This is a genomic window from Luteimonas sp. gir (genome assembly GCF_037198055.1).
Taxonomy (GTDB): domain Bacteria; phylum Pseudomonadota; class Gammaproteobacteria; order Xanthomonadales; family Xanthomonadaceae; genus Luteimonas; species Luteimonas citri_A.
This window is the reverse complement of record NZ_JBBAXQ010000014.1, coordinates 56,458-99,380: the sequence shown is the minus strand read 5'-3', so window position 1 is coordinate 99,380 and position 42,923 is coordinate 56,458. Positions and strand designations below refer to the sequence as shown.

Genomic DNA, 42,923 nt, shown 5'->3' with positions numbered 1-42,923 from the left:
GACCGAACATCCGGTCGTCGCCACGTCGATCACGGTGCGCAAGAGTTCGAACCCGGCCTCGGGCAGCGAGGTGTCGCCCGGCGACACGCTGACCTACACGCTGACCGCGACGGTCGCGAACTCGGCGACGACCGAAGTGCTGACGCTGGCCGACACGCTCGGCGCTGGCCTGACCTTCGGTGCGGTCACTGACGCGGGTGCGTTCGCCTGCACGGGCGCACTGACCTGCACGCTGCCGGCCGGCACCTTGCCGGGCAACTACACGCTGACCTATACGGCCACCGTGGACGCCGCGGCAACGGGGCGCGTTGGCAACGTGGTCGTGGCCAGCACCCCGCCGGGCGGTAATGACCGGGAACCGATCTGCACGACGTGTGAGACCGAGCATCCGATTGTCGCCACGTCGATCACGGTGACGAAGAGCTCGAACCCGGCCTCCGGCAGCGAGGTGTCGCCTGGCGACACGTTGACCTACACGTTGACGGCGACGATCGCCAACTCGGCCACAACCGAAGTCCTGACGCTGAGCGATACGCTCGGCGCGGGCCTGACCTTTGGTGCCGTCACCGACGCGGGTGCGTTCGCCTGCACCGGCGCACTGACCTGCACGCTGCCTGCCGGCACTTTGCCTGGCAGCTACACGCTGACGTACACGGCCACGGTTGATGCTGCGGCAACGGGCAGCGTTGGCAACGTCGTTCTGGCCAGTATGCCTTCGGAGGGCGGTGATCCGGAGCTCGTCTGCACGACGTGCGAGACCGAGCATCCGATCGTTGCGACGGCGATCACGGTGACGAAGAGCTCGAACCCGGCGTCGGGCAGCGAGGTGTCGCCTGGCGACACGCTGACCTACACGCTGACCGCGACTGTTGCGAATTCGGCGACGACCGAAGTGCTGACGCTCTCTGACACGCTGGGCGCAGGCCTGACGTTCGGAACTGTCACCGACGCGGGCGCGTTCGCGTGCACTGGTGCGCTGACCTGCGCACTGCCGGCCGGCACCTTGCCGGGCAGCTACACGCTGACTTACACCGCGACCGTCAATGCGGACGCGACCGGCAGTGTGGGCAATGTCGTGACGGCGAGCACGCCGCCGGGTGGCAATGATCCCGAGCCGGTGTGCACCACCTGCGAAACCGAGCATCCGGTCGTTGCGACCTCGATCACGGTAAGCAAGAGCTCGAACCCGGCCTCGGGTAGCGAAGTGTCGCCTGGCGACACGCTGACCTACACGCTGAACGTGACGGTCGCGAACTCGGCGACGACCGAGATGCTGACGCTCGCCGATACGCTCGGCGCAGGTCTGACCTTTGGTGCAGTGACCGATGCGGGTGCATTTGCCTGCACCGGTGCGCTGACCTGCACGCTGCCGGCGGGCACCTTGCCGGGCAGCTACACGCTGACCTACACCGCGACCGTCAATGCGGATGCGACCGGTAGCGTGGGCAATGTCGTGATTGCGACCAACCCGCCTGGCAGGAACGATCCGCCGCCGGTGTGCACGACCTGCGAGACCGAGCATCCGGTCGTCGCGACGTCGATCACGGTGAGCAAGAGCTCGAACCCGGCCTCGGGCAGCGAGGTGTTGCCTGGCGACACGCTGACCTACACGCTGACGGCGACCATTGCGAACTCGGCCACGACTGAAGTGCTGACGCTCGCCGATACGCTGGGCGCAGGTCTGACCTTTGGTGCAGTGACCGATGCAGGTGCATTTGCCTGCACCGGTGCGCTGAGCTGCACCTTGCCTGCTGGCACCTTGCCGGGCAGCTACACGCTGACCTACACCGCGACCGTCAATGCGGATGCGACGGACAGCGTGGGCAACGTCGTGACCGCGAGCACGCCGCCTGGCGGCAATGACCCCGAGCCGGTCTGCACGAGCTGCGAGACCGAGCATCCGGTCGTTGCGACGGCGATCACCGTGGTCAAGAGCTCGAACCCGGCATCGGGCAGCGAGGTGTCGCCTGGCGACACACTGACCTACACGTTGACCGCGACGATCGCGAACTCGGCGACGACCGAAGTGCTGACGCTGGCCGACACGCTCGGCGCTGGCCTGACCTTCGGTGCGGTCACTGACGCGGGCGCGTTCGCCTGCACCGGCGCACTGACCTGCACGCTGCCGGCTGGCACCTTGCCGGGCAGCTACACGCTGACCTACACCGCAACCGTCAATGCGGATGCGACCGGCACCCTGAGCAACGTCGTCGTGGCGAGCACCCCGCCGGGCGGCAACGATCCGGAACCGGTGTGCACCACCTGCCAGACCGAGCATGAGGTTGAGCAGCCAACGATCGAGGTCACCAAGACTTCCGAGCCAGGGAACGGTGCGGAAGTGCGCGCAGGCGATGTGCTCGTCTACACGCTGACCGCGGTCGTCGCCAATTCGGCCACGCTCGACACGCTCACGCTGACCGATACGCTCGGCGCAGGCCTGAGCTTCGGCGAAGTGACCGATGCCGGTGCGTTCACGTGCACGGGCGCGCTGACCTGCACCTTGCCGGCCGGCACGCTGCCGGGCCGCTATGCGCTGACGTACACGGCCACCGTGGACAGCACTGCGACCGGAACGGTCGGCAACGTCGTGACCGCCAACGGCGGCACCGGCGAGAACGGTCCTCCCCCGGTGTGCGGCGCATGCAGCACCGAACATCCGCTGGCAGCGCCGCGCGTGCGCATCGCCAAGCACGCCACGCCCGGCGAGGCGCAGGAAGTGCAGGTTGGCGACGTCATCGAGTACACGCTGACCGTGGACGTTGCGAATTCGGCCACGCTTGCGGATGTGCGGTTGTCCGACACCCCCGGGCAGGGCCTGGCGGTGGGCGCGTTGCCTGCGGGCTGCCTTGCCGAAGGTGGCAACGTGGTCTGCATGCTGCCCGCCGGCAGCGTGCCGGGCACCTACACCTTCGTCTATCCGGCCACGGTGACCGCCGACGCGATCGGCGCGGTGGAGAACCTGGTGCTGGGTGGCTATGTGGGCGAAGGCGGTGGTCCGGAGCCCGAGTGCACCACCTGCCAGACCCGCCATGAGGTGTCCGACAAGGCGCAGTTGCGGATCAGCAAGGCCGTCGGCAGCCGGACTGTGAAGATCGGCGACCTGGTGCGCTACACCCTGACGGTGGAGAACGTGGGCACGGTGAATGTGACCGACGGCATCGTCGTGGACACGCCGCCTGCGGGCTTCAGCTACGTCGAAGGCTCGATGGCGGTCGCCGATCGCGATGGCGCTTTCACCCTGACCGGCCAGCACCCGCTGCGTATCGGCGGCATCGATATCGCCGTCGGCGAGCGCGCCACCGTGGTGTATCTGCTGCGTGTGGGCGCAGGTGTGCGACAGGGCGTGCACGTCAATGAAGCGGTTGCGGTCGATGCGACCGGAACGCCGGTGTCCAACGTGGCGACCGCCCAGGTGTCGTTGGAGACAGACCCCTTGCTCGACGACAGCCTGGTCTTCGGCACCGTGTTCGACGATCGCGACGGTGACGGTTGGCAGGACCGCGCGGATCTGTCCGAGGTGCGGGTGCAGGGCGGCTTCGCGTCCGATCTGTACGTTGCCGGGTCGACGACGATCGACCGCGGCAATGGCCCGCAGCCGCTTGCCGATGCCAGCGCGCCGCTGCTCCATGGCATCGAGATCGGTGCGATCTCCGCGCGGCAGTCGGTGGGGGATCCGGCCGAGGCCCATCGCGTGATCATCCGCCAGCGTCTGACCGCGCCCGATTTCACCGACGACTTCGTTCTGGTCAGTGGGCAGGGCGTCACGGTGCGGATGGCGGCCGACGGGTCGACCCGGACAGAGCGCGACGGTGAGGCGGCGAAGGGGCTCAATGCTGCCGAGCCCGTGGTGACGCGCCGCGTGTCGGCGGTCGAGGACGGATACGAAGTGGCCTACATCGTCGAGAACCACGGCATCGACGAGCGCGGTATTCCTGGCGTGCGGATCGCGTCGGTGGAGGGGCTGCTGATCGAGACGGATCAGTACGGCCGCTATCACCTCGCCGATGTGCAGGGCGGCGACTGGCGCCATGGTCGCAACTTCATCCTGAAGGTCGATCCGGCCACATTGCCGCCGGGCACGGTGTTCACCACCGCCAACCCGCTGGTGCGGCGTGTCACGCCCGGCTTGCCGGTCCGGTTCGATTTCGGCGTGCGTCTGCCGGTCGAGCAACTGCCGGGCGGCGAGCAGCGGATCGATCTGGAGCTGGGCGAAGTCATCTTCGCGCCGGGCAGCGCGGAGGTCGGCGCGATGTGGTTGCCGGCGATCAAGCGCATGGCCGAGCAGGTCGAACACTACCGCGGTGGCGATGTCTCCATCGTCGCCGAGGGCGGCGACGAAGCCTTGGCGTTCGCCCGTGCGGCGGCGGTGCGCGATGCCCTGCAGGCGCGGATCGGGCCGGAAGCGCAGGCGGGTCTGTCGGTTGCGCTGCGCACCGTGGTGGACGACCAGCACGCGCTGGTCGCCGGTGTCGATGCCCGGGGCGCGTTGCTGGGGACCGTGCTGTTCGATACCGATCGCGCCGAGATCCGGCCCGAGTTCGGTGCGCTGCTCGACGAGGTCGCTCGGCGTTTGGACGCGCTCGGCGGCGGCGTGGTGGTGCTCGTCGGTCACACCGACGTGCGCGGATCGCACGCCTACAACACCGCATTGGGGCTGCGCCGTGCGACTGCGGTGCAACAGGCGCTGGCGGCGCGGTTGAGTGCACAGACCAGGCAGAAGGTCCGCGTGGAATCCAGCGCCGATCCGACGGCGCCTGTCGATGAAGAGCGCAAGTGAGGAATCGCCGGATCATGAAGATGAAACTGCTCGATACCGCCTTGATCGGCATCCTGGCGGGTATGAGTTCCGCCGTGCTGGGGCAGCCCCGGCCGGCGGAGCCCGCAACCGATCCGACGATGGACTGCGGCGACGGGACCTGCACCACCGAGGCCGGCGACCTGGTGTTCCGAGTGCGCACACGCAGCTTCGACCAGCCGGTGAGCGTCGGCACCGACGCGCGCTCGTCGTCCGAGGCGCTGCAGCCTGACCGTCGGGTCTCCGTCGCTCTGGACGAACCTGGCCGCGCGACTGTGCGTGGCGCCTTCTCCGCCCAGCTGCCTGGTGGCGGCGTGGTGTGGGCGACCGAGGATCCCAGCCTGGGGGCGCCCGAGCTGACGGTCTCGGCACCGGCGATGGTGGCCTTCGATGCCGGGCGCATCGTCGAGCCGGTCAAGTTCTTCGTCCGCAGTAACTATGTCTCGTTCGTCGAGCGATACGAGTTGACGCTCTATCGCGGCAACGATGCCGATCTGGTGGAACCGGTCGCCCGCTTCGGGCTGCCGGTCGAAGCGGTCTCGCAAAGCGAGTGGGATGGCGCGTTGCCGGCAGGTCTGTCGCTCCGAACCGGAGACGAACTGGTCTACGTCCTGCGCGCCTACGACGCGGCGGGCAACTTCGACGAAACCTCGCCTCGAAAGTTGCAACTGGTGCGCCCCGACGAGGCCGAGCGCGGCATCCAGCGCTTACGCGATGGGGTCGAGCGCTCGCTCGGCACTGCGCTGGGGATCGAGCAGGCGCGCAACCAGGCCTTGATCGACGACGTGTTCGCCGACAACGGACTGCGCCAGCAGAACATCCCGATCTACGGGTCGCGGGTGCGTGTGCAGGGCCGCAACCTGCCCGCCGGCTACGGCCTGCGCATCAACGGCGAGAACTATCCCGTCGATCTGGAGCGCAAGTTCGTCGCCGAGTACCTGATGCCGATCGGCCACCATCGCTTCGAGATCAGCCTTGAATCGTCGAAGGGCGAGGCGCTGCTGCAACGGGCGCTGGAGCTCGACGTCAGCGGTCGCTACTTCTTCGGCGTCGGCCTGGCCGACGTCACGGTGTATCAGAACAAGGCCAGCGGTCCCGTGCGCTCGCTGGCCATGGCCGGCCGCGAGGACGACATCCTCAGCGACGGCCGCCTGGCCTTCTATATGAAGGCGAAGGCCCAGGGCAAGTACCTGATCACCGCGCAGGCCGACACCCAGAACCGCCCGCTGGAAGATCTGTTCGACGGCTTCACATCCGCCGATCCGCAGGACGTCTTCCGTCGTCTCGACCCGGATCTGTACTACCCGACCTATGGCGACGACTCGAGCGTCTGGCGCGATGTCGACACCATGGGCCGCTTCTACCTGCGCGCCGAGTGGGACAAGAACGAGGCGCTGTGGGGCAACTTCAGCACCGGCCTGACGGGCACCGAGTACGGCCAGTATGTGCGCTCGCTCTACGGTGCGGCGCTGAACTGGCGGTCGCGCGGTGCCAATGCCTGGGGCGATCCGGTGACCCAGTTGCGGACGTTCGCGTCCGAAGCGCAGACCGCGCCCGGCCACAGCGAGTTCATCGGCACCGGCGGCAGCCTGTACTACCTGCGCCACACCGACGTGCTGCCCGGGTCCGACCAGGTGGTGCTGGAAGTGCGCGACCGGACCACCGGCCGCGTCGAGCAGCGGGTGGTGCTGCTGCGCGGCGCTGACTACGAGATCGACGAACTTCAGGGCCGCATCCTGCTGACCCGTGCGCTGGCCCAGATCACGCGGCAGAACATGCCCACGCTGACGCGCGATACGCCGCTCGATGGCCTCGAGCAGAGACTGATCGTGGATTACGAGTGGGTGCCCAACGATTTCAACGCCGACGAGATCGCCGCCGGCGTGCGCGGCAAGCACTGGTTCGGCGATCACCTCGGTATCGGCCTGACCTACGTCGACGAGAATCGTGCCGGCGAGGACTACTCGCTGATGTCGGCCGACGTCACGCTGCAGGCCGGTAAGGGCACCTACCTCAAGCTCGAGCACAGCCGGACCGAATCGACCAGCGCGCCGGTGTTCTTCTCCGAGAATGGCGGCCTGAGCTTCAGCCGGCTCAATCCCGGCGGGGCCCGGGAGGGCGAGGCGACTGCGGTGGAGGCCCGCGCGAACTTCCAGGAGCTCGGTTGGAGCGAGCAGCCGTGGAGTGCGGGCGCGTGGTGGCGCCAGGTCGACGCGGGCTATTCGATCTCGCGCTTCGATACCGGCGCACAGATCGAGGAGTACGGAGCCGAGGTGTTGGGCCAGTTCGGTGCCAATGTGGGCGTCTATGCCCGCTTCAGCCGAGCCGAGCGCAACGCCGATAGCCTCACCCAGGCCCAGGCCAACGCCGAGTGGCGGATCGGCGAGGCCGATGCGCTCGCGTTCGAGTTGCGTCGGGTCGAGGAGACGCGTGCGTTCTTCGACGCCGCCGGCCTGCTCGGTGCGCTGCGCTACACCCGCCGTTTCGGCACTGCGCTGGATGTCTACGGCACCGCGCAGCTGACCCTGGACGACGACAGCGGCCGCTACGCGGACAACGATGCGTTCACGCTGGGCGGGCGCTACAACTTCGCCAATCTCTCCACCGTGGGGACGGAACTGACCACGGGCGATCGCGGCGATGCCGCGCGTGTGGACGCTGAGTATCGGCTGTCGCCGCAGCACAGCTTCTACGGTGCGTATACGTATTCGACCGACCGCAGCGACTACGATCCGCTGTTCAACCCCAATGCGCAGAACGGCTGGACGCTCGGCCAGCGCTGGCGCCTATCCAACCAGGTCAACCTCTTCAACGAAAGCCAGTTCCTCAAGAACCGGCGCGAGAGCGGCTTGGCCCATACCTACGGCATGGATTTCTTCCCGGCCTACGGCTGGAACCTCGGATTCACCTTGAGCGATGGCGACCTGACCAACAGCGACGGCGGCCAGGTCGACCGACGTGCGGTGAGCCTGAGCGGCGGGCGGACCTCCGGCGACACCAGTTGGCAGAGCAAGCTGGAGTGGCGTGAGGACACCGGTGCCGAGCGCGTCACGCAGTGGGTCACCACCCATCGCCTGACCCACAAGCTCAACGAGAGTTGGCGCATTGCCGCACGCTTCAACTACGCCGACACCCAGGACGATCTGAACCCGTTGGGCAGCGCCAAGTTCATCGAGAGCAATCTCGGCTTTGCCTACCGCCCGTGGAACAGCACGCGCTGGGGCCTGTTCGGTCACTACACCTATCTCTACGACCTGGCGACGCTGGGCCAGCTCGGCGGCGCGCAGTACGATCAGCGGACGCAGGTGCTGTCGCTGGAGGGCGTGTATCGGCTCGATCATCACTGGGAGTTCGCCGGCAAGCTGGCGCGGCGCGAGGGCGACGTGCGCTTCGGTCGCAGTACCGGCGCCTGGTTCGATTCGGCCACCACGTTCGCCGCGGGGCAGGTCCGTTATGAACTGATCCAGCGCTGGCACGCGATGGCAGAGTACCGCTGGCTCGACGTCAAGGACGGCGGCAGGCGCAAGGGCTGGATGGCCGGTCTCGATCGCGACATCGGTCGGAACTTCCGCATCGGCGCCGGCTACAACTTCACCGACTTCACCGACGACCTCACCGATTTCGATTACGACCATCGGGGCTGGTTCGTCAACTTCGTGGGCAGCTACTAAAGAGACGCAGCGCAGGCTGACCGCACCGATGAGCAAAGGTTCGACTATGAAAGATCGCCACTCCATTGTTTCCGCGCCGCGCCGCGGCTCGCTGCTGGGCGCCGCCCTGGCGGCGGCGATCGCCGCGTTCGCCATGCCGCAAGCCTTCGCTCAGGTGGGGGTGAATTCGGTGCAGCGCAGCTTCATCAATCTGAGCTTCGAAGAGCCGAACCTGCAGACTGTGGGCTGCCGTGTGTACATCGGTGAGCAGTTCGTGCCGGGCTGGACGACGAGCCATGGTCTGTGGGCGCAAGAGAACGTCGGCAACTGTGTACCGCCGGCCGGTTTCGTCCCAGGACAGCAGGCGCGCATCCTCGAACTGTGGCGCGCCCCGCGAGCCAACGGCGGGCAGACGGTGTACGCCCGCAGTGGCTCGCAGCTGGCCGAGCTCAACGCCGAGCAACTGTCGCGCATCTCGCAGAACGTCTGCCTGGTCCCCGGTGATGTGGTGCGCTGGCAGTTCAGTCATCGTGGACGCAGCAGCCCCGACATACCGGACCGGATGGCGTTCCTGCTCGGCACCGCACCGATCGTGGAGGTGGGCACCACCAACAACGGCAGCGGCGGCATCAACTCCGTATCCCAGGGCACCGCGACGTCCGTACTCGGGCCCAACGGGTGGCGCGACTACAACGGCAGGTTTCCCTACAACGGCACGGGAGGCGTCACCAACATCGGCTTCGAAGCATTGTCTGGCGCGGCGACGACCGGCAACTTCCTCGACGACATCCAGGTCTACCTCAAGCCCTTCATCGAGCTGACGGGCACCGGGTTCCAGACCGTGGAGGGCACCAGCGCCGGCCTGCCGGAGCTGCGGGTCGTCGGCACGCTCGACGAAGACCTCAACATCCTGGTCTCGGTCACGGGCGGCACCGCCGTGCTGGGGACGGACTTCACCACGCCCAGCGGTACCAACACGTTCAGCGTCTTCATCCCAGCCGGCACTTACGAGGGCAACGTCGCGCAGCCGCTCGGCCTCACCGCGCTGGGCAATGCCATCATCGACGGCAACCGGACCGTGCAACTGACCCTGCAGCCGAGCCCGAACGACTATCTGCTCAGTTCCACCCAGTCGTGTGGTGCCGCCGCGATCGCCCAGGCCACATGGACGCTGATCGACGACGACCTGGATCTGTCGATCGAGAAGACCGCCTCGGCGACGAATGTGCCGGTGGGCGGGGACGTCGCCTTCACACTGACGGTGGCCCACCTGGCGGGCGTGGACGGCAGCGGTGCGGTGATTCGCGATCCCGCCGTGGCGGGCCTGGACTGCAGCGCGGCCGTCGTGTCGTGCAGTGCGAGCGGTGGCGCCGTTTGTCCGGCATCGCCGACGATCGGGGCGTTACAGAACGCGGGCTTGGTCGTGCCGACGCTGCCGGTGGGCGGACAGCTCGAGCTCGGCTTCAGTTGCGTCGCGACCGCGGCCCCGTGACGTGTGAGATCGGGCGGCGTCGCCATGGGCGCGCCGCATCGGGGCCGCCGGATGCGTGGCGGCCCCAGGCTCGGTTCCCTCAGCCGGCCTCGTGCACGGTTTCAAGGACGGCGTCGCCGTAGCGCTCGAGCTTGCCGGCGCCGACCCCGCCGATGCCGCCGAGCTGGCCCAGCGTCAGCGGCCGCTGGCGCGCGATCTCGCGCAGCGTGACGTCGTGGAAGATCACGTAGGCCGGCACGTTCTGCTCGCGCGCGAGGGTTGAACGCAGCGCGCGCAGCGCCTCGTACAGCGGGCGGTCGACGGGCGCCAGTTCGATGTCGGCCGTCGCCACTGCACGCGCCGTACGTCCGCGCTCGCGGGCGGCGGTGGGTTTGCGCAGCATCACCCGCTCCTCGCCCTTGAGCACGGCGCGGCTGGCCTCGGTCAGGCGCAGGCCGCCGTAGCCTTCGGCATCGACCTCGAGCAGGCCGTGGGCGACGAGTTGACGCAGCACCGCCTTCCAGGCGCGGGCGTCGAGATCGCTGCCCACGCCGTAGGTACTGAGTTGCGCGTGGCCGAACTGGCGGATGCGCTCGTTATCGCTGCCGCGCAGGATGTCGACGATGTGCGCGGCGCCGAAGCGCTGGCCGCTGCGGTACACGCAGCTGAGCGCCTTCTGCGCGGCGACGGTTGCATCCCAGGCGGCCGGCGGATCGAGGCAGTTGTCGCAGTTGCCGCAGGCCCGGCCTTCGCCGCTGCCGGCGTAGTCCTCGCCGAAGTTCGCCAGCAGCACCTGGCGCCGGCAGCGCATGGTCTCGCAATAGCCGACCAGCGCATCGAGCTTGCGATGTTCCAGGCGCTTGCGCTCCTCGCCGGCATCGGACTGCTCGATCATCTGCCGCAGCAGCACCAGATCGCCCAGGCCGTAGCACATCCAGGCTTCGGCGGGCTCGCCGTCGCGCCCGGCACGACCGGTCTCCTGGTAGTAGCCCTCGATCGACTTGGGCAGGTCGATATGCGCGACGAAGCGCACGTCGGGCTTGTCGATGCCCATGCCGAAGGCGATCGTCGCCACGACCACCACGCCCTCGCTGCGCAGGAAGCGGCGCTGATTGGCTGCGCGCAGCGACGCATCCATGCCGGCGTGGTAGGGCACCGCGTCGATGCCGTGGCCGGCCAGGTACTCGGCGGTCTCCTCGACCTTGCGCCGCGACAGGCAGTAGACGATGCCGGCCTGGCCGCGATGGGCCTGCAGGAAGTCGAGCAACTGGCGCTTGGCGTTGTCCTTCTGGACGACGGTGTAACGGATATTCGGGCGGTCGAACGAACTGACGAACCGGCGCGCGTCCTCGAGTTGCAGGCGCTCGGCGATCTCGCGCTGGGTCGGCGGATCGGCCGTCGCGGTCAGCGCGATCCGCGGCACCTGCGGCCAGCGCTCGTGCAGGATCGTCAGCTCGCGGTACTCGCGCCTGAAATCATGCCCCCACTGCGAGACGCAATGCGCCTCGTCGATCGCGAACAGCGCCAGCGGGGCGCGGTCGAGCAGCGACAGGAAGCGTGGGGTGAGCAGGCGCTCGGGTGCGACGTAGAGCAGGTCGAGCTCGCCGGCCAGCAGTTCGCGCTCCACCCGCTGCGCGGTCTCGGCGTCGAGCGTGGAGTTGAGGTAGGCCGCGCGCACGCCCGACTGCAGCAGCGCATCGACCTGGTCCTGCATCAACGCGATCAGCGGCGAGACGACGATGCCCACGCCGTCGCGCAGCAGCGCGGGGACCTGGTAGCACATCGACTTGCCGCCGCCGGTGGGCATCAGCACCAGGGCATCATGACCGGCGGCGACGTGTTCGACGATCGCCGCCTGCTCGCCGCGGAATGCGGCGTGGCCGAACACGCGCTGGAGCACGCCGAGCGCGTCGTGGGCCGGCGTGCGCGCGGGGGGCGCGCCGGAGTCGGGGAGCGGGAGCATGCGCCTAGGATACCGGCTCGCAGGCCGGGGGCCATCGAGACGCTTTGCTAAGCTCTCTTGTTTTGCACGGGACGGGCGGATGACCTCATCGAACGGGCGCGGCATGGCGCTGCACACCAAGATGCTGATCGGCTTCGCAATCGGTGCCATCGCCGGACTGTCGATCAACCTGTTGAGCAGTTACGCGGTCGCCAACGAGTTGTGGCTGGTGACGGGGGGCAACGGCCAGGCCATCCCGGCATTCCAGCCGTGGGTCGAGGGGCTGATCGTCAATCTCACCGAGCCCGTCGGCCAGCTGTTCCTGCGGCTGTTGTTCATGCTGGTCGTGCCGCTGGTGTTCTCGGCACTGATCCTGGGCGTGGTCGAGATCGGCGATCCGCGCGCGTTGGGGCGCCTGGGTGGGAAGACCTTGATATGGGTGTTTGGCACCACCTGCATCGCGGTGCTGATCGGCCTGGCGATGACCCATCTGCTGCAGCCGGGAGCCGGGATCGACCGGGCTCTGCTGGAGGCCGCGCTCTCCGATTCGTCGGCTGCCGGGGTCGTGTCAGGCGACCATAAGCCGGTCGGCGTGATCGAGATGCTGCTCAATATGGTGCCGCGAAATCCAGTCGCGGCCGCGGCCAACACCGACCTGATCGCGGTGATGTGCTTCTCGTTGCTGTTCGGCATCGCGGCCGCCGTGGTCGATTCCCCGGGCACACGCAGCTTCGTATCGGCGGTCCAGGGCGTGTACGACATCAGCCTGAAGCTGATCGATTGGGTGATCCGCCTGGCGCCCTATGCCGTCGCGGCCCTGCTGTTCACGCTGACCGCACGGATGGGGCTGGGCCTGATGGTGCAGTTGGGGTGGTTCGTGCTGACCGCTGCGCTGGCCCTCGGACTGCACTTCTTTGGCGTGTACGGATTGCTGATCGCGTTGCTGGCCCGACGCTCCCCGCTTGGCGTGCTCCGGGGCGCGCAGCCGGCGCTGCTGACCGCATTCTCGACCTCGTCGAGTGCGGCGACGCTGCCCACGTCGCTCAAGACCGCCGAAGAGAACCTCGGCGTGCCGCGACGGGTAGCACGCTTCGTGTGTACGCTCGGCGCCACGGTCAACGCGAATGGCACCGCGCTCTACGAGGGCGTGACTGTGCTGTTTTTGGCCCAGTTGTTCGGCGTGGAGCTGACCCTGGTGCAGCAGTTGATGATCCTGGTGATGTGCATCATGGGCGGCATCGGCGCGGCCAGTGTGCCGGGCGGTTCGCTGCCGGTGATCGCGAGCATCCTGGTGACGTTCGGCATCCCGGCCGAAGGCATCGCACTGATCCTGGGCGTGGACCGGTTCCTGGACATGTGTCGGACCACGGTGAACATCGGCGGCGACATGGTGGCCTCGGTCGTGATCGGGCGCAGCGAGGCCGCGCACGACCACGACGATCTCGAGGCCGGCACCGACGGCCAACTGCATGTGCACCACGTGCACGGCGACGGCGAGGCGCCGCAGCGGCCGGGCTGAGCCCCGGTCGACAGCCGGCCGCGGCGCGGTCTGCGCGCGGGCCGGCAGCGGAGCGGCGGGCGTGGGACAATGGGCGCTTCCGTCCGCCGCTCCCGAGCCCATGACCACGCCGACCCGTCGCGAACTCGCCAACGCCATCCGCTTCCTTGCCATCGACGCGGTCGATGCCGCCAAGTCGGGCCACCCCGGCATGCCGATGGGCATGGCCGACATCGCCGAGGTGCTGTGGAACGACCACCTCAGCCACAACCCGGGCAATCCGGACTGGATCGACCGTGACCGCTTCGTGCTGTCCAACGGCCACGGCTCGATGCTGCAGTACGCGTTGCTGCACCTGTCGGGCTACGACCTGCCGATCGAGGAGCTGAAGAACTTCCGTCAGCTACACAGCCGCACCGCCGGGCATCCGGAGCGCTACGAGACGCCGGGTGTGGAGACGACCACCGGGCCGCTGGGGCAGGGCTTCGCCAATGCGGTCGGCTTCGCGCTGGCCGAACGGCTGCTCGCCCAGCAGTTCAACCGCGACGGCTTCGCCATCGTCGACCACCGCACCTGGGTGTTCCTGGGCGACGGCTGCCTGATGGAAGGCATCTCGCACGAGGCCGCATCGCTGGCCGGCACCCTCGGCCTGGGCAAGCTGGTCGCCTTCTGGGACGACAACCGTATCTCGATCGATGGCAACACCGCCGGCTGGTTCACCGACGACACCCCGGCGCGCTTCGAGGCCTACGGCTGGCGCGTGATCCGTGACGTCGACGGCCACGACGCCGAGTCGATCTCGCGCGCGATCGGCGAAGCCGTCGCGCAGGACGACCGGCCGGTGCTGGTGTGCTGCCGCACGACGATCGGCTTCGGCTCGCCGAACCGCGGCGGCAAGGAGTCCTCGCACGGCGCGCCTCTGGGCAAGGAAGAGTCCGACGCCACGCGCGCCGCGCTCGGCTGGACCCATGGCCCGTTCGAGATCCCCGAGGCGATCCGCGACGCCTGGCGCGCGAATGCGGCCGGTCAGGCCCGCGAAGAGGCCTGGAACCGCCGCTTCGAGGCCTACCAGGCCGCGCATCCCGAACTGGCGGCCGAGTTGCTGCGCCGGACGCGCGGCGAGCTGCCGGCCGACTTTGCCGAGGCTGCGGACGCGTTCGTCGCCAAGCTGCAGGCCGACGGCCCGACGATCGCCTCGCGCAAGGCCTCGCAGATGACGATCGAGGCGTTCGCGCCGCTGCTGCCCGAGCTCGTCGGCGGTTCGGCCGACCTTGCGCACTCGAACCTGACCCTGTGGAAGGGCTGCAAGACCGCGGCCAGCCACGATGCCGATGCGAACTACGTCTACTACGGCGTGCGCGAGTTCGGCATGAGCGCGATCGCCAACGGTCTGGCGCTGCATGGCGGCTTCGTGCCGTTCGACGCGACCTTCCTGGTGTTCAGCGACTACGCCCGCAACGCGGTGCGCATGAGCGCGCTGATCCCGGCGCACGCGATCCATGTCTACACCCACGATTCGATCGGCCTGGGCGAGGACGGCCCGACGCACCAGCCGGTCGAGCATCTGGCGAGCCTGCGCTACATCCCCAATAACGATGTCTGGCGTCCCTGCGACGCGGTCGAATCGGCGGTGGCCTGGAAGTCGGCGGTGCTGCGCAGCGACGGCCCCAGCTGCCTGGTGTTCTCGCGCCAGAACCTGCCGCACCAGGCGCGCGATGCGGCGCAGGTCGCCGACATCGCACGGGGCGGCTACGTGCTCAAGGATGCCGTTGGCACGCCGGAGCTGATCCTGATCGCGACGGGCTCGGAGGTCGGGCTGGCGATGGAGGCCGCCACGCAGCTCGGCGATGGCGTGCGCGTGGTGTCGATGCCCTCGACCGATGTGTTCGAGCGCCAGGACGCGGCCTACCGTGAATCGGTGCTGCCCAATGCGGTGCGCCGCCGTGTCGCGATCGAGGCCGGCGTCACCGGCTTCTGGCGGGCGTACGTCGGCCTTGACGGCGCGGTCATCGGCATCGATCGCTTCGGCGCCTCGGCCCCGGCCGACAAGCTCTATCCCTACTTCGGCATCACCGTCGAGAAGATCGTCGAGGCGGCCAAGGCGCTCTGATCGCCGCAGCCACCCCGACACCCGAAGGCCCGCGCAAGTGGGCCTTCTGCTGCGGGCGTCGGGAACCTGCCAGTCGGCCCCAGGGCGGGCGCCGGTGCACCGGCGTCTATGCGGCGATGCGCTCGATCTTGCGCAGTCCGGCGCCAAGCGCGCGCCGTGCCTGCTCCAGATCGTAATCGGCCTGCAGGCCCAGCCAGAAACGTTCGCTGGTGCCAAATGCGGCAGCCAAGCGGATGGCGGTATCGGCGGTAATACCGCGTTTGCCCAGCACGATCTCGTTGATGCGGCGCGGCGGGACGCCCATCGTGCGGGCGAGTGCGTTCTGGCTGATGTCCATGGGAAGCAGGAATTCCTCCAGGAGCACTTCGCCGGGATGGATGTTGGGAAGGATGCTCATGTTCTCGTCCGTCAGTGGTAGTCGACGATCTCCACCTCGTGCGCATCGCCGTCCTTCCATCGGAAGCATATGCGCCATTGGTCGTTGATCCGGATGCTGTACTGTCCTTTCCGCTCGCCCTGCAACGGCTCCAGCCGATTCGCTGGTGGGACCCGGAGATCTTCCAGTGTCGCCGCGTTGTTGAGCATACGGAGCTTGCGCCGCGCGACCGACTGGATGTCGGGCGGCAGACGTCGGGATTTCGTACCGCTCCAGAGCTTTTCGGCTTCCTTGTCGATGAAGCTTCTGATCATGCGGCGACTATGACGGATCCCGTCATGGCTGGCAAGCCTCGGTGGACGGGAGTCGGGCCGGATTCATGTCGCTCAGCTGAGCGCCTGGTGGCGATCGGCGATGCGTGCGCGGCGAAGGTCAGGACACCACGGCCCGGTCGTGCTTGCTGCCGCCGCGGCAGGTCGGCGAATCGGGCACATGTCCCTCGGCGGCCCATTCGTCCGGGGTGAAGGTGTGCAGCGCCAGTGCGTGGATACGTTGCATCTGCTCGCCCAGCGTGCGGTAGACGAGCTGGTGGCGCTGGATCGCGCGCTTGCCCGTGAATGCCTCGCTGACGATCACCGCCTTGTAGTGCGTTTCGAGCCCGCGGCTGTGCATATGGCTCTCGTCGTGCACTTCCAGGTGGCTCGGCTGCAGGGCGGCGAGGGCATCGCGCAGGTGGTCGGCTCGCGTGGTCATGGCATCGGCAGGGCAGGGGGGCAAGCATCATGATGGTGGCGATGCCCGGCATTGCAATCCTTGGGCGTACGCGCGGGGCATCATGCCTTTGCCGAGCGTGGCCGAAAGCGGCGGGCAATCGGCGTGCGTGGTGCCGGACGGCTGCACGCCAGCGTGGCCTCCTTCCGATGTAGGGAGGCTGGTCGGAGCCGGTCAGCCACCCGGTGAGGAGGCCGCGCTGTCGGCCGCCGCCGCCCTGCGCAGCCCCAGGGCCAGCAGACGCGCGAGCAGGCGTTCCTGCAGCCCGCGGGGCGCGTCGAGTGCCATGCGTTGCAGCGCGGCGGTGTCGCCGGTGCGGCCCTCGCGTAGCGCCGCGAGCACGGTGCGCAGCTTGCCCGCGCGGGTCGCGGAGGCCGATTTGAGCCAAGCCAAGGCGGGCAACAGGCGCTGTTCGACGGCGTCGAAGTCGCTGCCCAGCGGGTAGGCCGGCAGGGTGCCATCGCGGCGCAGCGGTGCCAGGGCGTCGCGCAGATGTGCGGCAGTGTTGCGGCCCCATGCCGAAGGCTGGACAAAACGCGGATCGAGCTTGCCGGCCGCGCGGGCGCGTTCGAGCAGAGCGGGCTGGTGGTCGGCATCGGCCACGCGCGCCATGGCCCGTACGCAGTCCTCGTCGGTCGCGCCACGCACGTCGGCGATGCCGTACTCGGTGATGTAGAGGTCGCGCAGGTGTCGCGGGATCGTCGTGTGCCCGTACTGCCAGCGGATGTTCGATTCGTGTCGGCCACCGGCCTCGCGCGTGGCGCGCAACAACAGCGCCGAGCGTGCGTCGGGCAGGGCGTGCGCCATCGCGACGAAGTTGTACTGTCCGCCCACCCCCGAGACGACGCGGCCGTCGTCGAGCGCATCGGACACCGCGGCGCCGAGCGCGGTCGCCATCATGCAGCTGTTGAAGAAGCGCGCATCGCGGCGTTGCAGGCGCTCGAGCCCTTCGTCGAGCCCGTAGAGCTCGTTGACCTCGCCCACCCGCTTCATGCCGATGCCGCGCCGGGTGTCCTCGTCGAGCCCGCGCAGCCAGGCGTAGAAATCAGGCGAGCCGAGGTAGAAGGCGCCGTGCAGAAACTCGCCGTCGCGCTCGATCAGTTCCCGGTCCAGGGCGCTGGCGGTGCCGTCGTTGGCCCGCCGCATCAATGCGGCCTTGTCGACCACCTTGCGGCGGATCACGCCGACCTCGACCAGGCGCTTGAACCCCTCGTTGATCATCTCGCTGCAGCCGTACAGGCCGGTCTCGAACGGATCGAGTCCGCCGCAGGCCACGACGGTCGGATGCGTGATCAGGTCGGGATCGAGTGCGTGCAGCACTCGGCGGTAGGCGGCGTTGTCGATGTGGCGCAACGCCAGCGCGTGGCACAGCGCGTCGGCCAGCGCGCCGATGCCGATTTGCAGCGTGCCGCCGTCGCGGACCAGCGCGCTGGCGTAGAACCCGATCGCGTAGTCGGCATCGGAGACCGGCTGCCGCGGCAGGCCGAACAGGCGCGGGTAAGGGGGCGGTGGCGTCACGACGAGGTCGAAGAATCCGGCGTCGACCGCGGCGGTGCCGCCGAGCCACGGCAGTTCGGGATCGATCTCGGCCACCAGCAGCGGCCGCGGGTGCCCGGCTTGGACCAGGGCGTCGATGGTGTCGAAAGTCAGATCGGTGTTCGACGACAGCGACAGCCGGCTGCCGTCCTCGTTGGCCGCGACCTTCTGCACCAGCACGTTGACGCCGCGGTCGACGAGCGCGCGGGCGACATGGGTGTAGTTGAGGCTGGCGTACCGGCGCTGGGCCTGGGTGGAGCCCAGCATCGCGCCGGACTGCATGTAGAACTCCTCGACGCTGATGTGCGGCGGCAGCGCGTCGCGGCGTAGCGCCTGCACGTAGTCGAGCCGGACGAAGTCCTCGCCGAAGTGACGCTGCGCGAAGGGACCGAGGAAGCGCCCCTGCAGGTCGGCGCCGCCCGACGGCGGATCGAGTGACAGGGCGGTGTACAGGGTCAGCGGGCGCGACGGGTCCGCCACCGCAGCGGCGTACAGGGCGTTGAGCAGGCGGTGCGGCTTGCCGATGCCCAGCGGGGCGCCGATGTGCAGCGGGCCATCGACATGGGCGCGGATGCGGGCGACGGCGGCGTCGAGATCGTGGAGATGGGACGTCATGCCGGCAAGCCTACCGGACGCGCGGGTGGACGCGCAGCGCGGGGTGCCTCGCGATTACGCGTCCGAAAACCGGGACTGAGTGCTTGGTTCCTTCATCCAGCGTGATGGGCTAAGGGATGGCGCTCGAAATGGCACTCTGACCCCGGTTTTGGGGGTGGGGCCATCAGACGGACGGCGTGCGCGGCGGCTGCGCGGCAGTCGCAGTGACGTCGTCGATCCGCCAGTGGACGGCGCGGGCGGTGTCGCGCACTGCTTGCGCCATCGCCGTATCGAGGGTGCCATCCTCGGTCTCCACGAACACCACACCCGACAGCCGCAGGCCTTCCTCGTGGAAGCGCACGCGGCAGGCGCGCACGCCGTCGAGTGCGCAGACCGCTTCGCCGATCCGCGCGGGCAGCGGATCGTCGTCGCTGCGGTCGGCGTGCTGCGGACGGGCGTCGTGCATGTCGCGCACAGCGTTACGCAGGTTGCGCACGCCATCGCGCAGCACTTCAACGGCGATGAAGATGGCAGCTGCGGCGTCCGCCCACCACAGGCCGAAGCCGATGCCGAGCACGCCGGCGATGCCCGCGAGCGCGGTCATCCAGTCGGCCTTGTTCATGTCGGCGTCGGTGTAGAGCGGCTTGGACGACAGCGCGAGCGCGACCTTGAGCTTCATGCGGCCCAGGATCACCGGCGGGATCGCCGAGACCGCGAGCGCGGCGATCATCAGCCAGCCCTGCCAGACCACGGTGTCGCCGACGAGCACGGTCCCGACGACCGGATGCGCCCGCGTGACCAGCACATGCAGGCCGTCGAGCACCAGCAGGGCGCCCATGCCGGTCAACGCGACCGAGGACGCGAGGAAGGTGATGTCGAACGCGCGTTCGCGGCCATTGATGTAGGTGCGATCGACGCCGCGGGCGCGAAAGCGCAGCGCGATCAGGAACGCGGCTGGCGGCAACAGGCTCAGCAGGTCCTCGGCCAGCGCGGTCTGCATCGCTTTCGAGCCGCCCATCGCGACGTACATCATCACTGACACCGCGCCAAGCAGACCGAGGGACCACCAGCACAGGCGGGCGGCGCGCTGGAGCTCGCGCTGCTGCGCCGGTCCGAGCGGGTCGGGCGCGCGTTCGACGGGCGGCGGGTGGGGACGGTTGGCGCCGGCGCTCATCGCAGTGTCCGTTCGCGGGCGTGGAGATAGCGGTCGACCGACAGCTGCCAGGCGTTCTCGGCGGGCGGCAATGCGAGTCGGCGTCGGGCGAAGCCGCCCTCTGGGCCGCGCAGCACGAACGCGCGCGACCAGCCGACATTCGTCCAAGGCGAGTCCTCGTCATGTCCGCCGGCGACCAGATGCAAACGATTGTCGAGCAGGGCGGTCATCAGTTGGTCGTGCCCGCCCTCGACCCACTCGATCGTGTAGCCGTGTTCCTGCGCGAAGGCCTGGACAAGTTCGACTTCGGTCCCGCTCGGCGCCTGGCCGGCCCGCACTTCGACGAATGGCGGGTCGTGACTGACGCCGACGCGCATGGTCTGGCGCGCACGCTCGGTGCTGCCCTCGGTATCGCGCGGATAGCCATCGCAGGCGGTCAGCGACAAGAGCAGCAGGGCGAGCCAGAGACGGATGAACATGGGCGGCGTTATCGGCCAGCCGATGTGCAGGCACCGTCGTGGACACGCCGTCCAGAACCGGGGTCAGAGTGCAATTTCGAGCGAAGGGCATCGGAAGTTGCACTCTGACCCCGGTTTTGGGTGGCGGGATTGAGTGAGAATCGTTAGCATTCTCGTATTGGCGCGATGCGGGTGTGTCGCGCGGCCCCTCTCTCCGCCACCACCAGAAGATCCCCCCATGCGCCGTCGTTCCCTGCGTCTTGCCTCTGTCCGGCGGGCACCGCTCGCCTGTGCGACCCTGGTCGCGCTGTCCTCCCTGGGGTTCGCGCCAGGCGCAATCGCCGATGACGCCGCGGACCGGGTCACCACGCTCGATGGCCTGCAGGTCAAGGGCGAGCGCGCCGAGGGCTATTCGGTCCGCCGGACGTCCGCCGGCACCCGCTTCGATCTGACCGCGCGCGAGATTCCGCAGTCGGTCAGCATCATCAGCCACGAGCGCATTGCCGACCAGAATCTCGACGACATCATCGACGTGCTGGCCAACACGACCGGCGTCAGCAGCACGCAGTCCGACAGCGAGCGCACCGAGTTCTATGCGCGCGGGTTCTACATCGACAGCTACCAGTTCGACGGGCTGCCGACGCAGATGGTGCAGAACTGGAGCTACGGCGACTCGGGGCTCGACCTGGCGCTGTACGACCGCGTCGAGATCGTGCGCGGGGCGACCGGCCTGCTCAGCGGCGCGGGCAATCCGTCGGCCTCGGTCAACCTGGTCCGCAAGCATGCCGACAGCGCCGAACTGACCGGCACCGTGTCGCTCAACATCGGCGAGTGGGGCCGCAACCGCACGACTGTCGACGTGACCACGCCGCTCAACGCCAGCGGCACCGTGCGCGCCCGTGCGATCGGCAGCTATCTCGAGACCGATTCCCAGATGGAGCGCTACAGCCAGCGCAAGCAGTTGGGCTATGTGGTGATCGATGCCGACCTCACGCCCGACACGCAGCTCAGCGTGGGCTACGACTACCAGCACAAGCGCGCCAACGGGGCGACCTGGGGCGGCTTCCCGATGGTGTTCTCCGACGGCAGCTCGACCAACTACCCGGTCACGTTCAATCCTTCGCCCGACTGGACCTACTGGGACACCACGAGCAAGCGTGCATTCGCGACGCTGCAGCACGCTTTCGCCAATGGCTGGAAGTTCAAGATCGGCGCGACCCACGACAAGACCGACGCCGACGACAAGCTGTTCTACCCGGCCTACAACGACTGGGCGACGGGTGCGTCGAACTTCGACCCTGTCACCGGTACGGGCGTCTCGCCATCGGCGGGCTTCTACAACACCCACCGCAAGGTCGACGGCGTCGATGGCTACGTGGACGGGCCGTTCCAGGCGTTCGGACGCGAACACCAGTTCATGGCCGGCGTGAGCTACAACCAGCGTGAGTACGCCAACTACGGCGATTACCAGGTCGGCGGCAAGGACGCGTTCGGCAACAGCCTGCCGTGGGACCCGTTCGACAGCTATCTTGGCTGGACCGGCGATATCTCCCAGCCTGACTGGGTCGCGGTGCTGCCGTTGCAGAGCCAGGGCACGATCACCCAGAAGGCCGGTTACGCGGCGACGCGTCTGTGGTTGGCCGATCCGCTCAAGCTCATCGTCGGTGCGCGCTACACCGAATGGGAGAGCGAAGGCGAGGGCGCCGATCGCAAGCACGACGCGGTCACGCCGTACGCCGGCCTGGTGTTCGACATCGACGACACCTGGTCGACATACGCCAGCTACACCGAGATCTTCCAGCCGCAGGTCGCGCGCGACATCAACAACCGCTATCTCGACCCGGTCGACGGCAAGAGCTACGAGGTCGGCGTCAAGGGTGCCTGGTTCGACAATCGCCTCAACGCCTCGCTCGCGGTATTCCGCATCGAGCAGGACAACGTGGCGCAGTCGACCAATGTGCCGATTCCCGGTGGATCGGCAGGAGAGACTGCATCGGTCGCTGCACGCGGCACGGTCAGCCGCGGCTTCGAGTTCGAGCTCAACGGCGAGCTGGCGCCGGGCTGGAATGCGACCTTCGGTGCCTCGCGTTACGTGGCCCAGGACGCCGACGGCGTGGACATCAACACCCGCCTGCCGCAGTCCACGATCAAGGCGTTCACCAGCTACACCCCGCGCAGCGCGCCGGAACTGACCCTCGGTGGCGGCGTGAACTGGCAGAACGGCATCTACTATCCGGTGCCGGCCTATGGCCGCTTCGAGCAGTCCAGCTATGCACTGGTCAACGCCTTCGTGCGCTATCGCCTGGCGCCGCAGTTCAGCGTGCAGCTCAACGCCAACAATCTGTTGAACAAGCTGTACTCCACGCAGATCAGCGGCTATGGGGCGTATGGCGACAAGCGCAACGGCCAGCTGACCTTCACCTACAGCTTCTAAGGGCCCGCACGCCCGCGCCCAGGGCGGGCCCCGCACCGAACGCCGCGGCGATCGCGGCGTGTCACGGCGGTATCAGTTGTCGAGCATGTCCGGCCGGAACAGCGCGCGCCGTGAGCGCGTCGGGCCGGCGATCATGAAGCGGCCATCGCCGCGATAGTGCACAGTCCGCGGCCACACCGGCCGCGGCGCGACGTGGGCGCGGATCACGCGCCACACGAACAGCGGGTAGTCGGCGCTGATCCGCGTCTCGTGCAGCCGGCACTCGAAGTTGGCATGGCACTCGGCGATCAACGGCGCCCCGACGTCGGTCGCCGCGTGCGCGGTCAGCCCGAAGCGTTCGAACTTGTCGCCCTCGCGGCCGCTGCAGTTGCCGATGCCCACGACGGTGTCGAGCAATGCGTCGGTGGGCAGATTGATGACGCATTCGCGGCTGCGCTTGGCCAGTGCGTGGCTGCGATTGGCCTGCCACAGGTAGGTGCCGACCAGGTCGTAGCCCAGCATCATGTACCAGCCCAGCGTCATGATCCCGCGCTCGCCGCGGTGGGCGGTCGACAGCAGCACGACCGGTCCCGGCTCCAGGTAGCGCCGGGTGTGTTCGACCGGGACCGAGTGCTTGCGTGGACGACGCATCGGCGATGCCTTGTGACGAGGCGCTCAGTGTGCGCGGCGTGCCGTCGGGGAGGCGTGACCGCGGCGCCATGTCGCCAGCACCAGTGCCAGAGTGACGAGCAGGCAGAGCAGTCCGAACAGGTCGCCGACCCGCGCGTAAGGCGTCATGCCGGGCGAGGCACGTGGCAATTCGGCCCGCAGCCGGGCGCCGGGCAGCGGTGCGCTTCGTGCCTCTGCGACGAGCCGGCCCCAGCCGTCGCTGACGCTCATCAGGCCTTCCCGTGCGGGGCGCACGACGGCGTAGCCATTCTCCACCCCGCGCACCAGGGTCATGCGCGCGCCCATCCAGGCGTCGACGTAGTCGAAGTCCCAGGCCGGCACCAGCATCAGTCCGACAGCATCGCGACCGTAGCGGCGGCCGACGCTGGCGAAGTGCATGTCCTTGCAGATCGCAAGGCCGGTCCGCAGGCCGTCGATCTCCTGCACCGCGATCTCGCTGCCGTGGCGGTAGCCCTGGCGGCGTTCGGGCGGCGCCAGCCGCAGCTTCTCGTAGTCCTGGCGCAGCCGCCCCTCGGGGTCGAACAGCCAAGCCTGGTTGCGTGGCGCGCGGCCGTCGTCGATCCCGACGCCCACTTCGAGCCATACGCCGTGCTGGCGGGCGAGTGCGGCGAAGTCGCGCTGCCAGGCGGTTGCAGCCGCCGGTGTCAGGATCGCGGCCTTCTCCGGCAACACGATCAGCTCGGCGCCGTCGTCGGCCAACTGAGCCACCAGGCGGGCGTAGCCCTCGCGGACTTCGGTCGCGACGGCCTCGGGCATGCGCGGCAGTACGAGATCGTCGATCGATGCCAGGCCGATGCGCAGGTGGCCGTTGGCTTCCGGCGCGGCCTGCAGTCGGGCGCTGCCGTAGCCGAACGCGGCGAGTGGCACGACGACGGCCACCGCCAGCGCGAACGCGCGCTGGCGAACAGGCCAGGACGTGGCGAGCAGCAGCGCCAGCCCGGACGCGGGCAAACAGAGGACGAACAACAGGGCCGGCGTGCCGCCCAGTGCGGCTGTCTGCAGCATCGGCAGCCACTCGCTCTGGCTGTAGGCGGCGCCGCCCCACTGGCCGTCGGGGAGCAGCCGGCCCATGGCCAGGTCGATGGCGGCCCAGGCCAGCGGATAGGCCAGTACGGTCCACCAGCGGGCGAAGCGCAGCACGATCCGCCGTGCCAGCATGATCGCCAGCCACCAGCCTGCCGCGAACCCGCACACAGCCAGCGCCGCGAACGGCGTCGGCATCAGCATGCGCAGATAGCTGGCATAGGTCGTGGCCGCGACCAGGGTGGCGGTCAGCACCGCCGCGTGCGCCAACCCGCGTCGCCGCAGCGACAGCGCGAGCCACAGCGTGGGCACGGGGGCGAACCAGATCAGCCAGACGTTGGGCTCGGGCCCGATGGCCGAGCGCAGCAGCAGACCGGCTGCCACGGCGAGCACGAGGACGACGATGGGGCGATGAAGCAGCGACGGCGTGCGCGACTGGACCATGGATGCCGACACGAGATGCGGGAGCGGGAGAATGGCGATCCCGAGCGACGGCACGCAGTGCCGAAGGTCATCGATGTGAGAGCGGTCGGCCCTCGCTGCGCGTCGCCGATGCGACCGGGGCGTCGAGCACATGCACCGTATCCGCCAGCCGCCTGACTTCGTCGGGATGATGACTGACGTAGAGCATCGGCAGCCGGACTTCGTCACGGACGCGCTGCAGCCACGGGATCAACTCCTCCCGGCGTGCCTGATCGAGTGCCGACAGCGGTTCGTCGAACAGCAGCACTGCCGGCTGCGAGAGCAGCGCGCGTCCGATCGCGACGCGCTGCGCTTCACCGCCCGACAGATGTGCAGGCCGGCGCGTGAGCAGGTGGCCGATGCCGAGCAACTCGACCACGTCGTCCAGCGCGACGGTCTGCGGGCCCGTGTGGCGTCCGTAGCCCAGGTTGCGCTGGACGTCCAGATGCGGGAACAACCGGGCGTCCTGGAACACGTAGCCCACGCGTCGCCGATGCACCGGCAGGTCGATCCGGCGTGCGCTGTCGAACAGCACGCGGCCGTCGATCTCGATGCGCCCGGCGTGGGGGCGCACCAGGCCGGCGATGGCATTGAGCACGCTGGTCTTGCCCGCGCCGGAAGGCCCGGTCAGTGCGACCACACGCTGGTCGGCGTCGATGCGCACTGCGCGCGCGAAGTGGCCCAGGCGCAACTGGATGTCGATCGCCAGGCTCATGCGTCGCGGTCTCCGCGCTGGCGGCGGACCAGCCATTCGGAGGCCAGCAGCGCTGCGAGCGAGATCGCGACCGCGACCAGGGCCAGTCGCCAGATGCCGGCTTCGCCACCGGGCACCTGCAGCAGGCCGTAGATCGCCGAGGACATGGTCTGCGTCTCGCCGGGGATGTTGGAGACGAAGGTGATCGTTGCGCCGAACTCGCCCAGCGCCTTGGCGAAGGCGAGCACCGCACCGGCCACCACGCCCGGCCAGGCCAGCGGCAGCGTGATCGTCAGGAACACGCGCCACGGCCCGGCGCCGAGGGTTGCCGCGGCCTGCTCGAGCCGGCGGTCGACGTTCTCGATCGACAAGCGGATCGTGCGCACCATCAGCGGAAAGCCCATCAGCGCGCTGGCCAGCGCAGCGCCGGTCCAGCGGAACGCGACACTGATGCCAAACGTGCGTTCGAGCCACAGCCCGACCGGACCGTTGCCGCCGAGCACCACCAGCAGCGTGTAGCCGACCACGACCGGTGGCAACACCAGCGGCAGGTGCACCAGGGCGTCGAGCAATGCCTTGCCCGGAAAGCGCCGACGCGCCAGCAGCCAGGCGATCGCGATGCCGAGCGGCAGGCTGCCGAGCGCGGCCGCGGTCGCGACCTTGAGGCTGAGCCCGATCGCGACCAGTTCGTCGGGCGAGAAGGCGTACCAGGCGGTGGGCGCCATCGTGCGGCTCAGCGGATCGTGAAGCCGTGGCGGCGGAAGATCTCCGCCGCGGCGTCGCCGCCCAGCCAGTGCACGAACGCGTCGGCCTGACGCGGCTGCGCACTGCCCGCCACGCGCGCGACCGGATAGACGATCTGCGGATGACTGTCGGCCGGGAACGTCGCCAGCACCTTGACCCGCGGCTCGGCGCGCGCATCGCTCGCGTAGACCACGCCCAGCGGCGCTTCGCCGCGGGCGACCAGGGCGAGCGCCGCGCGCACGCTGTCGGACTCGGCGACGCGCGGGCGCAGTGCGTCCCAGGTGCCGAAGGATTCGAACGCGGCCTTGGAGTACTTGCCGGCCGGCACGCTGGCGGTGAGCGCCAGCGACAGGCGGCCGCGCGCGCCCAGCAGCGGCCGCAGGTCACTGCGCGCGTCCAGCGCAAACGGCTGCGCGGCGCTACCGGCCGGCGCGATTAACACCAGCTCGTTACCCAGCAGGTCGCGCCGCGATCCGGTGTCGATCAGCCCGCGCTCGGCCAGCCAGTCCATCCAGTCCAGGTCGGCAGAGACGAACACATCGGCCGGCGCGCGCTGCGCGATCTGGCGCGCCAATGCCGAACTGGCCGCGTACGACACCCGCACCGGCTGGCCGGTCTGACGCGTGTACCGCGCAGACGCCGCATCGAGCGATTCCTTGAGGCTGGCGGCGGCGAACACCGTCAGCGGCGTTTGCCCGAGCGCAGGCCCGGCTGTGAGCAGGAGCAGAACCGGCAGCAGCCAGGCGCGGAGATGGCGGGAAAAGGAGGGAGGCATCGCAAGGCGTCCGGTTCGGGATCAGGGGGCGGCGACCACGACGATCCGCTCGACCTGGCGCACGCTGCGCGCCGCGCGCGTGTCGCCGGCGATCACCAGCCGCAGCGGACCGCGGGTCGCCTCCAGTGGCCGGTCATCACAGCGGTCGGCCAGCAGGACGGTGCGGCCACCGAGCGTGGGGTCGAGCTCGGCCAGCGAGAACAGTGCGCGGTAGCCGTCGCGCGCGCTCACCAGCACATAGCGCGTCAGGTCTCCGCCACGCAGCGGAGCGACCGGCATCGCGCCGCTGGCCTGCAGCAGCGCAGCCAACGATACGCCTTCGCAATGGCGCGCGGTGCCATGGTCGTCGAACACGACGTCATGGCGTTCCAGCGTCGCACGCGCCGCCTCGTCGAGCGGCACCACCTGGGGCGAGGCGATGGCCGCGGGCGGCGACGCCCGTCCAGGCGCTGCATCTGGACGCGCGTCCTGCGCGCCCACCCACAGCGGCAAGGTCAGCAACAGGGCCGTCAGCAGGGAGCGGGGCAGGGGCATCGTCCGGTTCAATCGTTATGTCTGGCCGAGAATAACGGGGGCGGGATGGCCGGTAAAGCGCGGCCCGGCGCCCGGCTACAGCGTGTCGATCGGCAGCTTGAGATAGCGCACGCCGTTGGCTTCGGGCTCGGGCAGGGCGCCCGCGCGCAGATTGGTCTGCACCGCCGGCAGCAACAGCGCCGGCATCGCCAAAGTCGCGTCGCGCGCGGTGCGCATCGCCACGAACGTCGCCTCGTCGATGCCGTCGCGGACGTGGATGTTCTCGCGCCGCTGGCAGCCGATCGTCGTCTCGCAGGCCACCGGGCGACCGCCCGGTCCGTAGTCGTGACAGACGAACACGCGGGTGGCATCTGGGAGGGCGAACAGCCGCTGGATCGAGCGGTACAGCGTCGCCGCATCGCCGCCCGGGAAGTCGCAGCGCGCGGTGCCGCCGTCGGGCATGAACAGCGAGTCGCCGGTGAACAGCGCATCGCCGATCAGATACGCATTGCTGTCGCTGGTGTGCCCGGGCACGGGGATGACCTGCGCTGCCACCTCGCCGATGGCGAACACGGTATCGGGCGCGAACAACCGGTCGAACTGCGACCCTTCCACCGGAAAGTGCTCGCCGAGATTGAAGATCGGGCGAAAGGTCTTCTGCACCGTACGGATGCCCTCGCCGATCGCCAGGCACGCGCCGGGCAGTTGCCGGCGCAGCCAGTCGCCTGCCGAGAGATGGTCGGCATGGGCATGGGTTTCCAGGATCCACTGCACGTCGAGGTCGTGGCGGCGCACATGGTCGAGCAGGTGGCCGGCCGACACCGTGGCGGTTCTCGCCGAGGCGGCGTCGAAGTCGAGCACCGGATCGATGATCGCGGCCGCGCGCGATGCACGATCGCGGACGATGTAGCTCCACGTGCTGCTGGCGGCGTGGAAGAACGGGGCGACCTCGGGCGGCATCAACGGCTCCTGCGGGCGGGCCAGACCACTGTAGGACCCCGTCGTGACGGGAAGGTGCGTGTGGCGATTCAGGGCGCCGCGGGCGCCAGGGCGGCATTGAGCAGCGTGCCCAGCCGGGCGCCGGCGTCGCGCAGTTGCTGCTCGACGGTCGGCAGGTGGGTGCTCACGTAATCCTGGCCGAGCCGGCCACGCGCGGGATACACACCGGGCGCGACCGCGATGCGGCAGGCCGCCTCGGCCCAGTCCTGGGCGGGCGGTGGCAACACGCGTGCCGCGGGTGCAGGCGGCGGCAGCGTCGCCAGGTGCGTCAGCCAGTCGGCATCGCGGCGCCCGGCGCTGTTGAGCATGCCGCTGTCCCAGAGCGCGTGCAGGTTGGTGCCACGTCCGCGGTGGTTGATCTGGTGGGTGTTGCCGCCCTTGTCGTGGGCGTAGCCGGCGTGCATCGGCTGGTGTGCATCGCCGACGAAGTGCACGACGAATTTCAGCGCGGTGACGCGCTCTGCGCGCGGGCGCGTGGTATCGGCCAGGATCGCGGTCTGGGCGACGATCGCCTCGACCACGCAATCGCCGTTCGGGCAGTCGCGTATGGCCTGATAACGGCAGCCCGACTCGCCGATGTTGACGTAGTGCCATTTCGCCGAGCGGCGGCCCAGATCCTGGTCGTGCTCACGCAGGGCATCGGCCCAGGAGGCAATGCCACCCAGGGTCGGGTCGGGTTCATCTGCAAGCAGCGCATCGACTTGTGCCCGCGCCTGCGGGGTGAGGTCGCGCTCGGCGAGCTGGGCGACCAGCCGGTGGCCGAGTTGGCCCCAGGCGAGTGCGGACGGAGAGGTCGCCGCGAGGGCGAGCAGACAGGTCGACAGAACGAAACGGCGCATCCGATCCATTGTATCGGATGCGCCGCCGGTCGACCTCGATGGATCAGAACTTCAGCACGTACGCCGCGCCGTAGACCAGCGGGTCGATGTTCGCGGTGCCGAGCTTGGCGCCGTCCACGCGGACGTCGCTGTCGATGTCCATCCAGCGTGCATCGACGCGGATGGCACCGTTGCCGACCTTGAAGTCGACGCCGACGTGCGCGGCCAGACCCCAGGAGTTGCTTAGCGCCAGGCGCGAACCGGCCAGTGCGCCGCGGGTTTCTTCATCGAAGAAGGTGGTGTAGTTGACGCCGACGCCGACCAGCGGCGAGACGGTGCCGGCACCGTTGAAGTGGTACTGCAGGCTCACCGTCGGCGGCAGGTGCTTGGTGCTGCCGACCTGGCCGAGGCCTTCGATGTTGATGTCGTGGCGGAACGGGGTGGCGGCCAGCACTTCGACGCCGAGGTTGTCGCGCACGAAGTACTCGACGGCGATCGTCGGACGGGTGCTGCTGCCGATCGACAGCGGCAGGGTGCCGTTGGCGAGCGCGCCGTTATCGGACTTGGGATTGACGTTGTGGGCACCGATCGCGACGGTCCACTCGCCAGCCGACTGGGCGGCGGCGGGGAGGGCGGGAACAGCGCAGGCGAGGGCAAGCAGGGCAATGGACAGCGGACGCATCGTGGCGGTCTCTTCGTGGGAACTGGCGCCAGTGTCCGCCGCTTAACAGGCGTGCGCCTTGATCCCGATCAACGCCATCGCAATCGTTCTGCGCTTGGGCCGCAGGGCAACGCGCGATCCGGCCTCGCGGTAGAATCGGCGGTGCTGTCTCCGATGCCGGTATCGCCGGCATGGCGTTCCTTCCCTTTCACGTGCCGCACCCGCGCGGCTGCAGGAGTCCGGATTCATGGCGATCAAGGTAGGCATCAACGGCTTCGGCCGCATCGGCCGCAACGTGCTGCGCTCTGCGGTGCAGAATTTCGACGGCGAGATCGAGATCGTCGCGATCAACGATCTGCTCGAGCCCGACTACCTGGCCTACATGCTGCAGTACGACTCGGTGCATGGCCGGTTCCAGGGCGAGGTGTCGGTCGACGGCGACACGCTGGTCGTCAACGGCCGGAAGATCCGTCTGACCCAGGAGCGCGATCCGGCAAACCTGAAGTGGGACGCGGTGGGCGCCGAGGTCGTGATCGAGTCGACCGGCCTGTTCCTCACCAAGGACACCGCGCAGAAGCACATCGATGCCGGTGCGAAGAAGGTCATCCTGTCGGCGCCGTCCAAGGACGACACGCCGATGTTCGTCTTCGGCGTCAACCATGAAAGCTACGCGGGCGAGGCGATCGTCTCCAATGCCTCGTGCACGACCAACTGTCTGGCGCCGCTGGCCAAGGTCATCCACGACAAGTGGGGCATCAAGCGCGGCCTGATGACCACGGTGCACGCGGCGACCGCGACCCAGAAGACCGTCGACGGCCCGTCCAACAAGGACTGGCGCGGCGGACGCGGCATCCTGGAGAACATCATCCCGTCCTCGACCGGCGCGGCCAAGGCGGTTGGCGTGGTGATCCCATCGCTCAACAAGAAGCTCACCGGCATGAGCTTCCGTGTGCCGACCTCGGACGTGTCGGTGGTCGACCTGACCGCCGAACTGGAAAAGCCGGCGACCTACGACGAGATCAAGGCCGAGATCAAGGCGCAGAGCGAAGGCGCGCTCAAGGGCGTGCTGGGCTACACCGAGGACAAGGTGGTGGCGACCGATTTCCGCGGCGATGCGCGCACGTCGATCTTCGATGCCGAGGCCGGCATCGCGCTCGACGCAACGTTCGTCAAGCTCGTGGCCTGGTACGACAACGAGTGGGGCTACTCCAACAAGTGCCTGGAACTGGCCCGGGTGGTTGCCGGCAAGTAAGCCGTCGCACGCCCATGCTCGACCCGAAGCCCCGCCTTGTGCGGGGCTTCTCGTTTTCGCGCCCGGCCGGGTAAGGTGCGCCCAGACGCGCCGTCGGCGCGGACGGGTAGGCGCCATGGAAGCATTGCTCTTTCTGGGGGTCGCGCTGCTGGTCGCTGTGCCGATCATGTCGATCGTCGCGGTGGTGACGGTCTTCGACCTGCGTCGCCGGGTGACCGGGCTCGAGTCCCAGCTCGAAGTGCTGCAGGCGCGCGCGAGCGCAACGCCGGACGCGGCGGTCGATGCTGCCGAGCCCGAAGCGGGTTGGCAGGGCGATGTCTTTGACACCGCCGCTGGCCCCTGGGTCGATGACGGCCCGATCGCCGATCGAGGCGAGGCGTCGTCGTTGGCCGACCCCTGGCCGCCGCGGCCTGCCTCGGTGCCACCGCCGTTGCCGCCGGCGCCGCCGCGCGCGGCCTGGCGCGATGCCGACCCGGCGCCTGCTGCGTCCGAGACGGCGCCCGACCCCGTGCCGCGCTCGGCCGGGCCCGACCCGCTGACGCGCGCGGCGCGCTGGGTGCGCGGCTGGTTCACCACCGGCAACGTGCCGGTGAAGATCGGCATGCTGGTGTTGTTTGCCGGCGTCGCCGCGCTGCTCAAGTACGCCAGCGATCAGGGCTGGGTGTCGGTGCCGGTGGAACTGCGGCTGGCCGCGGTTGCGGCCGCGGCGATCGGCGGTCTGGCCTTCGGCTGGCGCCGCCGCGACAGCCATCGCACGTTCGCGCTGAGCCTGCAAGGCGGCATGATCGGCATCCTGCTGCTCGTCGTGTTCGCCGCCTATCGGCTGTTCGGCATGCTGCCCGGTGGCGCTGCATTCGCCGCCAGCGTGGCGTTGGTCGCTGGTGCCGGCGTGCTGGCGGTATTGCAGAACGCCCGCGCGCTGGCGGTGTTCGCGGTGCTGGCCGGGTTTCTCGCGCCGATCTGGCTGTCGAGCGGCGGTGGCAGCCATGTCGCGCTGTTCGCGTATTACGCGGTGCTCAATGCCGCGATCCTGGGAATCGCCTGGTTCCGGGCATGGCGGGTGCTCAACCTGCTGGGATTTGCCTTCACCTTCGGCATCGGCACGCTCTGGGGCGTGCTGCGCTACACCCCCGGCGATTTCGCCACGACCCAACCGTTCCTGGCGCTGTTCTTCGCCTTCTACCTGGCGATCCCGCTGCTCTACGCGCGGCGCCGGCCGCCGTCGCGGCGCGATGTCGTCGACGGCTGCCTGGTGTTCGGCACTCCGCTGGTCGCGTTCTCGCTGCAGGCCGGCCTGTTGCAGGGGCGCACGTTTGCGCTCGCGCTGTGCGCGCTGGGCGTGGGCGCGGTCTATGCCGCACTGGCCTGGGCGCTGCTGCGGCGCCGCCGCGAAGCGGTCCTCGGCCAGGCCTATGCGCTGCTCGCGGTCGGTTTCGCCACGCTGGCCGTGCCGCTGGCGCTGTCGGCCCGTGCGACCGCCTGCGTGTTCGCGCTCGAAGGCGCCGGGCTGGTCTGGCTGGGCCTGCGCCAGCGCCGCATGCTGCCGCAACTGTCCGGCGTGGGCCTGCAGTTGGCCGCGGCGGTGGCCTACGCGCTCGGGGCCACGGCCTGGCCGCGGCCGGTCGATCCGGTGTTCGCCAATGGCGGCTTCGTCGGCGCGCTGCTGATCGCGCTGTCTGGCCTGGCGATCGCGGCCGTCTATCGGCGGGCTGGGCGCGTGCCGGTCGCCCGCATCGCCTATGTCTGGGCGTTGGCCTGGTGGCTGGGCGCCTGGATCCAGGAACTGACCCGCGCAGTGCCGTCGGCCTCACTGCCCGATGCCTTGCTGGTGCTGACGGTGGTCACCGGCTGGCTCGCCGCCGAGGTCCATCACCGCCGGCCCGACCCGGCACTGGGCGCGACGCTGTTCGCCGCGTTGCTGGTCGCCGCGCCGTTGGCGTTCTGGCAGATGCAGGCGCATGTGCAGCCGTTCGCCGGGTACGGCGCACCGGCCTGGGCGGTGTTCGCCGCGCTTGGCTTCCGCGGCCTGGTGTGCCTGCGCGCGGGCGAGGATCGCCTGGCGTGGGCCGCGCAATTGCTGTGGTGGCTGCTGTGGCCGCTGGTGCTGTCGCTGCTGCTGGGGCATGTCGCCCGCGTGGCCGGGCTGGCTGGCGGCTGGTTCGCGGTCGCCATCGCCTTGCCGTGGCTGCTCGTCTCGGCGCTGTCGTTGTGGCGCTGGCCGTGGCTGGCGCAGCCGTTGGGCGAGCGCTTCGATCCGGTGCGCACGTCGTTGCGCGGCGCGCTGCTGGGCGTGCTCGCGCTGTGGTGGCTGGTCGCGCTGGGCAACCCCGGCGACAGTGCGCCGCTGCCGTGGATCGCGCTGCTCAACCCGCTCGATCTCGCGCAACTGGGCGTGGTGCTGCTGATCGCGCGCTGGCTGTGGTCGCCCGACGGCACCGCGCCGCAGGGCGCGCCGCGCGTCCCGGTGCTGTCGCTGTTGGCCTTCGTGCTCGTCACCGCGATCACCCTGCGCGCCGCGCATCACTGGGGCTGTGCGCCGTGGAATGCGCGCCTGGCGAGCAGCAGCCTGGCCCAGACCAGTCTTACGGTGGTCTGGAGCATCCTGGGCGTGTTCGGCTGGATCATCGGCTCGCGCCGGGGCCAGCGCGCGCTGTGGCTCGCCGGTGCGGTGCTGATGGCCGTGGTGCTGGCCAAGCTGGTGCTGGTCGACCGCGGCCACCTCGGCAACCTGTGGGGCATCGGCTCGTTCATCGCCTACGGCCTGCTGTGCACGGTCGTGGGCTTCTTCGCGCCGGCCCCGCCGCGCGCCGTCGTTCCGCGCGAGGAGGCGCCCGCATGATCCGATTCCGTCCCGCCATCGCCGTCTGTCTGTTTGGCGCATCCGCGCTCGCCGCCGCGCAAGCGGATTTCGCCGTGCAGTGGCCGCTGACGCTCGAGGACCCGTCGGCGAGTGCCTATCGCATCACGCTCACGCCCGAGGTCTACGCCCGGGTCTGGTCGCCGTCATTGCGCGACGTGGTCGTGGTCGACGGTGACGGCCGGCCGGTGCCGGCGGCCTTCGTCGACGCGGCGATGGCGCCGGCGACGCCGACACAGCGCGAGCTGCCGTGGTTCCCGCTGCCCGCCGACACCGGACGCCGCGATGGCGACATCGCCGCGATCAGCGAGATCGCCGCCGACGGCAGCCTGCGACGCGTGCAGTTGCGCACCTCGGGCGGCGAGGCTGCCGGCGCGTTCCTGGTCGATGCCAGTGCGGTCGACGGGCCGGTGGCCGCGCTCGCGCTGCGCTGGGACGACACGCAGCCGCCGTTCGAGCAGGCCTACCGCATCGAGGCGTCCGACGATCTGCGCCAGTGGCGCAGCGTGCATGACGAAGCCCGTGTGCTCGACCTGCGCCGCGACGCGCAGCGGTTGGTCGAACGACGCATCGCGTTGCCCACGCCGTTGCATGCGCGCTATCTGCGATTGACGCCGCTGCATGCAGCCGCGGCGCTGCTGCGGTTGCAGGCGGTCGAGGCCGAGCTGGTGCCGGTGCAGGCGCCGCTGGCCTGGCACTGGGATCTGCCGGCGCCGCAGGTGGCCGACGACCGCGGCGCGCGCGTCTACCTCAGCGACGGTCGCTTCCCGGTCGAGCGGATCGAGATCGCGCTTGCCGGCAACGGCACCGGGCGCTGGACGCTCGAGCGGCGCGATGCCGACGATGCGCCCTGGCATACCGTCGCACGCGATCACGTGGTGTTCCAGGCCGGCAGCGGCGCGGACCTGCGGCGTTCGCCGCCGCTGGCGCTGACGGCGCCGGTCCGCGATCGCCAGTGGCGGCTGACGCCGACCACCGCGGTGCCTGACGTGCCGCCGGCGCTGCGTCTGGGCTATCGACCCGAGACGCTGGTGTTCGTCGCCGAGGGCCGTGCGCCCTATGCGCTGCAGGCCGGCAGCGCTCGCGCGGCGCGCACCGATGCGCCGGTTGCGCCGCTGCTCGATGCGCTGCGGGCTCAACATGGTCTTGGCTGGCGTCCGGCGGACGCCGTGCCCGGTGCGATGGTGCCCCTGGCCGGCGAGGCGGCGCTGCAGCCGGCGGCACCGGCGCGCGACTGGAAGACCTGGACGCTGTGGGGCGTGCTGCTGCTCGGCGTGCTCGTGGTCGGCGGCTTCGCGCTGAGCCTGTTGCGTGGGCGCAAGGCCGCCTGAGTCCTGGGCTACGTTTGCCTGGCCACGACGGCTGCGCCGACAATGCCCGGTGCGCACGGCATTGTCGGCCACGGATGGCCAGGCAGGTGCATCCGAAGCCGTCATGCGGCGCCATGGACGGCATGGCGCGACCCTCCTTCTTCTTCTCAAATGAGTCCAGTCCCAATGACCATCGTTCGCATGACCGACCTCGACCTTTCCGGCAAGCGTGTGCTGATCCGACAGGACCTCAATGTCCCCGTCGATGGCGGCAAGGTCACGTCCGATCAGCGCATCCTCGCCTCGCTGCCCACGCTGCGTCAGGCGCTGGCACAGAACGCGGCGGTGATGGTGACCTCGCATCTGGGCCGGCCGAAGGAGGGCAGCTGGAGCGAGGCCGATTCGTTGGCGCCGGTCGCCGCGCGCCTGTCCGAGCTGCTCGGCATCGAGGTGCCGCTGGTGCGCGACTGGGTCGACGGCGTCGAGGTCGCGCCCGGGCAATTGGTGCTGCTGGAGAACTGCCGCATGAACGTCGGCGAGAAGGCCGACGACGAGGCGCTGGCGCGCAAGTATGCAGCGCTCGCCGACGTGTTCGTCATGGACGCGTTCGGCACCGCGCATCGCGCCCAGGCCTCGACCCACGGTGTGATCCGCTTCGCACCGCAGGCCGCCGGTGGCCCGCTGCTGATGGCCGAGCTCGACGCGCTGGCCAAGGCGCTCGACGCGCCGGCGCGGCCGCTGCTGGCGATCGTGGCCGGCAGCAAGGTATCGACCAAGCTCGAACTGCTGTCGTCGCTGGTGGGCAAGGTCGATCAGTTGATCGTCGGCGGCGGCATCGCCAACACCTTCATCGCCGCGCTCGGGCACGGGGTGGGCAAGTCGCTGGTCGAGACCGATCTGATCGACACCGCGAAGCAGATCATGGTCGACGCCAAGGCGCGCGGCGCCGAGATTCCGGTGCCGACCGATGTCGTGGTCGCGCCCGCCTTCGCGGCCGACGCGCCGGCGACGGTCAAGGCCGTGGACGCGGTGGAGGCCGACGACATGATCCTCGACATCGGGCCGGACACTGCGAAGCGCTATGCGGCGATGATCGCCGACGCCGGTACCGTGGTCTGGAACGGCCCGGTCGGCGTGTTCGAGTTTGACGCGTTCGGCCACGGCACCGAAGCGCTGGCGCGCGCGATCGCCTCCTCGAAGGCGTTCTCGATCGCCGGTGGCGGCGACACGCTGGCGGCGGTCGACAAGTACGGCATCGCCGACGACGTGTCCTATATCTCGACCGGTGGCGGTGCGTTTCTGGAGTTCCTCGAAGGCAAGACGCTGCCGGCGGTCGCGGCGCTGGAGGCGCGCGGGGCGTGAGCGGCGATGCGCTGTTCTTCGATCTCGATGGCACCTTGATCGATTCGGAACCCGGCATCCTGGGCGGCATCGCCCATGCGCTGCACACCTTGGGCCATGCGCCGCTGTCGCGCGAGACGCTGCTGCCGTGGATCGGCCCGCCGCTGCGCGACAGCTTCGATGCGCTGTTCGCAGGAGATGTCGACCGGGTCGACCGCGCGATCTCGATCTATCGCGAACGCTACGACGCGATCGGCTGGCGCGAGCACACCGTCTATCCCGGCGTGGCAGCCGCGATCGAGACCCTGCGGGCGGGCGGCCGCACGCTGGCCGTGGTGACCTCGAAGAACGAGCGCTTCGCGCGCCGGATCGTCGAGGCGCTGCCGTTCGGCGATGCGTTCACGACGATCGTGGGCGCCAGCGACGACGGCGTGCGCCGCTACAAACGCGAGCTGATCGCCGAAGCGCTGTCGCGGCTGGCACTGCCGGCCGCGCGCTGCACGATGATCGGCGACCGGCGCATGGACATGGAGGGCGCGCGCCAGCACGGCATGCGCGCGATCGGCGTGCTGTGGGGCTTCGGCTCGGCCGATGAACTGCGCCAAGCCGGTGCCGACCGTGTGGTCGACTCGCCGGCCGCGCTGGTCGCGGCGGTGAGCTGATCATCAGCGGTCGCCATGCCGTTGCAAGCGTTTCCAAGTAAGCTCGCAGGCGGCATGCCGTTCCGGGATGCCTCGGGTGCGTTGCCCGCCAGCGCGCGCCTGACCATCGGTGGACACTAAGATCGCGGAATGACTGCCAACGAATTGCCTCCCGTCCCGGCGCATCGGCGCCGCACACGCATCCTCGCCACGCTCGGCCCTGCCACCGACGCGCCCGGTGTGCTCGACGCGCTGATCGCCGCCGGCGTCAACGCCGTCCGCCTCAACTTCTCGCATGGCGACCCGGCTTCGCAGAAGGTGCGCGCCGAGGCCGTTCGCGCCGCGGCCGATCGCGCCGGCGTCGAGATCGGCATCCTGGCCGACCTGCCGGGTCCGAAGATCCGTATCGAGAAGTTCGTCGATGGCAAGGTGACACTGCGCGCGGGCGCGCGCTTCGACCTGGTCGCCGATCCCGACGCGCCCCTGGGCACGGTCGACGAGGTCGGCGTCAGCTATCTGGGGCTGCCCGGCGATGTGGCGGCAGGCGACGTGCTGCTGCTCGACGACGGTCTGATGCAGTTGCAGGTGACCGTCGTCGAGGGCGTGCGCATCGTCACCACCGTACTCAACGATGGCGTGCTCTCGAACCGCAAGGGGCTCAACAAGCAGGGCGGCGGCCTGTCGCTGGGCGCGCTGACCGACCACGACCGCGCGCTGATCCAGGTCGCCGCCGAGATCGGGGTCGACTTCATCGCGGTCTCGTTCTGCCGCAATGCGGCGGACATGGAAGAGGCCCGGTCGATCGCGCGTGCGCACGGCAGCGATGCCGCGCTGGTGTCGAAGATCGAGCGCACCGAGGCGATCGAGAACCTCACCGAGATCATCGACGCCAGCGACGTGGTGATGGTCGCGCGTGGCGATCTGGGCGTGGAAATCGGCGATGCCGAGCTGCCGGGGCTGCAGAAGAAGATCATTCGCGAGTCGCTGGCGCGCAACAAGGTGGTGATCACTGCCACCCAGATGCTGCAGTCGATGGTCGAAAGCCCGATGCCGACGCGCGCCGAGGTGCTCGACGTTGCCAACTCGGTCATCGACGGCACCGATGCGGTGATGCTCTCGGCCGAGACCGCCGCCGGTGCGTATCCAGTGCGGGCGGTCGAGGCGATGGCGCGCGTGTGCGTCGGTGCCGAGCGCCAGTTCGCGCACGACACCGATTTCGAGAAGGCGCAGCGCAACCTGGAACGTGCCGACCACGCGATCGCGATGGCGGCGATGTTCCTGTCCGAGCACGTCGGCGTCGGGGCGATCGTCGCGATGACCGAGTCGGGCGGCACTGCGCGCTACCTGTCGCGCTTCCGCGGGGGCGCTTCGATCTACGCGTTCTCCCGCCACGACGGCGCGCGCCGGCGCATGTCGCTGATGCGCGATGTGTTCCCGTTCAACTACGACAGCCGCGGCCAGACCCCGCGCGAAGCGGCGCGCGGCAGCATCCGTCTGCTGGTCGACGCCGGTCTGCTGGGGCCGGGCAAGCGCGTGGTGTTCACCAGCGGTGAGCACATGGAAACGCATGGCGCGACCAATACGCTGCGCCTGCTGCAGGTCGGTGCCGACGGCCGGGCCGAGGGGCTGGGCGAACTGTAGCCCGCCTGCGCGCGGGACCGGTCAGTTCCGGCCGTCCCGCGCGGATCGCAGCGCGCTGTAAACGTTTTCCCCGACGTTGCGCGCGATTTCCGCGCGCGGCGGGGCTGCGTGCTGGGCGTTTGCTTGAGGTGGGCGGGCTATAATGGGCGCCTTTCCCCGCCGATGGACGTCACCGCCACATGAGCATCGAACAGCTTGCAGACATCGCCCAGGCCATGGTCGCCCCGGGCAAGGGCATCATCGCGATCGACGAGTCCACCTCCACCATCGCCAAGCGGTTCGAGGGCGTGGGCATCCCGAACAACGAGGAGAACCGTCGCGCCTACCGCGAACTGCTGCTGACCACGCCCAAGCTGTCGGACCACATCAGCGGCGCGATCCTGTTCGACGAGACGATCCGCCAGTCGACCAAGGACGGCGTGCCGTTCGCCAAGTACATGAGCGATCACGGCATGATCCCGGGCATCAAGGTCGACAAGGGCACGCACGCACTCGCCGGCTTCCCGGGTGAGCTCGTCACCGAAGGCCTGGACGGCCTGCGCGCGCGTCTGGAGGAGTACTACAAGCTCGGCGCCCGCTTCGCCAAGTGGCGTGCGGTGATCAACATCGGCGAGGACATCCCGTCGGGCACCTGCATCGAGGCCAACGCCCATGCGCTCGCGCGCTACGCCGCGCTGTGCCAGGAGCAGGGCCTGGTGCCGATGGTCGAGCCGGAAGTGCTGATGGACGGCAGCCACGACATCGAGACCTGCTACGAGGTCACCGAGGTCACGCTGCGCGCGCTGTTCGACGCGCTGTACAACCAGAACGTCATGCTCGAGGGCACGATCCTCAAGGCCTCAATGGTGCTGCCGGGCAAGGACAGCGGCGAGACCGCCGAGGTCGACGAGGTCGCCGAGGCCACGCTGATGTGCCTGAAGTCGGCGGTGCCGGCGATCCTGCCGGGCATCGTGTTCCTGTCGGGCGGGCAGAGCGACGAGCAGTCGACCGCGCACCTGGACGCAATGAACCGCCTTGGGCCGAACCCGTGGCCGCTGTCGTTCTCCTACGGCCGCGCGATGCAGCAGGCCGCGCTCAAGCTGTGGTCGCAGGACCTGGCCAACAACGTCGCCAAGGCCCAGGAGACGGTGTTCGCCCGCGCCCGCGACAACGGCCTGGCCGCACAGGGCAAGTGGAAGAAGGGCTGAGCCTCATCTTCCGTTCGCGCTTTGAGACGCCGGCCTTGCGCCGGCGTTTCGCGTTGTGGTCCCGCCCCGTCTGTCCGCTCGGGTCGCACCTGAGTCGGCGGCCTGACCGCGGGTCGTGCGGTTCAGGCCGCCAGTGCTGCGGTGTAGCGCGCCAGCATCGCGGGGTCGTGGCAGCAAAACAGCACGTTCAATGGGCCCTCGGCCAGGCACTCGCGCACCTGGGCGACGGCGATTGCGACCGCGGCCTCGGGCGGATAGCCATAGACGCCACAACTGATGGCCGGGAACGCGATCGACGCCAGTCCGTGTGCCTGCGCCAGCGCAAGCGCGTTGCGGTAGCAGGCGGCGAGCAGCGCGGGCTCGCCGTGCTGGCCGTCCTGCCAGATGGGGCCGACGGTGTGGATCACATGGCGTGCCGGCAACCCGAAGCCGGGCGTGATTCGGGCCTCGCCGGTCGGGCAGCGCACGCCAGGCCGTGATTCGGGCAGGGCGCGGCAGGCGCGCAGCAGGTCGGCCCCGGCTGCCCGGTGGATCGCGCCGTCGACGCCGCCGCCGCCGAGCAAAGAGGGGTTGGCGGCATTGACGATCGCGTCGACGTCGCAGCGGGTGATGTCGGCCTGCAGGGCGCGGAGACGGTCCATCGGCGCAGCATATCGATGGCGGCTGGATCGTGGCATCACACCGTCTGCGCGATGCTGGCCGCCGATCTTGTCCTTAAGAGCGACTATTCGATGAGCGATCGCGCGCCCCTGCACGTCCCATCCCCCGTCCACGACCTGATGCACCGCGGGCGCACGATCGAGGCGATCAAGGCGCTGCGCGATGCCAATCCGGGGCTGTCGCTGCGGGCCGCCAAGGACACGGTCGAGGCGCTCGATGGGCGCGACGACCCCTACCGCCCCTCATCCCAGGCGCGCCCCGTGGGCGAGGCGACCCTGCCCACCGAGGTCGCGGCGCGGATCGCGACGGGCAATACTGAGGACGCGGCGCGGCGCCTGCGCGAGCTCGACCCGGCGCTCGACGACGAGGCGGCGCGGCAGACGGTGTCCCGGCACGCCTCGCCGCTGCTGCGCGAGGCGCGCCAGGAGACCGTCGTCGTCGGCGACAGTGGCCGCTATGGCTGGCTGCTGTGGGTCGCGCTGCTGCTGGTGCTCGGTGTCGGTCTGGCGCTGTGGATGAGGCGGAGCTAGCGCCGGGTGGCGTTCAAGGCAGGCCCGCCAGCCAGTCGTCGTCCGAGCCTTCGTTGACGTCGGCGAACAGCGGCGTGGAGAAGTAGCGCTCGCCGGTGTCGGGCAGCATCGCCAGGATCACCTCGCCGTCGCTGGCGGTCCTGGCGACTTCGAGCGCGGCAGCGACGGTGGCCCCGGCGGAGATGCCGACGAAGATGCCTTCCTCGGCCGCGAGCCGGCGTGCGGTCTCGATCGCCAGCGCGTCGTCGATCGACAATAGTTGGGCGGCGATGTCGCGATTGAGCACCTCGGGCACAAAGTCCGGGGTCCAGCCCTGGATCTTGTGCGGCGCCCAGTCCTTGCCCTGCAGCATCGCGGCGCCCGCGGGCTCGACGGCGGTGACCTTGACCTCGGGGCGGGCGACCTTGAGGACTTCGCCCACGCCGGTCAGTGTGCCGCCGGTGCCCCAGCCGGTGACGAAGTGGTCGAGCCTGCGGCCGGCGAAGTCGCGCAGGATCTCGGCCGCGGTGGTGTTGCGGTGGTAGGCAGGGTTGGCGGGGTTGGCGAACTGGCTGGCGAGGAACCAGCCGTGCTGCTCGGCCAGTTCCCGTGCCTTGCGCACCATGCCCGAGCCGCGTTCGGCGGCCGGGGTCAGGATCACCTTGGCGCCGTAGGCGCGCATCAGCTTGCGACGTTCGATCGAGAACGTCTCGACCATCGTGGCGACGAACTTGTAGCCGCGCGCAGCCGCGACCATCGCCAGGGCGACGCCGGTGTTGCCCGAAGTGGCCTCGACGATGGTGTCGCCGGGCTTGAGCAGGCCGCGGCGCTCGGCGTCGAGCACGATGGCCAGCGCCAGACGGTCCTTGACCGAGCCGCCGGGATTGAAGGATTCGACCTTGGCGTAGAGTGTGACGTTGGCCGGCGCCAGCCTGTTCAGCCGGACGATGGGCGTATTGCCGACGGTGTCGAGGATGCTGTCGTACAGGGCCATGGAGAGAACTCGCGGGGCAGGCGCGGTGCGCGGTCGTCCCAGACTGCGACAAAACGCGCCGGTGGACCATGCGTTGACATGGAACGCTGTTTTTTCGACACCATCCGATGGCACGGTCGGCGTCACGGGGCAGCGGGTACACTCCCGCGCTTTCACCGTCTCAGGGTCTTCCCTTGTCCGAGCAAGCCCCAGGCCGCCGCGGCACCGTGTCGTGCGCGCTCGTCGCCCTCCTCGCATCGATGCTTGCAGCCTGCGGCAGCCCCGAGAGCGCGTCCCGCCCGGAGGGCGGTGCGGCGGTTCCGGTGACCACGACGGTCGCCGCGCTGCGCGACTGGAACGACACGGTCGCGGCGCTGGGCACGGTCAAGGCGCGCGAGTCGATCAT

The 42,923-nt window shown here is 69.4% G+C and carries 33 protein-coding genes (1 of these 33 running past the window's edge); 15 read left to right on the top strand and 18 right to left on the bottom strand.

Annotated elements, in window-relative coordinates:
• The first annotated feature begins 34 nt into the window (after positions 1–34).
• Genes WAF18_RS15630 through WAF18_RS15620 form a run of 3 tightly spaced genes read left to right on the top strand, consistent with a single transcriptional unit; the run spans position 35 to position 9,937 of the window.
• Entirely contained in the window at positions 35–4,777 is a 4,743-nt protein-coding gene (locus tag WAF18_RS15630; RefSeq protein ID WP_337245920.1) for an isopeptide-forming domain-containing fimbrial protein, read from the top strand.
• Between the two features lie 14 nt (positions 4,778–4,791).
• Complete coding sequence (locus WAF18_RS15625; protein ID WP_337245919.1) at positions 4,792–8,466, top strand: hypothetical protein; 3,675 nt, start codon at positions 4,792–4,794, stop codon at positions 8,464–8,466.
• Positions 8,467–8,494: 28 nt separating this feature from the next.
• Complete coding sequence (locus tag WAF18_RS15620) at positions 8,495–9,937, top strand: hypothetical protein (protein ID WP_337245918.1); 1,443 nt, start codon at positions 8,495–8,497, stop codon at positions 9,935–9,937.
• Between the two features lie 79 nt (positions 9,938–10,016).
• On the opposite strand, the gene recQ is transcribed toward WAF18_RS15620, so the two are convergent.
• Positions 10,017–11,879, bottom strand: a complete 1,863-nt coding sequence (recQ, locus tag WAF18_RS15615) for a DNA helicase RecQ (protein ID WP_337245917.1) — start codon at positions 11,877–11,879, stop codon at positions 10,017–10,019.
• A 79-nt stretch (positions 11,880–11,958) separates the two neighbouring features.
• On the opposite strand from recQ, the gene WAF18_RS15610 reads away from it, so the two are divergent.
• Together WAF18_RS15610 and tkt are read left to right on the top strand one after the other, a co-directional pair.
• Positions 11,959–13,377 carry a dicarboxylate/amino acid:cation symporter gene (locus WAF18_RS15610; RefSeq protein WP_337245916.1) on the top strand — a complete coding sequence of 473 codons (1,419 nt, stop codon included), beginning with the start codon at positions 11,959–11,961 and terminating at the stop codon, positions 13,375–13,377.
• Positions 13,378–13,477: 100 nt separating this feature from the next.
• Complete coding sequence (gene tkt / locus WAF18_RS15605; RefSeq protein WP_337245915.1) at positions 13,478–15,466, top strand: transketolase; 1,989 nt, start codon at positions 13,478–13,480, stop codon at positions 15,464–15,466.
• Positions 15,467–15,572: 106 nt separating this feature from the next.
• Here the strand turns inward: tkt and WAF18_RS15600 are convergent, their stop codons facing one another.
• The 6 genes from WAF18_RS15600 to WAF18_RS15575 all read right to left on the bottom strand — a co-directional run bounded on the left by WAF18_RS15600 (position 15,573) and on the right by WAF18_RS15575 (position 20,375).
• Positions 15,573–15,863 (bottom strand): HigA family addiction module antitoxin, encoded by a 291-nt coding sequence (locus WAF18_RS15600; RefSeq protein ID WP_337245914.1) that lies wholly within the window; start codon positions 15,861–15,863, stop codon positions 15,573–15,575.
• Positions 15,864–15,874: 11 nt separating this feature from the next.
• Entirely contained in the window at positions 15,875–16,156 is a 282-nt protein-coding gene (locus WAF18_RS15595; RefSeq protein ID WP_337245913.1) for a type II toxin-antitoxin system RelE/ParE family toxin, read from the bottom strand.
• A 118-nt stretch (positions 16,157–16,274) separates the two neighbouring features.
• Positions 16,275–16,595, bottom strand: coding sequence for a BolA family protein (locus WAF18_RS15590; RefSeq protein ID WP_337245912.1), 321 nt, complete (start codon positions 16,593–16,595; stop codon positions 16,275–16,277).
• Positions 16,596–16,787: 192 nt separating this feature from the next.
• On the bottom strand, positions 16,788–18,764 hold the full coding sequence (locus WAF18_RS15585) for an acetyl-CoA hydrolase/transferase C-terminal domain-containing protein (protein ID WP_337245911.1): 1,977 nt from the start codon (positions 18,762–18,764) through the stop codon (positions 16,788–16,790).
• 163 nt (positions 18,765–18,927) lie between these two features.
• On the bottom strand, positions 18,928–19,917 hold the full coding sequence (locus WAF18_RS15580; protein WP_337245910.1) for a cation transporter: 990 nt from the start codon (positions 19,915–19,917) through the stop codon (positions 18,928–18,930).
• Positions 19,914–20,375 carry a transporter substrate-binding domain-containing protein gene (locus WAF18_RS15575; protein WP_337245909.1) on the bottom strand — a complete coding sequence of 154 codons (462 nt, stop codon included), beginning with the start codon at positions 20,373–20,375 and terminating at the stop codon, positions 19,914–19,916. Before WAF18_RS15575 ends, WAF18_RS15580 begins: the two co-directional genes overlap by 4 nt.
• A gap of 217 nt (positions 20,376–20,592) precedes the next feature.
• Between WAF18_RS15575 and fhuE the strand changes: the two genes are divergently transcribed.
• Complete coding sequence (fhuE, locus tag WAF18_RS15570) at positions 20,593–22,788, top strand: ferric-rhodotorulic acid/ferric-coprogen receptor FhuE (protein WP_337245908.1); 2,196 nt, start codon at positions 20,593–20,595, stop codon at positions 22,786–22,788.
• 72 nt (positions 22,789–22,860) lie between these two features.
• On the opposite strand, the gene WAF18_RS15565 is transcribed toward fhuE, so the two are convergent.
• From WAF18_RS15565 to WAF18_RS15525, 9 genes are all read right to left on the bottom strand, one after another.
• Positions 22,861–23,418, bottom strand: a complete 558-nt coding sequence (locus WAF18_RS15565) for a flavin reductase family protein (RefSeq protein ID WP_337245907.1) — start codon at positions 23,416–23,418, stop codon at positions 22,861–22,863.
• A 24-nt stretch (positions 23,419–23,442) separates the two neighbouring features.
• Positions 23,443–24,936, bottom strand: coding sequence for a nitrilase-related carbon-nitrogen hydrolase (locus tag WAF18_RS15560; RefSeq protein WP_337245906.1), 1,494 nt, complete (start codon positions 24,934–24,936; stop codon positions 23,443–23,445).
• 55 nt (positions 24,937–24,991) lie between these two features.
• The gene (modC, locus tag WAF18_RS15555; RefSeq protein WP_337245905.1) at positions 24,992–25,657 is read right to left on the bottom strand and encodes a molybdenum ABC transporter ATP-binding protein; all 666 of its coding nucleotides are present in this window, start codon (positions 25,655–25,657) and stop codon (positions 24,992–24,994) included.
• The gene (gene modB / locus WAF18_RS15550; protein ID WP_337245904.1) at positions 25,654–26,361 is read right to left on the bottom strand and encodes a molybdate ABC transporter permease subunit; all 708 of its coding nucleotides are present in this window, start codon (positions 26,359–26,361) and stop codon (positions 25,654–25,656) included. Before modB ends, modC begins: the two co-directional genes overlap by 4 nt.
• A gap of 8 nt (positions 26,362–26,369) precedes the next feature.
• On the bottom strand, positions 26,370–27,155 hold the full coding sequence (gene modA / locus WAF18_RS15545) for a molybdate ABC transporter substrate-binding protein (protein ID WP_337245903.1): 786 nt from the start codon (positions 27,153–27,155) through the stop codon (positions 26,370–26,372).
• A gap of 21 nt (positions 27,156–27,176) precedes the next feature.
• Entirely contained in the window at positions 27,177–27,689 is a 513-nt protein-coding gene (locus WAF18_RS15540) for a molybdopterin-dependent oxidoreductase (RefSeq protein ID WP_337245902.1), read from the bottom strand.
• A 75-nt stretch (positions 27,690–27,764) separates the two neighbouring features.
• A complete protein-coding gene (locus WAF18_RS15535) occupies positions 27,765–28,631 on the bottom strand; it encodes an MBL fold metallo-hydrolase (RefSeq protein ID WP_337245901.1) in 867 nt (288 codons plus the stop codon).
• A gap of 65 nt (positions 28,632–28,696) precedes the next feature.
• The gene (locus WAF18_RS15530) at positions 28,697–29,506 is read right to left on the bottom strand and encodes a S1/P1 nuclease (protein ID WP_337245900.1); all 810 of its coding nucleotides are present in this window, start codon (positions 29,504–29,506) and stop codon (positions 28,697–28,699) included.
• A gap of 43 nt (positions 29,507–29,549) precedes the next feature.
• Positions 29,550–30,167 carry an OmpW family outer membrane protein gene (locus WAF18_RS15525; protein ID WP_183426672.1) on the bottom strand — a complete coding sequence of 206 codons (618 nt, stop codon included), beginning with the start codon at positions 30,165–30,167 and terminating at the stop codon, positions 29,550–29,552.
• Between the two features lie 226 nt (positions 30,168–30,393).
• On the opposite strand from WAF18_RS15525, the gene gap reads away from it, so the two are divergent.
• From gap to WAF18_RS15490, 7 genes are all read left to right on the top strand, one after another.
• Positions 30,394–31,398, top strand: a complete 1,005-nt coding sequence (gap, locus tag WAF18_RS15520) for a type I glyceraldehyde-3-phosphate dehydrogenase (protein ID WP_183426673.1) — start codon at positions 30,394–30,396, stop codon at positions 31,396–31,398.
• Between the two features lie 115 nt (positions 31,399–31,513).
• The gene (locus WAF18_RS15515; protein ID WP_337245899.1) at positions 31,514–34,237 is read left to right on the top strand and encodes a DUF2339 domain-containing protein; all 2,724 of its coding nucleotides are present in this window, start codon (positions 31,514–31,516) and stop codon (positions 34,235–34,237) included.
• Entirely contained in the window at positions 34,234–35,586 is a 1,353-nt protein-coding gene (locus tag WAF18_RS15510; RefSeq protein WP_337245898.1) for a DUF3999 domain-containing protein, read from the top strand. The genes WAF18_RS15515 and WAF18_RS15510 overlap by 4 nt, the downstream gene beginning before the upstream one ends.
• 165 nt (positions 35,587–35,751) lie before the next feature.
• Positions 35,752–36,927: a phosphoglycerate kinase gene (locus WAF18_RS15505; RefSeq protein WP_337245897.1), complete on the top strand. Its 1,176-nt coding sequence runs from the start codon at positions 35,752–35,754 to the stop codon at positions 36,925–36,927.
• On the top strand, positions 36,924–37,568 hold the full coding sequence (locus WAF18_RS15500) for an HAD hydrolase-like protein (protein ID WP_337245896.1): 645 nt from the start codon (positions 36,924–36,926) through the stop codon (positions 37,566–37,568). The genes WAF18_RS15505 and WAF18_RS15500 overlap by 4 nt, the downstream gene beginning before the upstream one ends.
• A 129-nt stretch (positions 37,569–37,697) precedes the next feature.
• On the top strand, positions 37,698–39,188 hold the full coding sequence (gene pyk / locus WAF18_RS15495; RefSeq protein ID WP_337245895.1) for a pyruvate kinase: 1,491 nt from the start codon (positions 37,698–37,700) through the stop codon (positions 39,186–39,188).
• A 179-nt stretch (positions 39,189–39,367) separates the two neighbouring features.
• Complete coding sequence (locus WAF18_RS15490; protein WP_183426679.1) at positions 39,368–40,375, top strand: class I fructose-bisphosphate aldolase; 1,008 nt, start codon at positions 39,368–39,370, stop codon at positions 40,373–40,375.
• Between the two features lie 122 nt (positions 40,376–40,497).
• On the opposite strand, the gene WAF18_RS15485 is transcribed toward WAF18_RS15490, so the two are convergent.
• The gene (locus WAF18_RS15485) at positions 40,498–41,016 is read right to left on the bottom strand and encodes an O-acetyl-ADP-ribose deacetylase (RefSeq protein ID WP_337245894.1); all 519 of its coding nucleotides are present in this window, start codon (positions 41,014–41,016) and stop codon (positions 40,498–40,500) included.
• Positions 41,017–41,106: 90 nt separating this feature from the next.
• Between WAF18_RS15485 and WAF18_RS15480 the strand changes: the two genes are divergently transcribed.
• Entirely contained in the window at positions 41,107–41,565 is a 459-nt protein-coding gene (locus tag WAF18_RS15480) for a hypothetical protein (RefSeq protein ID WP_337245893.1), read from the top strand.
• Between the two features lie 13 nt (positions 41,566–41,578).
• Here WAF18_RS15480 and cysK read toward each other — a convergent pair whose 3' ends face one another.
• On the bottom strand, positions 41,579–42,538 hold the full coding sequence (gene cysK, locus WAF18_RS15475; RefSeq protein ID WP_337245892.1) for a cysteine synthase A: 960 nt from the start codon (positions 42,536–42,538) through the stop codon (positions 41,579–41,581).
• 302 nt (positions 42,539–42,840) lie between these two features.
• On the opposite strand from cysK, the gene WAF18_RS15470 reads away from it, so the two are divergent.
• Positions 42,841–42,923, top strand: partial view of an efflux RND transporter periplasmic adaptor subunit gene (locus WAF18_RS15470; RefSeq protein WP_337245891.1) — the 5' portion only. The gene runs 904 nt beyond the window's last position; only the first 83 of its 987 coding nucleotides appear in the window; the start codon lies at positions 42,841–42,843; its stop codon lies beyond the right edge, outside the window.

What these genes read in the sequence shown, in the direction of transcription:
- modC (WP_337245905.1), bottom strand. Translation starts at nt 25,657, where the DNA reads ATGAGCCTGGCGATCGACATCCAGTTGCGCCTGGGCCACTTCGCGCGC.
- WAF18_RS15480 (WP_337245893.1), top strand. Translation starts at nt 41,107, where the DNA reads ATGAGCGATCGCGCGCCCCTGCACGTCCCATCCCCCGTCCACGACCTG.
- WAF18_RS15505 (WP_337245897.1), top strand. Translation starts at nt 35,752, where the DNA reads ATGACCATCGTTCGCATGACCGACCTCGACCTTTCCGGCAAGCGTGTG.
- WAF18_RS15580 (WP_337245910.1), bottom strand. Translation starts at nt 19,917, where the DNA reads ATGAGCGCCGGCGCCAACCGTCCCCACCCGCCGCCCGTCGAACGCGCG.
- WAF18_RS15590 (WP_337245912.1), bottom strand. Translation starts at nt 16,595, where the DNA reads ATGACCACGCGAGCCGACCACCTGCGCGATGCCCTCGCCGCCCTGCAG.
- pyk (WP_337245895.1), top strand. Translation starts at nt 37,698, where the DNA reads ATGACTGCCAACGAATTGCCTCCCGTCCCGGCGCATCGGCGCCGCACA.
- WAF18_RS15510 (WP_337245898.1), top strand. Translation starts at nt 34,234, where the DNA reads ATGATCCGATTCCGTCCCGCCATCGCCGTCTGTCTGTTTGGCGCATCC.
- WAF18_RS15575 (WP_337245909.1), bottom strand. Translation starts at nt 20,375, where the DNA reads ATGTTCATCCGTCTCTGGCTCGCCCTGCTGCTCTTGTCGCTGACCGCC.
- recQ (WP_337245917.1), bottom strand. Translation starts at nt 11,879, where the DNA reads ATGCTCCCGCTCCCCGACTCCGGCGCGCCCCCCGCGCGCACGCCGGCC.
- modA (WP_337245903.1), bottom strand. Translation starts at nt 27,155, where the DNA reads ATGCCTCCCTCCTTTTCCCGCCATCTCCGCGCCTGGCTGCTGCCGGTT.
- WAF18_RS15600 (WP_337245914.1), bottom strand. Translation starts at nt 15,863, where the DNA reads ATGAGCATCCTTCCCAACATCCATCCCGGCGAAGTGCTCCTGGAGGAA.
- WAF18_RS15585 (WP_337245911.1), bottom strand. Translation starts at nt 18,764, where the DNA reads ATGACGTCCCATCTCCACGATCTCGACGCCGCCGTCGCCCGCATCCGC.
- tkt (WP_337245915.1), top strand. Translation starts at nt 13,478, where the DNA reads ATGACCACGCCGACCCGTCGCGAACTCGCCAACGCCATCCGCTTCCTT.
- gap (WP_183426673.1), top strand. Translation starts at nt 30,394, where the DNA reads ATGGCGATCAAGGTAGGCATCAACGGCTTCGGCCGCATCGGCCGCAAC.
- WAF18_RS15625 (WP_337245919.1), top strand. Translation starts at nt 4,792, where the DNA reads ATGAAGATGAAACTGCTCGATACCGCCTTGATCGGCATCCTGGCGGGT.
- WAF18_RS15540 (WP_337245902.1), bottom strand. Translation starts at nt 27,689, where the DNA reads ATGCCCCTGCCCCGCTCCCTGCTGACGGCCCTGTTGCTGACCTTGCCG.
- modB (WP_337245904.1), bottom strand. Translation starts at nt 26,361, where the DNA reads ATGGCGCCCACCGCCTGGTACGCCTTCTCGCCCGACGAACTGGTCGCG.
- WAF18_RS15595 (WP_337245913.1), bottom strand. Translation starts at nt 16,156, where the DNA reads ATGATCAGAAGCTTCATCGACAAGGAAGCCGAAAAGCTCTGGAGCGGT.
- WAF18_RS15620 (WP_337245918.1), top strand. Translation starts at nt 8,495, where the DNA reads ATGAGCAAAGGTTCGACTATGAAAGATCGCCACTCCATTGTTTCCGCG.
- cysK (WP_337245892.1), bottom strand. Translation starts at nt 42,538, where the DNA reads ATGGCCCTGTACGACAGCATCCTCGACACCGTCGGCAATACGCCCATC.
- WAF18_RS15565 (WP_337245907.1), bottom strand. Translation starts at nt 23,418, where the DNA reads ATGCGTCGTCCACGCAAGCACTCGGTCCCGGTCGAACACACCCGGCGC.
- WAF18_RS15530 (WP_337245900.1), bottom strand. Translation starts at nt 29,506, where the DNA reads ATGCGCCGTTTCGTTCTGTCGACCTGTCTGCTCGCCCTCGCGGCGACC.
- WAF18_RS15515 (WP_337245899.1), top strand. Translation starts at nt 31,514, where the DNA reads ATGGAAGCATTGCTCTTTCTGGGGGTCGCGCTGCTGGTCGCTGTGCCG.
- WAF18_RS15485 (WP_337245894.1), bottom strand. Translation starts at nt 41,016, where the DNA reads ATGGACCGTCTCCGCGCCCTGCAGGCCGACATCACCCGCTGCGACGTC.
- WAF18_RS15490 (WP_183426679.1), top strand. Translation starts at nt 39,368, where the DNA reads ATGAGCATCGAACAGCTTGCAGACATCGCCCAGGCCATGGTCGCCCCG.
- fhuE (WP_337245908.1), top strand. Translation starts at nt 20,593, where the DNA reads ATGCGCCGTCGTTCCCTGCGTCTTGCCTCTGTCCGGCGGGCACCGCTC.
- WAF18_RS15525 (WP_183426672.1), bottom strand. Translation starts at nt 30,167, where the DNA reads ATGCGTCCGCTGTCCATTGCCCTGCTTGCCCTCGCCTGCGCTGTTCCC.
- WAF18_RS15610 (WP_337245916.1), top strand. Translation starts at nt 11,959, where the DNA reads ATGACCTCATCGAACGGGCGCGGCATGGCGCTGCACACCAAGATGCTG.